The following is a 55733-nucleotide window of genomic DNA, read 5'->3' as shown; positions in this document are numbered from 1 at the left end:
ATGTTGCCGAGGGCAAGCAGACCGGCGACGGACTGGAGCGCGACCGTGTCGTTCGGATCGAGCGACGCGATCAGGTCGGCCCAGCCGCTCATCGCGCCGACCGCCTTGATCCGGGGGTCCTGCGCACTCGCGAGCAGCGAGGTGCCGGCGCCGTACGAGATCCCGACCGCGGCGACGCGGTCGGTATTGGCCGGCGTGTGCTGGTCGGCCCAGTCGATCACCTTGCTGACGTCGGCGACGGTCGGCGGGCCGGCGATGTCGATGCCGCCGCCGGAGTCCCAGAAGCCGCGACTCGAGTACGCGATGACCTGGAACCCGGACTTGGCCAGCTTCGCGCCCTGACCGACGTACTCGACGTTCGGCACGCCCCAGCTCGACGGCATCACGACGAGCGGGAACGGCCCGTCGCCCTGACCGGTCGGCGTCAGCACGACGGCACCGATCCCGGTCCCGTCCGCGCCGGGGATGCGCTGGTACGACGTACTGAAGCCTGGCGCGGACTGGCCGGCCTCGGCACGCGGACCGATGGTGATCAGGGCCAGCGCAACAGCTAGGGCGACAGCGAGAGCGGCTGCGAGTCTGCGCACGTGAGACCTCCGGCGTCCATCGAGAATTACCGGAGGGTAACCAGAAAGCTGCCGCTGTGTCACTACCTCGGCACGGTGAGTGCCGGATCCACTCCAGTTGCCTCGATCGACCACTCCCACAGCCGCTTGGCCAGGTCGGGGTCCCGCGCGGTGCGGGTGGGGTGCGCGATCGCCGGTTTGCCGCGGTACCCGAGGAAGCCCGGGCCGACGTAGGAGCCGGGACGCAGGTCGGGGTTGGTCGCGGCGAACAGGCTCGGCCAGGCACCCGCCGCGGCAGACTGCGCGAACAGCGCGTTCCCGATGCCCATCAGCTTGGTCATGAGCCGCTGCCCCGCGAGCTCCGGGCCGTTGGTCTGCAGGTGGGTGGACGCGTAGCCGGGATGTGCGCCGGCGCTCAGCAGATTCACGCCGGCGGCGCGAGCGCGGCGGTCGAGCTCGAGCATGAAGAGCACGTTGGCGAGCTTCGACTTCCCGTACGCGTCCCACCTGGAGTAGCCGCTGGCCGGTCGCCGGAAGTCCGCCTGCGAAATCCCTCGGACGGTCGTGTGCATGAACGAACTGACCGTCACGACCCGGGCGGCGGGCGCCTGGAGCAGCAGCGGCAGGAGGCGGCCGGTGAGGGCGAAGTGCCCGAGATGGTTGGTGCCGATCTGGAGCTCGAACCCGTCCTCGGTCTGGAGGTACGGCATCGCCATCACGCCGGCGTTGTTCACGAGCAGATCGAGCGTGGTGTAGGTCGCGGTGAGTTTGCCGGCCGCCTGCTCGACACTCGCCAGATCGGCGAGGTCCAGCTCGACGACAGTGGGCTGCCGTCCGGATGCGTCGGCAAGGGCCTGGGAGACCTTGGCGCCCTTCTCCGGATTGCGCGCGCCGATGAGCACCTCGGCGCCGTGTCTCAGCAGTTCGAGCGCTGTCTCGTACCCAAGGCCGCTGGTGGCGCCGGTGACCAGCGCGCGTCGTCCGGTCAGGTCGGGGATGTCCGCCGTACTCCAGGTCATGCGCCCACAGTAGTTGTGGGCGCACAACCTGGAGCGACCGTCAGAAGATCTTGCGCGCCTTGAAGGCGTCGGTCACCTGCTGCGCGGCAGGCTTGCCGTAGAGCAGCCGGGCAGCCTGGACGGTGTCCTGGGCCGCGGCGGCGAACGAGGTGTCCGGGTCGTAGAAGAACGTCGCCTCGAGGATCACCTTGTTGGCCTTGGTCCGGCCGAGGGCCCGGTTGATGTCCCACAGCGCATTCGACCAGATCTCACCGTCGTCGTGCACCTCGCCGACGATGTCGTCGGTGGTCTTGCCGGTGTCGGTACGACGCAGGCAGTGCGGCTCGGTGCTGGTGTACGACGTCGCGTCCCAGTCCATCACGCACGGCAGCTCGAAGCCCTTGCTGACCGGCTCGGACATGGTGACGGCCCAGTAGTCGCCGAAGCCCTCGCCCATCGAGCCCGCCTCCAGCGACTCGCCGAAGCCCGGCACCACGTCGTCCTGGATCGCGTGACCGTACTCGTGCCAGATCACCTCGGCGTCCTCGGCATCGTCGACGCCGCCCTCGCCCATCGTGATGATGTCCGTCGACGGATCGTAGAACGAGTTGTCGCCGGCGAAAGTGTTGATCGAGAAGTCCTGCGACTCGTTGTTCACCTCGGTGAAGCCCAGCTGGTGGATGTACTCCTGCGTCTGGTTGACGTGGTAATACGCCATCACCTGCTCGAACTTGTTGTTCGCGCGCTGGTAGACGAAGTTGTTGTTCTTGTTCTGTGCGACCCCGCCCTTGGCCTCGGCGATGTTCACGTAGGTGCCGTTGAGCTTGCCGGAGCCGTCCAGGTTCCGCAGGATCACGTTCTTCTGCGCCAGGAACAGGGCGTCCTGGTTCTTGTCGTTCTGGTCGGTCAGCTTCTCGTTCTGCTCGCTGACCACGGGGTTCGGGTCGAAGACCGAGCCGTGGCCGTCGACGTTCTGGCTGACCACCTTCGACTCGACGACGGTACCGGTCTTGGCGTCGACCAGGGACTGGCTGACGCCCTCGGCCGACTTGCTGGTGACCTTCCAGACGACGCGCGCGTCCTTGCCGCCGACGACGGCGAGCTGGGCCGCGCCCTGGGTGGCGGTCGGCGCCGGTACGGCGTCCTTGTGCGGGCCGGCGATCCGGGCCCGGGCGGCGCGAGCGCTGACGACGCTGTTCGCGCTGCTGGTCGCTGTTGCCGCAGGCACCTTTGCCGACACGTCCAGATCGGCCGGAATGGCGTCCCGTCCATCGGCGATCTCGACGCCGCCGGCCTTGGTCTCGTGCTTGGCGTAGTACCCGTTGACGACAGGCAGGCCCTTGAAGGTCTGCTGGTACCAGTAGTGCTTGCCGAGCAGCGACGTCTTGGTCTTGATCAACTTCAGGTTGCCCAGGGTCGTGGCCTCCGGCGCGGCCCCCGCGGCGCTGGTGACGGACAGCCCGAGCGAAATGGTGGCCAGTCCGGCGGTGACGGCCACGACCGCCTTGCGGCGTTTCGTCATACGTTCCCTCCCACAGTCGACGAACCCGTTCGTGTTGCGTGATGCAACAACTACGATCCGTCGAGACCCTAGTTCGCCCGGGCACCCGCTGGGAAGCGGAACTTCCCGCCAGTCCGGCGCCGCAAGGGAAATCCTGTCAACCGCCCCGCAGGGCAGGCCGGGTTGCCGCCTTCACCCGATCGCGAGAGGTTTGGCCGGGTAGTTGCGCAGGACGAGCGAGGTGCTGACCGGCCCGAGACGCCCGATCACGTCGACCACCTGCTCCAGCCGGCCGGCGTCAGGCGTGTGGACGTCAAGGAGGAAACAGTCCTCTCCGGTCAGCCGGTACGTCGCGGTGATCTCCGGGAGACCGGCGAACAGTTCGAGCGCCTCCGGGATCCGCGCATGCAGCGTCCGGACCCGCACCACCGCGTGGATATTGAGCCCGATCCGCTCCGGATCCACAATCGCCTGGTAGCCGGTGATCACGCCGGACCGCTCGAGGCGCTGAATCCGCGCCGACACCGCCGGCTGTGACAGATTCACCTTCCGCCCGATGTCGGCACCACTCAGCCGCCCGTCGGTCTGCAGGATCGCCAGGATCTCCCGGTCGATCGCATCCAATGAATTCGTGGTCGGTTCGTTCATCTGCTTTCGATCCATCAGCTGACACGCCTCCCTGCCAATGACCAGCCTCATGATGGTGCCATCTCTGATCACCTCTTGGGAGCTGTCTCATGCACTTCATCATCATCCCGGGCCTGGATGGCTCCGACCACAACCACTGGCAGTCCACCTGGGAATCCGGCTGGCTCGCCAACTCGACCCGCATCGCACCGGCATCCTGGACGCATCCCGACCGTGACAACTGGACCGCCGCGATCGACCACGCCGCCGGTCAGGTCGCCGACGACGACGTTGTCCTCGTCACGCACAGCCTCGGCTGCTACGCCGCCGCTCGCTGGCTGACCACGAGTTCGGCACCGCACGTGCGTGGGGTCTTCATGGTCGCGCCACCGGACCAACGCGCACCCGCATTCCCGACCACGCTTCTCTCGACCTTCGCCTGCCTCGAGCCCAGTCCCCTACGCCTCCCCGCCGTACTGGTCGCCAGCGACGACGACCCGTACTGCACCCCGGAAGCCGCGGCCCGCCTCGCCGTCAACTGGGCCGTCCCTCTTGTCACGACGGGCCGCCTAGGCCACATCAATTCCGACAGCGATCTCGGTCTGTGGCCTCTCGGCCAGCGACTCCTCACCAGCTTCGTGGCCGGCCTTGGCCTGACGGTCGCCACTTGACGCTGATGATCGGGGATCGTCGTTCGAGTAGAGGACCGGACCTGGCCGCTTCTTCTCGTAGCGTCGAATGCGACGCACAGGAGAGGATCCCGCCATGACCAAGCTGAGCCTGCAGGCCCTGAACCGCGCCACCCTGGAGCGGCAGTGGTTGCTCGAACGCCACGACGCGACCGCGCTGGAGGCGATCGAACACCTCGTCGGCATGCAGGCCCAATCGCCAGTGGCGCCGTACGTCGGGCTGTGGACGCGACTGATCGGCTTCCAGCCGGACGAACTGGTTGACCTGCTGGAGTCGCGGCAGGCGGTCCGCGGTTCGATGATGCGGGCGACGATCCACCTGATGTCGAGCCGCGACTTCCTCGCGTTCCGCCCGCTGATCCAGCCGCGGCTCGAGCGCGAGGTGTTCCAGAACATGACGTACGGCCGGCACCGCCTCGAGGGTCTCGACATCGACGCCGTACTGCGGGCCGGCATCGACCGCATGACCGCCGGCCCGGCGACCGCCGTACAACTGCGTGAACACCTCGGCCCGCTCTGGCCCGACCGCGAACCCGCCGCACTGGCTCACGCCGTACGCTGCCTGCTCCCCACCATCCAGACCCCGCCACGGGGCATCTGGGGCAAGGGCGGCAACCCCGCCATGTCCACCGCCGACCTCTGGCTCGACTCCCCCGTCGACCCCGCCGCCTCCACTGACCCCGTCCCGTGTCTTGAGCGGCTCGTCCTGCGCTACCTGGCCGCGTACGGCCCCGCCTCGGTCGCCGACGCCCAGACCTGGTCCGGCCTCACCCGCCTCGCCGAGATCTTCGACCGCCTGGATCTCCGCACCTACACCGACGCCACCACCGGCCGAACCCTCTACGACCTCCCCACCATCACCCTCCCCGCCGAAGACACCCCCGCCCCCACCCGCTTCCTCCCCGAATTCGACAACCTCCTCCTCTCCCACGCCGACCGAACCCGCTGGATAGACACCCCCACCCGCCAGGCCCTAACCCTCCAAGAAGTCCTGACCCGAGGCTCAATCCTCCACAACGGCCAAGCCACCGCCCTCTGGAAACAAACCAAGTCCAAGAAAACAGCCCTCCTGGACATCGAGCCGATCATCAAACTGACTCGCCCCGCCCGCACCGCGATCGAATCAGAAGCCCACAACCTCCTGACTTTCACCGCCCCCAACACCACCCACGAAGTCAGATTCACCCCCTCCTGACCCGCCACCCTCCCTAGATCGGCGGAGGTGCACCAGATCAACTCGACTGCAGGAAGTGTTCCAAGGCGTGGGCGCGGTCGGTGAGAGACGGGTAGCTCGACATCAACTGCCGGCGGCGATTGCTGTCGCGCCCCAGCATCTGCTGGTGCTGGAACTGCCAGCCGTAGAGAACCTGGACGAGCGTCGCACCGTAGCCGAGTTCGGCGGCGCGGCGATCGGCGCGGATGACGTCGCGTCGGCTGAGCCAGGCAAGGATCGGCGGCGCGACGAACGGCGTGAGGAACAGCAGCGGAAGCAACAAGCTGTCGTCGAGCAACAGGACGGCGAAGAGGACTCCGGAGTACGCCAGCAACACGAAGGCAACGACCACACATCCGACGGCGGGAACCGCCAGCATCAGCCGGCCGAGTGCCCGTACTCCGATCAGTGCGCACCGCGCCGGAATCGAGTACCAGAAGCTGAGCAGGCTCAACCAGTCCCGTCCGCCCAGGTGATGACCGAGTTCATGAGCCAGCGCCGCTTCGAGGTGCGCCGGAGGCAGTGTGTAGAGCGCCCAGCGGCTCACACCCACAACGTGTCCTGGCGTCGGTGTTGCGTTGACCTCTTCGGAATCCTGAATCCACAACGTGTACCTGTCTTGCGGCACACCGGCACGTTGGATGACCTGTCGCCAGGCCATCTGCAGTCGCTGCTCCTCCACGAGAGTCGGCTGCCTAAGTCGGAACAAGTAGCGAGCAAGCATGTCTTCGACAGGCCGAACGAAGACAACCGCTCCGGACAGCATCCAGGCAACAACAACGATCCATCCCCAGCCGAAGCCGAGCAGCCCAACGATCCACGAGACGATGGCGAAGCTCCAGAAGTACCAAGGCAACGCCGACAGCAGGAGAGTCGCGGTGGAAACGTCGACCCGGGCGCGTTGGGAACCGGCATCGGCACCGGGTCCAGCCGCATCTGGAGGCAGTTGGATCCACTGTGGATTCGGGGGCACGGCCGGTGGACCACCCGGCCCCGGCGGCCGCCTGGGCTCGAGCTGGCCGGACTCCCAGGCGCTGTCCTCAGGTGGGTCACCGGGGCCGGTCATCCGAGATCTCCTTCTGCATGGGTAGGGCCGAGTGCCGTGTCAGAACAGGGACACGTGAACGTGGTCGAAGTGGCCGCCGGTGGCGTCGGTGGGGTTGTAGACGCCGCCGCCGTTGTACGGGATCCACGTGCCGCGGCGGGCTGACCAGATCTTGCCGTACCAGATCACATAGTGCACCCCGGTCTGCGCCGCGGTCTTGACTGCCCAGTTGGCGATCTCGTCGCCGCGGACTCGCGCCGGGGCGGACTTCCTGGCGTCCGCTCCGACCATGACGTCGCAGGCTTTCCCCCGCGGATGGTCGCTGGTCGGGTTCCAGACGTGGGCGTCCCAGCAACTCATACTGAGGGTTCCAAGGTTCTTGCGGGCCTCGGCGATCCAGGCCGCCGTCCGCGGTGTCACCAGGCCGCCGGTGCCACTCGGGTCGGTGACACTGGCCTTCTGCTCGGGCCAGACCCCATTGATCGGTCCGTTCTCGACCAGACCGCCACCTTGCCCACCGCAGTCGTCATCGTCCAGCACGCCTTCATTCGCCGAACCCGGAGGAGGTGCGCCTGATCGACCGGCATACGGATTCCCCGCACGGGTCAGGTCGATACCGGCCTCGGACGCGATCTGACGCGCCTCCTGCTCCCGCAGCGCATAGCGGTCGGGGAACGCCGAGACCTGAACAGCTTGAGCGACGTCGCCAAGAGGCATCGTCGGCCAGCCATTGATGTCGACCAAACCAGGGGGGTTCGGAGCTGCGGACCCGCCGAAGAACGCGTTGGCTGCATAGTGCGGATCCATGATCTGTGCGACCGTTCCCCACCCGGCTGCCGGACGCTGCTGGAACAGCCCAACGGAGTCTGCGTCGCCGTACGACAAGTTCTGCAGGTTCGATTCGACCAGAGCCGTCATCAACGCGATCAGAGTCGCCTTGCCGGGCAGACCACGCTCGATGGCGACCTGGTCGATGAGCTTGGCGAAGTCTTGCTGGGATTTGCGAATCCAGCCTGCTGGAACACGACCGCCGGCTTGTCCCGGTGGCACTGGAAGGCACGCCGCCTGCGGCTGAGTCGTTCCGCCGAAAGGGGCGACCATCAACAGACTCACGATCCCGACCACGGCGAGCGCGACCGCGCCCTTGACGTACACACTCTTGCTAGCGACTGCCAGGAAACCCCGACCGACATCACGTTCGTCGAACATCGCGATCCCCCACTGTCATGGCCCCGTACCGCCAGACACGTCGCTGATGACCCATTGGCCGTTCTGGTTCGCGAGAGTGACAAGCAGGGGTACGTCGATGCGCTGAGCATTGTTGCCCGTGACATTGATCGTGACCTTGACGAAGCGCGTGATGCGGTCCGGTGTGTCGACGGGCGCCTCCGCGTTGGCCGCCGGCGCGCTCACCGGAGCAGAGATGACAGTCGACCTTCCACCGTCCGCCTTCAGGGCGTCGTAGGTGGGATCGCCCGCCGACGTGAAGCTCGCGGCGACTTCCTCGGTCATGTACTTCGAGGCCTTGCCGACCAGGGCGGCATAGTCCTCCGTGCTCGGGTCGCGGGTGTAGAACACCCGCGCCCAGGCGCTAACTACACCAGATGCCGACGCTGTCGCTTGCGCCGACGGACGCTGGGTCTCAGGCGGCGGGGTCGTAAGGGCCGATGTCGTCGCGGTCGGGGCAGCTTGGCTCGACTGATTGTTGGACGGAGCCGTCGGCAGGACGCCCGTGCTTCCCGGTGTCAGCAGACCGACCGGAGATCCTCCATCCGTGTCTTCGCCGCCGAAGAGGCGCGGCAGACCACCCCCCAGACCGAGAATCACGATCGCCAGGATGACGACCAGGGCGACGATGACCGCTGGGCTGGTTGGCTCGGCCTGTCGTTGGCTCCGCAGCCACGCCATACGCTGCGCGTGATCGTCGCGCCGCCAGCTCTTCTTTGCACGACGACGCTCGCGGCCGCTGAGGTCGTCCAGCTCCTCCGGATAGTCGTAATCCGTGCTCATCAGCGAGCGCCAGCCGTCGGGCGCATCCGGCCGCCGATCTGACAGGTGCCCGCGGTCATTGTCCTCGGGCGGACTCGAGTCCGGGGCACTGTGACGTGACCGGCCGTTACCCTCGCGGCGGTCGTGAGGCGATCGTGATCTCCGAGCCATCAGGCATCACCTACGCGGCACGTGCATTGTCACGCCGTCCTTCGTGACAGTGGAGTACTCCCGGAATCTCCGCTGTTGAGAGGTCGGTGGCTTGCGCCGCGATCGCTGCCCCTTGGGTGGTCCCTCCCGCAGACTCGCAGAATGCGTGTGGACACGCGGCTGCTGATGCCTGAGATCATTCGCAGGCATCGCTGTCTGCCGAGAATGCCGCCCCTTTGGCGCATCCGACGCGGCGCGCCTCGAGGCGCGGCTGGCGGATGAACTGCCCGTGGCTGCGACTCCCGCGGCGGTCACCGTGATGGTCCGGCGCTTGTCGGCATCCTTGCCCTGACCGCGAGAGCGCGCGAGATTGAGGGCAGAGGTGCTTCGTGTCGGATGCGCCGCGGCAGCAAGTCGCCCGCCGGCACCGGAGGCACCCTGTCCACCAGCAGGTCCGGCCGGACCTGCTGCCGCGTCGGTCCGCCGCCGGTCAGCACCTGGAGTCAACTCGTACGGCGAGCTGCTCGCGCCTCCACGCGGCAGGGCGTTCAAGGCGGGCGCCTGCCGGTAGACCCGTACCGAGGAAACGCGCTGCGGCCCGGTTGCACCGGTGCCTCCGCTGCGCTCTCGCCGCTCCGTCATGGCCGGGGCTGCCCCGCGGCCGCCCACCGCACCCGTCAGTCGTCTGAACGCCCCGAGAGCACCCTTACGAGCGAGACCGCCGAGGAGGATGCTCCCGGATCCCGGCCGCATCAGCGACGTGAGGTTGTCGAGCAGTCGGCGCAACCTGAACGCGGCGATCAAGACCGCAATGGCCAGTCCGGTGACCGGCAGCCACCCGAGCACACCGGTCAGGCTGAAAATCACGGTGACCAAGGTCAAGGTCGTCCCGAACACCAGCATCGCGAGGAACGATTGGATCACCAGACCTATCAGGGCCTCGAACCAGTTCAAGCCCCACTGTCTGGGCTTGCCAGGAATGATCCACAGGCATGCGAAGAAGACCCCGACGACCAGCAACAGCAAACACCCGATGAACGCCATCAAAGCCGTGAATGCCAACGAGATCGTAAGGAATGCGAACAATGTCGCCGCAATCGCGGCGAGCATGACAACCGAAATTCGCCCGAACGGGTTCTCGCCCTTGACCCATTTCACTGTCGCGGCATCATCGCCGCCTTCGGCCGGCTTGATGACGGAATCGATGTACTTCGAGCGCGCGTCCCCATCCGTGCCCGCGTCGAGCATGCCCTTCCCGTACCGGCCGCAGGCCTCCACCGATCCGAACTCCGCAATGCACCACGGTGTGACGGCAAAACCGCGCCAGGTGGCATCTGCGGACTTTCTCAGCAGGGTGTCTTTCGGTGGCCCGGTGAAGCCGGGCTCGGGCCAAGCCAAGGGGCTCTGCATCGTCGGTCCCATCGCGTCGGCCGAGGTCGTCATGATGGTTTCCGCGCCAACCTGGCGGGCTCCGTCGATTCCTCGCAGCCACATCGCCGGCGCGACCGCGAAGCTGACGCTCAGCACACCGGCGACGAGCACCCAGACCATCTGACCCATCGCGCTGCCGCTCGCCCTGCGTTGCGTATAAGCCGCGACGGCACCGAACGCGAGAGCCGAAGGAAGCAACCAACCGACGAGTTGATTGCTCGAGGCCCCGATCGTCGTCGCGGTGGCGTCGGTGAGCGGCTTGACGTCGGTGAACGAGAACAGCCACCAGCCGACCGAGATCGCCGCACGAGTGATAGCGATGATGTACATCATCACCATGTAGGCGTAGCCGTTGAAGACCGCCTGCAGGGGGTCGCGGATGCTGGTCTCGAAGTCCAGTCCGTAAGTCATCGGACCGTACTGCTCGAACAGCGTCCTCGTGTCGCCGTGCGTCAGGTCAGGCGTCGGGAGCAGGTCACCGAATCCTGCGGGGTTGGTGGGGCCCGGCTTGGGGTCAGCTGCCAGCGCGACCTGGCTGGTGACGATGAGGGAGATGGCGAGGACGGTTAGCGCCGTGCGGGCTCGGCGCTGCCATCTCATGCGACGTGCTCCTTGTTGTTGGAGGGGGATCGCTGGGGGTCGTTGTCGGGGGTGCCGTTGGGGGCGGGTTGGTACATGGCCTCGTTGTAGGCGGCTTCGTCTGCTTCTTGGTCGTAGACCTCGTCGGGGCCGATGGGGGATTCGTAGCGGGTGGGGTGGTGGTGGTCGTGGCCGTTGGGGGCGGGCGGGTGGCCGTTTTGCTGGGCTACTGGCTGGGGGGCGGTGGCGGGGTCAGCTGAGGGTTGTTGGGGCTCGGCTGGCGCCATCGGGGAGGTTGGGTGGCCGGCTGAGGCCGGGGCTGACTGGTTGGGGTCGGTTGATGCCGACGTGGGGGCAGGTGGTGCCTCTGGTGCGACGGCCGGATCGGCCGAGCCGTTTTGGGCGTACGCAGGGTCGGCTGAGCCGTTCTGCGCGTACTCAGGGCCGGCCGAGCCGTTCTGCGCGTACTCAGGGCCGGCCGAGCCGTTCTGCGCGTACTCAGGGCCGGCCGAGCCGTTCTGCGCGTACTCAGGGCCGGCCCCGTTTTGTGCGTACTCAGGGTTGGCCGAGCCGTTTTGTGCGTACTCAGGGTTGGCTGAGCCGTTGGGTGCGTGTGCGGAGTCGGCTGAGGCGTCTTGCGCGTGCGCAGCGTGCGTCGCGGCGTGGCTCGAGCCGTTTTGGGTGTACGGCGCCGGCGTGTAGGCCGGGTTCGGTGAGCCGTTGGGGGCGTAGGCCGGGGATGGTTCCGCTGGAGGGCTGGGCGGCTCGTCGGGGATGTGGGTGTGGGCCTCGGCTTGGGCTGTGGCGGTGGCGGCTGGTTCGAAGGTTTCGTGTTCGTCTTCGGCGAAGGGGTCTTCGGGCTCGTACGCCGCGATGACGGGCTGGGCCGGCTGGACGTCGTGTTCGGACTCGGGGGTGGTGCGCAGGAGGGCGGCCACGCGTTCGCTGGGGATGTCGATCTGGACGGTGGCGACCTCGTCCCAGCGGTCGCGCATGATGCAGTGGCCGTGGCGGATGCTCTTGCCGTTGGCGGCGGTGTTGATGCCGCGGACGAGCGTCTGGTACGGCGGTGTCTGCGGGCGACCGAGTAGTTCGAGCAGCGAGTCGACCTGCTCGCGGGAACGCAGGCTGAAGGCGAACAGCGTGGTGATCTGCTCGACCAGACCCGGGAGCTTCAGGATCGACGCGGGGTCCTGGGTGTCCAGCACCAGGGACGCGCCGAGCGCACGGCCGACACGGGCGATGTAGTCCAGGAAGGACGCGCCGTCAGGGGTCTTGGTGAGCAGGTGGACCTCAGGCACGATGACGACCTTGGACCGGCCACGGAACTCGCGACGGCCGGTCGTCCGGACCATCCACGCCAGGCAACCGCGCAGACACGCCATACCGACACGTTCGATCGGGGACCAGGACTCCGGCGCCGACTCAGGTGAGGGCAGCGTGAGGCCGGGCATCTGAACGACCCAGAGACCAGGGTTCGTCGTCAGCGAAGACAGACCGGACGGCGGACCGGCGACGACCGAACCAAGGCCGGTCTCCACCAAGTCACGCAACGCAAAGCCGACGGTCCGGGTCGTCTCCGAGTCGGAGTTGCACAGCCGCTGGATGACACCCCAGGACGAGGGATCGGGCGACTGGATCTCCGCACGGGTCGCAGCAACGACCGGAGCCTCGGCCGCACCACGCAGATGCGGCGGCAGCAACAGCATCAGCTGAGACGGAGCCTGCAGCAACGCGTCGTCGACGGGCAGCACGCGCAGCAGGTCCGCAGCACCGGAGAACTGTGCCGTGATCTCGATGACAGCAGTCGGTACGCCGTACTCCGCGGCGACTGCGGACACACCGGCCGCGTCACCCTTCAGGTCGAGCAGTGGCACCCAGGCACCGGCGAAGGCGGAGTCGAGACCACCCATCATGGCGGCGGTGGTCTTGCCTCGACCAGATCGGCCCAGGAACAGCGTCGTCGTCGCGTCACCGAGAGCAGAACCGGCGGCCGCGTCGAAACGCACCAGACCGGGTGTCGACCCGGTCAGATAGCCGATGGCGGGACCGGTGGCGTCACCGATCGAGGCACCGCCCCAGAACCAGGAGCCGAAGAAGGCGGTCGATTCACGCACATGCCCGAGGTCGGGGACCCGCAACTGGTCGCCTGGCAGGGATTCCAGCCACAGGTCGCGCTGCTCGTCCGCGCCCGGGGCCACGGTGATACCGCGGTCGGCGTAGTGCGCGATGACGGCGTCGACGTACGCCTCGAGGTCCTCGCGGGTGTCCGCGCTGACCAGCAGACGAGGGTGGTCCTCGACCAGGGTCAGGCCACTGCGGTTGATGTCTCGCTTCACCTCGCGCATGATGCGTTCGGTCTCGACGATCTCGTCCGCGGTCTCCTCCGCAGTACCTTTCGCGGCGGACCGGCGCTGTTCCTTGGCGCTCTTGCGGGTCTCGTCGACCAGGTTCCGCGCGGTCTTCTTCGTCAGCACCCGGAACCGGACGGACGCCTCGACGGTGACGTCGATCTCGTCGCCGTCGTCGTCGATCGCCTTGATCTCCGACAGCGTGCGCAGCCACTCCCCCGCACCCGGGGTCTCGAGCTCCTCGGGGAAGTCCGTCATCGCCAGCACGGTCGTGTACGCCGCGATCTGGCCGCGGGTGTCGTAGATGCGCAGGTGATCGGTGTACGGCACCACTCGGCCGGAGGTGAGCCGGGCCAGCGCGGCACCGGTGATCAGGCCGCGGCGGGGCGCGGCGACGGCGCCACGGTGCATCTCGCGGCTGACCAGCCAGGAGATCACCTCGGCCGGCGCGGTGTGCGCCCGCCAGACGGTGGAGCCGAGCTGCCGGGCGAGCTTGCGGACCCGCTCGTCCAGGTGCGCGAGCTCGCGGGCGCTGACCCGCCAGGACGTCGTCCCGAGGGCGTCGCTGATCGAACCGCGCACCTGCGCGGTCGCCCGCGGGTCGCGGTCGCTGAGGTGGACTCCGAGAGCGACGTACCGCTCGGGCATCCGCATCTCGTCGATGCGGTCGGCGCGCGTCTGCGCCCAGGCCTCGTGGTCGCCGAGGCGGTAGTGGCCGGCCACGGAGTCGATGTAGTCCTGACCGGTGGAGCGGCCCCAGACCACCTTCAGGTGGCTGAGCCGGTCACCCAGAATGGTTGCGGCAGCGCTGACCGCGGCGTCCAAGGCGGCGTCCTGCTCTGCCTCGGTGGCCAGGTCGGTGTTCGCCACCGAGATCAGGAACCACGCCTCCGCACTGCGCTCGGTCACCAGCAGGCCGTCGGCGATGGCCACCAGGCGAGGCGGGGGTAGGCCACGCTCGCGGCCGACGCCGACCAGGTTCAGGAGTTTGTCAGCGATCTTCATCGTTGGCCCTTCCGCTCCGATCGGCTCAGCCCTGATGACGAGTTCCTGCGACTGACCCGTTGCACGTGGTCGGCCCCGAGCAATCGGGCACGCTGGTTCACGGTGATGTCCGCACCCGCGCGGACCATCGGGTCCAGCTCCACCACGACCTCGCGTTCCCACTCCGGCGTCACTCTGGCCTTCGCCAGGTTGGCCACCTTCTGGGTCGCGACGCGCTCACGCCATGGCAAGTACTCCGTCTTGTCGGCGGCCCGGGCGCCGAGACCGATGATCGGGCGGTGGGCGCGCAACGCGTAGCGGACGGCCAGCGCCCACTCGGTCACGCGGCGGCGGCGTTCGTGGAACTTACCGGGGCGCCAGCCGAACGCGGTGATCACGAACGGCGGAACGACGTACAGACTGACGGTGGGCTTCTTCGGCACCCCGATGAACGGGATGAGCAGTGCCACCCAGAGGACGATGATGACCGCTCCGAAGATGATCATCCGCCGCCGGGCGCCTTCTCCCAGGTCGATGCCCAGCAGGTCGTACTGCCTGGTCTCGATCTCGAAGTGGTGGGTCAGGGTACGGCCGACGCGCATTCAGCTACCTCCGGACAGCAATCCCCAAAAGCCCTTCAGCACATTGATGGTCTGGTTGTTGGCGTAGATCAGCCCGCCGACCAGGACCCCGGCCGCAATGTGCCCGAACAGCTCGCCCCACTCGCGCTTGAAGTAGTGCCCGATGGCCCGCAGCACGAGGATGGCGATGAAGATGTTCCCCGCGATGACCAGCACCCAGTCCTTGAAGTCCGCACCCGTGGGGACATTGGGATCGGCCAGGGGCGCGGCGAGCTGCACCACGCTCGCGGCCAGTTCGTGAGTCGTCATTGCGGTGTCTCCCTTGTTGCCTTGGTGATCCGATGGCCAGTCGCTGGATTCATCCGACGGCAGCCACTTGCCATCGTTGTGCTCCGTCCGTGGCGACAGTACGCCTCAACGTGAGCGTGTACGTCTGGTCCAGGGTGGTGTCACCCGCCCCGTCCCAGGTGACGGCCGCGGTCGCCCGCCGCTCGTCGTCGTTGCCGGTATAGACCTGCCAGTCCTTCAGCTCACCGAACTTCACCGCGCCGTTCAGGCTGCGGATGGTGGAGCCTGGCGCGGTCACTGCCGACACCTTGTTGTCCGACTCCGCGTACGCGCCGAAGAAGGCCTCGGCATCCTTCAGCGTGGCCGCGGTCAGGTCGTCGTCCGGAGCGCTGGCCTCGGGCATGTTGTCCGGCAGCGGCACGCGCATATCCGGCACGAACGTCGGCGGCCCGCTGGCCACCACCCGCGATGCGGTCCGGGCAACCGGAACGGACAGCCGCTCCCACGTGGCCGCCCCCGCGGTCCACACCTTCCCCTTCTTCACATACGGACGAACTTCTACTCGTACGTCGACCACTGCGGTGACGCCACCGGAATCGACCGTGACCTCGCCCGGGTAGGCACGGTCCGCGGTCTGCTTGCCACGGCCGTTCCAGCCGGCGCGGCTGTCCAGACCGGCGGCCAGGTCAAGCCCGATCTGAGCCGGCCGGGCGTCCGGTTCGTCCTCGTCCCAGTTGAGATACGACACGGCGTAGCGAGTCGCGACCGCGCGGGCCTCGTCGGACGGGAAGTTGCTCTGCCCGCTGACCACGGTCTCGGGCGCCCGGTTCGGACTGATCCACGAACGAACGCCACTGATGGCAGCCAGCAGCAGTACAACGACCACCAGGCCTCGGAAGAACCGGCGGGCCCACGTGGAGAACGACGACTCGGACTCGGTCGACCATGGCGCCTGGCCGGGCTCGTAAACCTCGCGACCCGGGACCGGAGCCGGTGCGGCGTGCGAACCATGAGACGATCGCTGTTTCAAACGTTCGGGTGGGCGCTGTCCAGGTTGCGACGGCTCAGACGGACGAGAGGAGGGACGACGTGGTGGTGCCATCACGCCGCCGGCCGGCGGCGGAGCCTGCTGCGGAGTCGCGTACTGCGCCGCTACGCCCTGTGCCTGGCGAGGGGTGGGTGACACCGGACCATCCGGGTGGTCCCACCACTCCGGTGCGGTGTTCTGCGGCCGTCCCTTGCCCGGCTTCTTCGTACGCCGCTGGTCCGACCAGTGCTCACCTCTTGGCGGCAGATTCAGCAACGTTCGCCACCAACTCATCGCTACCCGCCCCTCAGACAGCAGTTACGCGGACAGTAGCCGGGAGAATACGGCAAGCAACTGTCCTCCGGGAGACCTGAGACCAGGATCCGGATGCTCCATCGCTCCCCGCAGTCATACTGTTACCCAACTCGCGGGCAGTGTCACACTCATCGGGCAAGAGTGACACCTTCGGCACCGTCGTCATAGCTCCTCTCTCATGCCCGCTCCGGTCGATCGGGCAGCGCACACCATGCCACACGCCGCGGACAGGTTCGAAAATCCGTGCGAACAACATGGTAAAGAACAGATCAAGTGATCACAGATAGTAACGGATCAGCGGGTCCAGCCTGTGGAAAACTCTCCCGTGGCGAGGGGTCAAAACGGCATACTCCGGGCATAGGGTCCGTTGTATCCCTGCTACCCCTGGAGGACCAGGATGGAAACACGCCGACTGGGCAGACTCGGGCACGAGAGCTCGGTGCTGATCTACGGCGCGGCCTCGCTCGGCGGGGTCGACCAGGATCGGGCCGACGCCTCGATCCAGGAGGCCCTGGACGCCGGCATCAACCACTTCGATGTCGCCGCCGACTACGGCGACGCCGAGCTGCGGCTCGGCCCGCGCATGCCGGAGATCCGCGACCGCATCTTCCTCGCCACCAAGACCGGCCGCCGGACCTTCGAGGAGGCCTGGAGCGAGATCAACCGGTCGCTGGAGCGACTGCAGACCGACCATGTGGACCTGATCCAGATGCACGCCGTCTGCGATCTGGAGAACCTCGACCTCGTCACCGGCAAGGGTGGCTCGCTGGAGGCGGCGATCCGCGCCAAGGACGAGGGCATGGTCCGGGCCATCGGCATCACCGGCCACACCGCCCAGGCGCCGTCGGTGCACACCGAGGGCCTGCGCCGGTTCGACTTCGACAGCGTTCTCACTCCGCTCAACTACCGCCTCTCGACGGACCCGCAGTACGCCGCCGACTACGCGGCGCTGGTGGAGGCGATCAAGGCTTCCGACGCGGCGCTGATGACGATCAAGATGATTGCCCGGCGCAACTGGCGTGAGGGCGAGGAGAAGTCGTACGACACCTGGTACCGGCCGTTCGACGAACAGCGCTACATCACGGCCGCGACCGCCTGGCTGCTGAACGGTCACCCGGAGATTACCGGCCTGGCCACGGCCGGCGAGACCCGGCTGCTGCAGCAGATGATCGTCGCGGAGCGGGAGCGGGCCGACCTCACGCCGGAGGCGGCCGCGTCGATCCTGGACGAGGTCAAGGACTACACGTCACCCTTTGTGGACATTCCGATCTGATTCCGCGTGTCCCAGGTCACAGTCCGGAATCCGCATAGCGGGCAATCCGTACGGCGTACGAGGTCACTCACCTGGTATGCCGTACCGCCCGGGAACACTGCGGGGCGGGGCGGTGTTGAAGGGTCCGTAGTCGTCTAACTTCGGAGGTCGTAGTGGCAACGGTCGAGCTGACCCAGGACAACTTCAACGAGGTGGTCGGTAGCGACGGCCTGATCCTGGTTGATTTCTGGGCAGAGTGGTGTGGCCCGTGCAAGATGTTCGGTCCCGTGTTCGAGAAGTCGTCCGAGCAGCACACGGACATCACGTTCGGCAAGGTCGACACGGAAGCCCAGGTCGAGCTGGCTCAAGCGTTCGACATCAGGTCGATCCCGACCTTGATGGCGGTGCGCGACGGCGTCGTCCTGTACTCCCAGCCCGGCGCGCTTCCGGCCGCCAACCTGGAAGACCTGATCGGCCAGCTGCGTGCGGTCGACATGGAAGAGGTCCGGGCCCAGATCGCCGCCCACGAGGCGGAGCACGGCACGGAACCGCACACGCACTGATTCAAACAGTTCACAGAATCCGGGAGCTCGCTCAGAGCTTCCGGATTCTTTCTGCCAGCTCGCGCCGCCCCGGCCCGTACTGGATCTGCTGGTTGGAGTCGATCGCGTCCTTCAGCTTGGCACGCTCGGCGGCGGAGAAGTGGCCCCACCCACCCAGCACCAGCTTCAGCGCGTGGTAGTGCTCGTTCCCGGTCAGTGGTCGTTTGAGGGCCTCGACCAGAACCTCGCTGTCGATCAGTGACAGATCGCCCTCCATGAGTCCGAGGGCCAGCACGCGGACGATCGGCGAGCCGAGCGTGAACATGTCCTTCACCTCGCCCCGGTCGAACTTCTCGACCGCGGACGCGTTCGACACCCGCTGCACGATCCGGTCGAGCATCGCGCCCCGGACCTCGGTCAGTTCAGCGCCACGCATCTCGGTGTAGATCGTCGCGTAGGCGTCGAGCTCGTGCTCCATTCCGAGTCGTCGCAGCATCTCCGCACTCTTGCGCGCGTTGTCGGCGATCTGCTCGATCAGCTGGATCTCGAAGTGCCCGGCCTTCATCGACCGGATGCGATCCACGATCGCCGGCATGATGGCGAGCACGACCCCGGCCCCGAGCACGATCAGCAACTCGACTTCGCCGACGCCGACGAAGAGTCCGACGATCGCGGCGGCGCACAACGCGGCACCCGCCGACAGCCAGAGAATCCGGGCCACGACCGCCAGCCGCCTCAGTGTCGAGTCGGTCGAAGACTGCGTGAACGACTGCCGCCGGGGATCCGCACGAACGCCGGGGCCAGGCCCCGGGTTCGGCGCGGCACGCTGAGGGTTGGTGGGCTGCGGGGTGGTGGGTTGGTTGAGTGCGACCGTGTGCAGGTCGCTGCCGCCTCCGGGTGGGACAGGCTCCTGGGTGTACGGCCACGAACCGCTCGTCGAACCGTGGTCCGGACCTGCAGAACGATCGTCGGACATCCGGGCTGCCTCTCACCTCGTCGGGTGTTCAGCCGATGGTGCTCCGCGGGCGGCCGTTCGGCAACCACCTGGCGGCAGGTTGCCGCAACGGCCGGTCGAGGGGCCGCTCGGTCGCGGGGCTCAGGAGTCGCGGGAGCTGAGGACGCAGAACTCGTTGCCTTCGGGATCGGCCAGCACCGTCCAGCTGGGCCCGTCGGGCTGGCCGACGTCGACGCGGCTGGCTCCAAGGGCCTCCAGGCGGGCGATCTCGGCGTCGCGGTCCTGGCTGGTGTGAGGTGCGAGGTCGAGGTGCAGGCGATTCTTCACCGTCTTGCCCTCGGGCACGGGGACGAACACCATGCCCGGCCCGATCCGCTCCCACGGGGTGTTGCTCATGGCGTCCTCGTCCACCCAGCCGGGAATGTTCACGCACTCGGTGTCGGTCTCGTAGATCGTCTTCCAGGCGAGGGCCTCCGCCCACCAGGCGGCCTGTTTGCGTACGTCGTGACAATCGACCACCACCGTGTACCACCGCAGCACCATCAGAGGCCCTCCTCGTCGTCGAGGAGAACACCCTGACACGCGGGACCGACAGAAAACGAAGAGCGGGCCCTGGGCAGGGGATCTCAGCCAGGGCCCGCTCTCGGGGCTGACCGGGGCGGCGGAGGTGACCGGTAGTGGAGCTCGTGGACGGGGTGGTCTGCCGTCCGGGAGGGTCACCTGGCGCCCGAGGCGTCGGTCAGCCGGGGTGGGCGATGCCGAGAACCGGCGATCGCCCTCTCGCGACGTCGCTCCTCAGCGGAGCGGGTTGAACGGACGCAGTTCGTCCGGGGTGCGGCCGGTGGTGATGGTCTCGGCCAGCAGCTGACCGGTGACCGGGCCGAGCGTGATGCCCCACATGCCGTGTCCGCCGGCGGCGAAGACGCGCGGTGACGCGGTCGCACCGATCAGCGGCAGGCCGTCCGGCGTGCAGGGGCGCGGGCCGACCCACTCGAACGTGCGGGCATCCAGGTCGGCGTCGCGCAGCAGCGGACGGGCGGCCTCGACGATGGCGTCGATCCGGCGCGGGTCGAGCTTCGCCTCCGGCTTGCGGAACTCCATCATCCCGGCCACGCGCAGCCGGTCGCCCAGCGGCGTACAGGCGACGCGCTGCGCCGGGAAGTACACCGGACCGGCCGGCACGTGGGCGATCGGCACGCTGAAGCTGTAGCCACGCCCCGCCTGCACGACGGTGCGTACGCCGAAGTCCCGGGCCAGGTCGTTCAGCCACGCGCCGGTCGCCATCACCACGGCGTCGAACGGGTCGGTCTCGCCGTCGCCGGTGATGAGCCGTACGCCGCGGATCTCGTCCACGATGTCCTTCACCACGACGCCGCTGATGATCTGGCCGCCGCGCGCGGTGACCGAGTCGGCCAGGAGCTGGACGTACTCGCCCGGGTTGATGAAGCGCTGCCCGTGCAGCCGGATCGCGGCGCCGATCTCGTCGGACAGCGACGGCTCGATCTCGCGGGCGTCGTCACCGGTGATCGCCTCGAACTCGATGCCCTGACCGGCGGCGTGGATCTGCTCGATCTCCTCGAGCAGCACGCTGCGCTCGGCCTCGGTCCGGTACGCGGCCAGGAACGACTTGGCCTCGTACGTCTCGGCCTCGACGCCGGCCTTGCCGAGCAGGTCGAAGGCGTTCAGGGCCTGCCGGTTGATCGGGACCAGCGACTCCATCGCGGTCTTCCAGCGTCCGGCGGTGCTGTTGCGAGCGAAGCGGGTGAGGAATTTGAGGAGCCGCGGGCTCGCCGTCGGCGGTACGTACACCGGTGACGAGGGGCTCAGCACCGCTCGGACGCCGTACTTGAGGACGGCCGGCTCCGGCAACGGCGTGGCCAGGCCGGGCGTGAGCCAGCCGGCGTTGCCCCAGGACGCACCCGCGGCGACGCCCTCGCGATCGAGCACGGTGACCTCGACGCCGGCCTCTTGGAGGAACCAGGCAGTGGCGAGCCCGACCATGCCCGCGCCGACGACGGCGACGCGATCGGGAACGGTGTGAATGACACCAGCAGCAGAACCAGCAGCGACCATGTATCGATGGTGCGTCGTCAACCATCCGCTGTCATGGTGCGATCACACCACAGACGGGACAAATGACTGTGCGCAGAGCACAATAACCTTATGATCACCGCGCCTGACCTCATCGTCGCTGTCGGCCCAGCCCTGTTCGAGGTGGTGGTGACCGGCAAGGGCGACGGAGAGGTCCGGGATGTCTTCCTGGCCGATCCGCAGGAGCCGGCGACCGGTCAGCCCGGTGACCTGGTGCTGGGCCTCGGCCTGCGCGACGCGGAGGACGCCGTCGAGCTGGTCGAGCGGTGCGCGGCCGGCAACGCCTCTGGCGTCGTCGTGCGTACGACGCTCGCCCACGAACCCACCGTGGCCGCGGCTGCCGAGCGCTGGCAGCTCACGCTTGTCGCACTGCAGCCGAGCGTGACCTGGGCGCACGTGGTGTGGCTGCTCCGCGGTGTGATCGACAGAGCGGCTGCGCCCGACTCCCCCGCCGCCGGGGACGCCGGAGTACATCAGGAGCTGTTCGCATTGGCAGACGCCGCAGCAGCGATCGTGGACGCGCCTGTCACCATCGAGGACAACCAGTCGCGCGTGCTGGCGTACTCCTCGGGGCAGGACTTCACCGACCCCACCCGGGTCTCCACTATCGTCGGCCGCCGTGTCCCGGCCGAGGTGATCGCACACTTCCGGGCTCGAGGCATCTTCCGCCGGCTGGCGCGCTCCAGCGAACCGTTCCTGGTGCCCGACGGGCCGAACGGCATCCGCCCGCGTCTCGTCGTACCCGTGCGGGCCGGTGGCGAGTGGCTGGGGTCGATCTGGGCAGTGGTGGACGGTCCGGTGAGTGAGGAGGTCACCACCGAGCTGAGCAACGCTGCCTCGGTGCTGGCGCTGCATCTGCTGCGGCTGCGCGCTCAGGCGGATGTCGCGCGGCGGAGTGCCATCGACAGGCTGCGGACCATCCTCCGGCAGTTCTCCCCCGACAATCCGGTCGACGTACGGCTACCGCCGCAGCCCTGGCGGGTTGTCGCACTCGGGTCGCCCGACGGGTACGACGTACCGCAGCAGCTCGACCTGTGGGAGTCGACCGGTCGCCGGTCTGGGTGGAGCGAGCCGCAGCTGGCCGATCTGGACGGCACAGTGCTCGCCGTCGTCACGGACAACGACGGACCGGGGTCGTGGACCTGGCTTAGCAAGCTGGTGACCGAGCAGGCGAAGGCCACGCCCGGCACCATCGCCGCAGCAGGCGGGCCGGCCCGTGGTCCGGCGGACCTGCCGAGCTCACGGGCCGAGGCGGTCGAGCTGCTCGGCCTGGTACGACGGGGACTCGCGCCCGGACCGGCGTTGCGGGTGGAAGAGGCGTGGCATGTGCTGACTGTTCACCGAGCCGTCACCTCGCTGGACACGACCAAGCTGGACGGACCGCTCGCCACACTGCTGCGGCACGACATCGAGCACAGCACCGGATTCGTCGAAACGTTGCAGGCGTGGCTCGAGTACCCGGGCCAGCCGCAGCGGTCGGCGCGCGAGCTGCACCTGCACACGAACACCTTGCGGCACCGGATGAAGCGGATCGGCGAGATCGCGGAGCTGGATCTCTCCGATCCGCGCGAACGCCTGGCGCTGCAGCTGCAGATCGCGGCCGTGCGGACCGAGCACTGAGTTCCCGAAAGCACTGAGAGGTTCGCCACAGCCCCGTGTAACAAGGCTTCATATTCTGGCAACGGTTGGGCAACATCCGGCTGGTTGAGTCGTACTCAGCAGCCGGTCCAGCCGTTCACCAGGCGGCTGGAAAGGCCGGGTCCGAGCTTTTCACCAGGAAGCTCGGGCCATTGTGGGCCCGGCGGTTGTCTGAGCGATCGCCGGGCCCACACATCTTTGCCTAGGACAACCGGTTCACGATGTGCGCGTAGACCCCGGGAAGCAGCGCGGCGGCGGGAACGATGCGAGGAGCGAGCAACGATCTGTTCCGGGCCCAGAGCAACGAGCCGGTGAGCAGGCGGCACTCCCAGGAGACCCGGCGCCAGGCGGCTTCGTAGTCCTCGGGCCGGTCCTTGAGAACACAGTCCACGAGTTCCGCCGAGGTGCGCAGGGCGACCGCGATTCCCTCGCCGGTGAGAGCGTCGACGTACCCGGCCGCGTCGCCAACGAGCAGGACGCGACCGGCGACGCGGCTGCGGACTCGTTGGCGGAGTGGGCCGGCACCCATGACGTCGCTTGCGGGGCAGGCACCTGTCAGCCGTCGTTGGAGGGCAGGGAAGGCGCTGAGGTGTGAGTCGAAGGTGCCGCGGGCGGAGGTCAGGACGGCGACGCCGACCAGGTCGCCCGCGACCGGTGTCACGTAGGCCTCCCCCAGACGCGACCAGTACACCTCGACCAGATCAGTCCACGGTGAGACGTGAAAGTGCCGGCGCAGTCCACGGCGTACATCTCCCACGGAGGTCGAACCGAGGTCCAGTTGGCGGCGGATGGGTGAGTGGAGGCCGTCGGCGGCGGCCAGGTAGCGGGCGGTGTGGCCGGCTGCGGTGACCGAAGTGGTGTTCTGGGTGATGGTGCCCACGCGAGTCTGGACCACGGGAATGCCCAGGTCGGCCACTCGCTTCATGAGAGCCTCGTGCAGCGTCGTACGGCGTACTCCGAGCCCGGGGCCGGCGCGGAAGCGGGCGTCGACCTGATGCTGTCCGTCGAGATACCGGATGCCGTAGAACGGCCGGCCGTCCAGCTCGACTCCGAGACGGGACAGATACGCAGCAGCGCTGTGGGCGATGCCCTCCCCGCACGCCTTGTCGATCGGTACAGCGCGCGGCTCGACGACAACCACGGACAGACCGGCCAGCGCGGCACGGATCGCCGTCGCCGCCCCGGCGGGACCGCACCCGGCGACGAGGAGATCGATCACTTGACCAACGCGGAGTTCAGGGCGGCCTCTTCGGAGCGGATCCGGATCGCGAGCAGCGGGATGTTCAGCACTGTGAAGACCACCGCCGTCAGCCAGGCCGTGTGGACCAGCGGCAGCGCGATGCCCTCGGCAACCACCGCCACGTAGTTCGGGTGCCGGATCCACCGATACGGGCCGCGGGCAACCAAACGCAGCCCTGGTACGACGATCACCCGGGTGTTCCACTGATGACCGAGCACCGTGATGCACCACCACCGCAGCCCTTGGGACAACAGCACCACCACGACCATCGTCCACCCCAGCCACGGGATGAACGGCCGGTGCGCCCCCTCGGCCAGGCACCCACCGAGTAGCGCCGTGTGCAGCGCGACCATGTACGGATAGTGCGCGCGCCCGTACTCCACTCCGCCTTGCGCGAAGCTCCAGCGCGCGTTCCGCACCGACACGACCAACTCCACCAGCCGCTCGGCCGCGACCAGCAACACGAAGACGACGTAGAAGGTGTACATCACCACTCCAGCAGGACGAGCTCGGAACAGAACCCCGGCCCCATCGCGAGCAACAACCCGGGGCCCTGTGGAGAAGGATCCAGCCGCAGCGTGTCACCGAGCACGTGCAACACCGACGACGACGACAAGTTGCCGACCGCATCGAGCGATTTCCACGTCAGCTCCAGAGCGCCCGGCCGCAGGTCGAGCGTCTCGGCGACCGCCTCCAGCACCTTCGGCCCGCCCGGGTGGCTGACCCACGTCCCGACGTCCGGCACCGTCAGCCCGTGGTCCCCGAGGAAGCCGCGCACATCATCACCGAGGTACTGCCGGACCACCTCAGGCACGTCCGCGCCGAGCACGATCCGGAACCCGCCGGACCCGACGTCCCAGCCCATCACCCGCTCGGAGTCCGGATACAACCTGCTCCGCGTCGCCACCACAGACGGCCCGGACGCCGCCGGATGCTCCGACCCGGTCAACACCACAGCCGCCGCGCCGTCCCCGAACAGCGCCCCACCGACGAGGTTCGGCAGCGAGGCGTCCTCCCGCTGCAACGTCAGCGAGCACAACTCAACCGACAGCAGTACGGCGACATGCGTGGGCCAAGCCTTCAAGTAGTCATGCAAACGGGCGATTCCGGCCGCCCCGCCCACACATCCGAGGCCGAACAGCGGCAGCCGCTTCACGTCCTCCCGCAGCCCCAGCCGCAACGCGACCCGCGCATCGATCGACGGGGCCGCAACTCCGGTCACAGTCGTGAACATCAGTACGTCGACGTCGTCCAGCGTCAGCCCCGCGTCCTTCACTGCCCCCGCGACCGCCTCCGCGCCAAGATCCACGGCCGCCGCGATCCACGCGTCGTTCGCCTCGCCGAAGTCCTTCAGTACGCCGTACTGCTCCAGCGGCAACGCGAGATGCCGGAACGACACTCCCGCGTTCGCGTGCAGGCGCCGCAGCAACGCCGTACCCCCGCCGTCCGGCAGGCAGATCGAGGCGAAGGCCTCGGTCAGCTCCGCCTGCGGATAGCGGTACGCCGGCAGGGCGGGCCGGACCGCTGCGATCCGCGTCATCGTGGCATCGTTACGTGCGTGAGCGTTCTGCGGACGGTACGGGGTCTGGCGCTTGCCTGCCATCCCGGTCCGACCATCGCCGTCACCGCGTTCGTCACCGCCGTCGCCTGGTCGGCCGGGCGGAATCCGGCCGGATGTCTCCTCGTCGCCGCAACGATCCTCACCGGCCACCTCTCGATCGGCTGGAGCAATGACGCGATTGATGCCGCCCGCGACACCATTGTTAACCGCCAGGACAAGCCTGTGGTGCGCGGACTGGTGAGTCGCCGGACCCTGGAGGTGGCCGCCGGCATCGCGCTGGTCGTCACGATCCCGGTGTCGCTGGCCAACGGGGTCGCGGCCGGGCTGATGCATCTGCTCTTCGTCGCCTGCGCCTGGGCGTACAACCTCGGCCTCAAGTCCACCGTGATCTCCTGGCTCCCGTACGCGGTCGCGTTCGGCGCACTGCCGTCGTTCGTGACGCTCGGCACGGCGGGCACCTGGGCGCCCTGGTGGGCAACAGTCGCGACCGCGCTTCTCGGCGTCGGTGCCCACTTGGCAAACGTCGTACCCGACCTGGCGGACGATCTGGCGACCGGAGTCAGGGGCTGGCCGCAACGACTCGGGCGCTACGCGCGACTGCTCGCGCCCCTGCCGCTAGCGGTGGCGACCGGGCTGCTCGTGATCGCGCCTCCCGGTCCGGTCGGGGTGGTCGGGTGGATCGCGCTGGTCGTGGTCGCAGGACTGCTGGCTGTGATCCTGTTGTGGCGGAACGCCCCGTTCCTGGTCACGATCGCGGTCGCCGCGGTCAGCATCATCACGTTGGTCATCCGCGGCGACGCCCTCACCTAGGACAGCGAGGACAGGATCTCGATCAGAGCCGTCGTGGCGGGCGGGTCTGGCGGGTCGCCGTACGTCGCGGCGTAGATCGAGCGGGCAAAGCCGGCGAGCGGTGTGGCGTGGATGCCCGGCGCCTGGTGTGCCTCCAGTGCGAGTCCGTTGAGGATGGCAACGCCCATTCCGGCGGCCACTACCGCCTGGGAGACGACGGTGTCGTCGCAGGAGAAGGCGATGCGTGGTGAGAAGCCGGCGCGCTCGCAGGCCGTCATCGTGGCGGCTCGGCAGTGCTCGCACCCGCCGACCCAGGCGGAGTCCCGGTGGTCCTCGAGTCGCTGATCGGGTTGGTCACTGACGAGGTAGAGGGGATCGTCCAGCAGGTGGGTGAGCCGGAATCCTTCCTGCTCGAACGGCGTGCCGGTGTGCCGGAAGATCAAGGCGACGTCGACATGCCCGGCCCGCAGCATCTCGAGCCCATCGGCCGGGTGGGCGTCGACGAGATTCAACTCGATGCCCGGGTGGGTTCGGGACAGCTCGGTGGCTGCCCTCGGCACCAGCGTGCTGAGGACCGTCTGGAAACCGGCCAGTCGTACGCGTCCGGCCCGAAGTCCCACGCGCGCCTCCAGCTCGACAGACGCGGCGTCCAGTCGCCCGAGGATCTCGGTCGCCCGCTGGGCCAGAAGTTCCCCTTCCGGGGTGAGCCGGATCCCGCGGCCCACTCGCTGGATGAGCTTGGCTCCGGTGGCGGCTTCCAGTCGGCCCAGGTGGTGGCTGACCGACGGCTGGGAGTAGTGCAGTTCGTTCGCGGCTCCGGTCACCGATCCGTGACGGGCGACCGCCTCCAGCACCTTGAGGTGGGTGACGTTCAGCATAGATCAAGTTTATCTATGAAAAGCCTGCGATTTTGGCATTCGACGTCATGAGGTGGGACCGCCATGATCGATGCAAAGACCGAGCTGATCCCGACCAGGCTCGACCGAGAGACGGAAAGGACCCACCCGCCATGTCACTCGCCCGCGTCCACAACTTCTCCATCTCACTCGACGGCTTCGGCACCGGAGCGGGCCAAGGCCCCGACGCGCACTTCGGTCACGCCGGGGACAGACTGCACCAATGGATGTTCGCCACCCAGGGGTGGGAGGCGGGCGGTAGCGCGGGCGTCGACGACGCCTTCGTCCAGCGGCACGACCCGGGCATCGGCGCGGAGATCATGGGCGCCGGGAAGTGGGGCCACCCCGGATGGCACGAGGACCCGGAGTGGAAGGGGGCGTGGGGTCCCAACCCGCCGTTCCACACGCCGGTCTTCGTCCTCACCCATCACACCCGCCCGTCGATCGAGATGGAGGGCGGTACGACGTACCACTTCCTCGACACCTCACCCGCCGAGGCGCTCGAGACCGCCCGCAAGGCCGCCGGCGACCAGGACGTCCGCATCGGCGGAGGGCCGTCCATCATCCGCGATTTCCTTGCTGCCCGGCTCATCGACCAGATGCACGTCGTCGTGGTGCCGATCCTGCTCGGCCGCGGCGTCCGCCTCTGGGACGGGCTGGAGGGCGTCGAGAAGGACTACAGGATCGAGACCACCCCCTCGCCCAGCGGAGTCACGCACCTGACGTTCACCCGCGCCTGAAGATCTAGGCGGCGTCCGGCTTCAGCGGCGCGTTGCTTCCGAGGATCGCGGCCGTGAGTGCCTCGGCCGGTTCCTTGGAAGCGCGCGGGTTGGTGATCAGAACCAGGTCGATCGACGGCAGCTCCGGCAGCCCGGCACTCGGCGGCGGCTCGACCAGGTCCGCCGGCATCAGCGACCGCGCGAAGATCGCGAGCCCCAGCCCGGCCCGGACGGCCGCGAGTACGCCGTTCACGCCGCGGACGATGCAGGTGATGCGGCAGGTCCGGCCCGCCTGTTCGAGCGTCTGCACACCGAGAGAGCGGCTCAGGCTGGGCGCCTGGTACGCGACGAGTGGCACCGGGCCGTCCGGCGCGATCCGCGTCCCCGCGATCCCGGCCCAGACCAGCGGATCCCGGCGTACCAGGCGTCCGTTCGGCTCGTAGCCACCGCCGGCGCCGTGCTTCACGTACGCCAGGTCGAGGTGGCCGGACTCGACCCGGCGGAGCAGATTGGGGCTCTGGGCCACGGTCAGCTCGAGGTCGATCCGCGGGTAGAGCTGACGGAAGTCGCGCAGGATCTTCGGCAGCGGGGTCAGCGCCAGGTCGTCGGTGACCCCGAACCGCAGCCGGCCGCGCAACTCCGAGCCGGTGAAGTACCCGGCCGCCTCCTCGTGAGCGGCCAGGATGGTCCGGGCGAACCCGGCCATCGCCTCGCCGTCCGCGGTCAGAGTGACGGTCCGCGTGTCGCGCAGGAACAGTGGTCGCCCAACCGCCGCCTCGAGTTTGCGGACATGTTGACTCACCGTCGGCTGCCGGATACCCAGCCTCTCCGCGGCCTGCGTGAAGCTGAGCGACTGCGCCACCGCCAGGAACGTGCGGAGCTGGTCCGGGTCGTACATCGACATCCCTCCCATTACGTGACGCTATAAGACTAATAGGAGTAATTCGCTGTCGAAATCCAGTACCGAACCCTGAGGATAGACATGTCCTCCCCTGACCAGTCCACGTCGCTTAGGAACACTCTTGACCACCCGGGCCACCGGTACTGTCCCTTCCGTCCCCGACTTCCACACCCACCGCACCACCTCGAAGCCCGCTTCCGGCGAGATCCCGGCCACGCAGCGCCGACCCGGATTCCGGGACACCTTCAGCGCTCTGCAGGTCCGCAACTTCCGCCTCCTGGTCAGCGGACTGCTGGTCAGCTCGACCGGCGGCTGGATCCAGCGCATCGCACAGGACTGGCTGGTCCTCACCCTGACCGGCAGCGCCACCGCGGTCGGCATCACCACCGCGCTGCAGTTCCTCCCCACCCTCCTGTTCGGCCTGTACGGCGGCGTGATCGCCGACCGTTTCCCGAAGCGGAAGGTCCTGCTCGTCACCCAGGCCACGATGGGGAGCCTGGCCGGCGCTCTGGCCGTGCTGGCGTTCACCGGCCAGGTGCACGTCTGGCAGGTCTACATGATGGCCTTCATCCTCGGCCTGGCCACCGCGGTCGACAATCCGACCCGGCAGTCCTTCGTCACCGAACTGGTCGGCAAGGACCGGGTCCGCAACGCGATCAGCATGGTGTCGTCGACGTTCCAGCTGGGCAGCCTGATCGGTCCGGCCCTCGGCGGCATCCTGCTCGGTACGCTCGGGACCGGCTGGTCCTTCGCGCTCAACGCGATGACGTTCTTCGGCTCGATCTCCGCGCTGCTCCGGATGCGGGAGTCCGAGATGCCAGGCCTGGTCGCGGCCCGGCGGGCCAGCGCGGGTCTGCGGATGCGGGACGGCCTGCGCGACGGCGTCCGGTACGCCTTCCACGAGCCGGCGGTCCGGTGGGCGATCGCCCTGGTCGGCATCTACGGCATGTTCACGATCAGCCTGCCGGTGACGCTGACCGCCTTCGCGGACCGGGTCTTCCACACCGGCGCGACCGGGTACGGAGTACTGAACTCGGTGGTGGCCGTGGGAGCGCTGAGCGGAGCGTTGCTGTCCGCGCGGCGGATCCGGACTCCCCGACTGCGGAACCTGGTCGGCATCGCGTCGATCCTGGCCATCACCGAGATGGTCGCCGCGATCCAGCCGTCACTGTGGACCTTCATCCCGCTGCTGTCGGCGATGGGCATGGCGACGCTGATGTTCCTCACGGCGGCCCAGTCGATGGTCCAACTGACCACTCCGGACGGCCTGCGCGGGCGCGTGTCCGGGATCTACAACCTGGTGTTCATCGGGGGCGGCGCGATCGGCGGACCGACGGTCGGCTTCATCGCCCAACACTGGGGCGCCCGCAACGGCCTGCTGCTGGCCGGTCTGGTCCCGGCCATCGCGACCATCGCGATCGGTCTCCGGCTGCGCCGCGACGGCGGGTTCCGCCTGGTCGTGGTCCGGACCCGCTCGCCCTGGCACCAGCGGCCGATCCGGGTCAACCTCGAGCAGGCCCCGATCCAGCTGTCCCGGCCGACGGTTCACCCGGCGGCGGAGCGTCCGTCGCGCCCGTTCGTCTTCAGCCGGCGTGACCACGCACGCACCGATCCGCACAGCCGGCCGCTGCGTCCGCGCCGGCGTCCGCAGCACCACTAGTCGACCGGGACAGGGCCGGGAAGCTGCCTCCCGGCCTTGTCCCGGATCGTGGTAAATCCGGCTCCGCGCCACTGGCCGACTGCGACGATGACACCTCGGCCAGGAGGGGTGTGTCGTGGGATTCGTACTGGAGGGCCCGGTGCTCGAGGGAGAGCGCGTCCGGCTGGAGCCGCTCTCCCCTCGGCATGCGGAGGGCCTTGGCGCCGCGGGCGACCAGGACCGGACGTCGTACACCTTCACTTGGGTGCCCACGGCAACAGAAGCGGCCGGCTACATCGCTGCGCAGCTGGAGCGGGCGGCCACCGGCAAGCTGGCGCCGTACGCGCAGATCGCCGTCGAGACCGGCCGCGTCGTGGGAGCCACGTCGTTCTGGGATCCGCGGCTGTGGCCGGACGGTGAACGGCTGCGGGCCATCGAGGTCGGCTTCACCTGGCTGGCGGGTTCGGCCCAAGGCACCGGGATCAACACGGAGGCGAAGTACCTGCTGTTCCGGCATGCCTTCGAGGTCTGGGACGTCGCCCGCGTCGACCTGAAGACGGACGCTCGCAACGCGCGGAGCCGGGCGGCGATCGAATCCGTCGGCGCACATTTCGAGGGCGTACTGCGGAACTGGTCGCCGTCCTGGGCCCCGGGCGAGGACGGCCGCCTCCGCGATTCGGCGATGTTCTCCATCACCGCCGGCGAATGGCCGGCCGCCTGTGAACACCTCGAGAAACTCCTCGCCCAGTGACCACGCACAGTCATCGGCGATGAATACTTGACGATGTAAATTAACCAACCCTAGGCTCGGCCGCGTCCGCTCTCTCCCCGGTCATCCGGAGGACCACCGTGCTGAATCTCAGACGTCGTACCGCCGCTGCCGTGCTCGCCGCCGCCGCCCTGGTGTCGACGGCCGCCGCGACCGCCCCGGCCGATGCGGTCCAGGGCTCTGCTGTCCCGACCGCCGTCCAGGCCAAGGAGCCGGTCCCGGCGAAGTACCCGCAGGTCGCGGCCAAGCCCTACATGGGCTGGAGCAGTTGGAGCCTGCAGTCCACCAACTACCCGGGCGTGAACCCGGACGGTCCCGGCAGCTTCATCAGTGAGAAGAACATCCTCACCCAGGCGCACGCACTGGCGACCAAGCTCAAGCCGTACGGCTACGAGTACATCAACGTCGACGCGGGGTGGCAGCTCGGCGGCGACGAGTACGGCCGGCCGGTGGCGAACGCGCAGCGGTTCCCGCGCGGCATGAAGGCGGTCGGCGACGACATCCACAAGCTCGGCCTGAAGTTCGGCATCTACACCGTCGTCGGCCTCGGCTTCGACGTCTACCGCGACGGCAACACGCCGATCTACAACGCCCCCGGCTGCTTCACCCGCGACATCGTGTACCCGGACCTGCGCACGACCAACGGCTGGGACCAGGCGTACAAGATCAACTACGCGAGCCCGTGCGCACAGAAGTACGCCGACTCGATCGCGAACCTGTTCGCCAGTTGGGGCGTCGACTTCATCAAGATGGACGGCGTCGGCCCGGGCTCGTGGAAGGGCGCGCCGGACGACCCGAACCACAACAACACCGAGGACATCGAGGCCTGGTGGCGCGCGGTCCAGAACGCCGGGCGCCCGATGATGTACACGCTGTCGTGGTCGCTGAGCCACCGGTACGCCGATGTCTGGAAGCAGAACTCGAACGGCTGGCGGATCGACACCGACGTGGAGTGCTACTGCGACACGATCGTCCGCTGGGACAGCTCGGTGAAGGCCCGCTGGTGGGATCTGCCGCAGTGGATCGACGACGCCGGGCCAGGTCACTGGAACAACCTGGACGCGATCAACGTCGGCGTCGGAGAGATGGATGGCCTCAGCGACGCCGAGCGGCAGAGCTACATGACGTTCTGGGCGATCAACGCCGCACCGCTGTTCGTCGGTGACGACATGACCAAGCTGGACGCGTACGGCCTGAAGCTGCTGACCAACCGCGAGGTCATCGCGATCAACCAGTCCGGCAACCCGGCCCGGCCGCTGAACCAGGACCAGTTGCAGCAGACCTGGTACGCCAAGAACGCGGACGGCAGCGTCACCGTCGCCCTCTTCAACCTGGCCGACACCCCTGCCACGGTGGCCGGGAACTTCGACCAGCTCGGCCTGACCGGCAAGGCGACCGTCCGCGACATCTGGGCGAACGAGAACACCCGGAGCGTCGCCGGCCAGGTCAGCGCGGCACTGCCGGCCCACGGCTCGAAGCTGTACAAGATCACGCCGGAGAAGAAGGACTCGCCGAGTAAGCCGGCCGACCTCACCGCGACCGACGTGAGCCGCACGACGGTCAGCCTCAACTGGCGGCCGAGCACCGGCGCCTCGTCGTACAAGGTGTACGCCGACGGCAAGCAGGTGGCGACCAGCTCGACCACGAGTGCCGTGGTGACCGGTCTGCTGCCGCAGACGCAGTACGCCTTCACGGTGAAGGGCGTGTCCGGCGGTCGTACGTCGGATGCGAGCGCGCCGGTCACCATGTTCACCTCGAAGTCGGGCGGGCCGGTCCGGTACGAGGCCGAGGCATCGACCAGCACGCTGACCGGGAACGCAGGGATCTCCGGCTGCAACCTGTGCTCCGGCGGCTCGAAGATCGGCAACATCGGGTACGACGCGACGGTGACGCTGAACAACATCACCGTCCCGACCACCGGTACCTACCTGGTGAAGGTCGCGTACACCGACGGCGACACCAGCCGGCAGAGCATGCTGACCGTCAACGACGCCGACTCCTACTGGGTCAACTACCACGGCCTCGGCGACAACGACTGGGGTACGCCGCAGGTGACGTACCTCCCGATGAAGCTGACCGCCGGAGCCAACTCCATCAAGGTCAGCAACCCGAGCGGCTACATCGCCGACATCGACTGGATCACCGTCTGACCCACCCCACCGCGGGGCTGGCCTTCCCTCGGGCCGGCCCCGCGCCTTTACTGGGGCCATGAGCGACTTTCCCGAGATGCTGGTCCCACCCGGTCAGACCGCCCCGGTCCCCCGCCGGATCCGCGCGACGCTCGACGGGCGGGTCGTCCTCGACACCCAGGACGCCATCTACCTGTGGGAGTTCCCGCCGTACCCGCAGTACTACCTCCCGGTCGCCGACGTGGCGGACGGCGTACTGACCGACACCGGTGAGACGAAGGAGTTCGAGCACGGGGTCGCACGGGTGCACACAGCTGGGTCGGGCAAGGCGTGGGTGTACGACGACGGGATCGCGAAGGACCGGGTCCGGTTCCAGTGGGACGCGCTCGACAGCTGGTTCGAGGAGGACGAGGAGGTCTTCGTCCACCCGCGCAACCCGTACGCCCGGTGCGACGCGATCCGCTCCGGCCGCCGGGTGAAGGTCGAGTACGACGGCAAGGTGCTGGCCGAGTCGGGGTCGACCGTGATCGTCTTCGAGACCGGGCTGCCACCGCGCTACTACTTCCCCCGGACCGAGGTGAACTTCGAGCACCTCACCGCCAGCGACACCCGGACCGCGTGCCCGTACAAGGGCCGCACCACGGAGTACTGGTCCGTCGACGGCCGCGACCTCGCCTGGTCCTACGACTTCCCGACCGCCCCGCTCCTCCCGATCGCCGGCCTGATCGCGTTCTTCAACGAACGCGTCGACGTGACACTGGACGGCGTACCGCTGGACCGCCCGGTCACCCACTTCTCGGACTGAGCTCGGCCACCAACTGGTGGAAGCGCGGACACTCGGTGAAGTCCGGTGTCTCGCAGGTCAGCGCATGCTCGATCAGGCGCTTGGACTCCTGGGCCCGCCGGATCTGCTCGTCCAGCCGGGCGTCCTGCTCGGCCAGCACCATCCGCCGCTCGGCTCCACCGAGCGCCTCGAACATCCGGCGGATCTGCTCCAGGCTGAGCCCGCTCGCCTTGGCGCGCTGGATCATCACCACCCGCGCCACGTGCGACTCGTCGTACTGCCGCCGACCCGCGGCCCGGGCCGCCGGGGTGAGTAGGCCGACGTCCTCCCAGTGCCGCAGGACGTGGGTCGCGAGCCCGAACCGGGCGGCCAGATCGCCGATCCTCATCCACCGAATCTAGTGGTCGCGGTTCTGAGTGGTGCAGTTCGACAGGAGGTGTCTGGCGATCGAGCCGAATATCCGGTCGGCTCAGGCGGGCGGTGGACGGCAGTGGACGTATACGTCCTGTCGATCGCACCCAGGCGGACCGACCTGGAAACTCACCGTCAAGACGGCGGCATCAGATGGCCGAGGTGACGCCGCCGTCCATCGGGATGATCGCGCCGGTGACGTAGCTGGCGGCGGGCGAGGCGAGGAAGACCGCGACCCGAGCCACCTCCTCGGGTTCGCCGATCCGGCCCAGCGGGGTGTCGGCGACCATCTCGCCGAGCAGCTCCTCCTTCGACCGGCCGGTCGACCGGACCGCCGCCTCCAGGCCTTCGTCGACGCGGCCGGTGCGGGTCGTGCCCGGGTTGATCACGTTGACCCGGACACCTTGACCGGCGTACGCCTTGGCGTAGCCGACCGAGGCGAGCATCAAGGCCGCGTTGGCCGCGCCGCCGCCGATGTGCAGCGGGTTCGCCTGCCGGCCGCCCTGGCCGACCACGTTCACGACCGCACCGCTGCCACGCTCGGCCATACCGCGGATGACCGCGTCGGTCGCGTGCATGTAGGTGAAGTACTTCGCCTCCATCGCGGCGTGCAGCGCCTTGCTGTCCAGCTCGTCGACCGGCGTACGGCGGGCCGCTCCTGCGCAGTTGATCAGGATGTCCGGTACGCCGATCCGCTCGAACACAGCCTTGGTCGCCTCTGGATCGGTGAGGTCGACCGCTTCCACGGCGTACGTCAGACCCTTGGCGGCGAGCTCCTCCTGGGCCTTCGCCAGGTTGGCGGGATCACGGGAGATCCCGGTCACCGTGACGCCCTCCCACGCGAGTGCCTCGGCACACGCGAGCCCGATTCCCTTGCTGGCACCGGTGACCACCGCGGTCTTTCCGGACAGTTGCAGATCCACGTGACTCCCTAGCTTTCGGCGTCGTACTCGTCGCGGGCGGCGGCGATCTCGTCCATGTGGTCGTAGGCCCAGGTCCGCATCGTGGCGACAGCCGCGGCCAGGCTCAGCCCGAGCGGAGTCAGCGTATAGGTCACGGTCACCGGCACCGTGGCGACGACCGTCCGCTGGACGATGCCGTCACGCTCCAGGTGGCGCAGGGTCTGGGTGAGCATCTTCTGCGTGACGCCCTCGATCAGCAGCTTGAGTTGCCCGGACCGCAGCGTGCCGTGCTTCTCCAGCGTGCTGATCACCAGCATCGTCCAGGTGTCGCCGATCCGGCCCAGCACCTGACGTGTTGGGCAGGCGCCTTTGGTGGCGTCCCACTTGCCTCTGACCTGGTCGGTATCCATGAGGTGCCTAGAGCAGTAATAAGTGCTGTCTTCCGCCCGCCACGAACGGTTCGTAGCGTCGAGGTCGAGTCTAAGCACGAGAGGCAACGCAGATGAGAGCAGTACTACCTGACGGACCTGGCGAGGTCGTGGTGGCCGAGGTCGACGAGGTCGAGCCCGGTCCCGGCGAGGTCGTGATCGAGGTCGCGGCGTACTCCCTGAATCGCGGTGAGACCTTCCAACTGGAGAACCCGCGGGACGGCTGGCGGCCCGGCAAGGACGTCGCAGGCCGAGTGATCCGGACGACTCCCGATGGTCCGGCCGTCGGCACCCGAGTGGTGGCGCACGTGCCACACTCCGGCTGGGCCGAGCGCGTGACGGCGCCGCTCACGCAGCTCGCCGTACTGCCGGACGGGGTGTCGCTCCAACAGGCGGCAGCACTTCCGCTCGCCGGGCTGACGGCGCTCCGCCTTCTGCGTACGGCGGGTGCCGTGATCGGACGGCGGATCCTGCTGACCGGCGCCTCCGGCGGTGTCGGCCACTACTTCACCGAGCTCGCCGCGGCGGCCGGCGCATCGATCACGGCTGTCGTCTCCTCACCCGTTCGCGGTGCGCGATTGCTCGAACTCGGCGCCGAGACGATCGTGCCCGAGGCTTCGGCCGCGGACGGACCGTTCGATCTCGTCCTCGAGTCCATCGGGGGTGACAGCCTGCCGGTCGCCCTGTCGAAGGTGCGCGCGGGCGGACGGCTGATCTGGTTCGGACAAGCCAGCCGGCGGCCGGCGAGCCTCGACTTCTTCACCATGTTCGACGGACCCGAGAACGGGACGATCGAGCACTTCCACTACACCGACGGCGACGACGGCGCGGACCTGGCCACGCTCGTCCGGCTGGTCGCGGCCGGACGGCTGCACCCCGAACTCGGCCGCATCGAGGACTGGTCCCGGACCGGCGAGGTTCTCGACGACCTGCGCGACCGCCGGATCCGCGGCAACGCCGTACTGACACTTCTCACCGAGGAGACACCGATGAACGACCCGAAGACCGTCGTGACGAGGTACGTCGAGGCTGTTGCCGCCGGCGACCTGGCCACCATCCGCGCGAGCTTCGCGCCCGACGTGGTCTGGACCTACCCGGGCGACCTGCCGCTGTCCGGTGAGTGGAAGGGTCGCGAGACGGTGGTCGACGAGTTACTCGGCGCGGTTGCGGGCAAGCTGTTCGCACCCGGAGCGCCGGTGACCATCAGGCTGACGAACGCCCTCGCCGACGGCGACCAGGTCTTCGCCGAATGGACCGCGCAGGCGACTGCCAGATCAGGCGACGCGTACGCCAACCGCTGCAGCGCGGTCTTCACCGTCCGGGACGGGGCGATCGTCGCCGTCCGCGAGTACCTCGACACCGACCACGCGCGCCGGGTGCTGTTCCCCGAGACATCGATGCCCTGAGCAATCGTCACCTTTCCGTACGTCGGGGCCGTCGGCAACGAACTCGCAATTCGTCCCTGTTCCGGGCTTGAACGGGCCAGTACTATGGGTGACCAGATCGACACTCTTTGTTTCGACGCCTGATGCCCAGAGCAAGTTGCCCAGAGCACCGACGCCGGAGGACCCGTGCCGACCATGTCAACTTCCCATCCCCCGCCGGCTTCCGGTCCTGTGCCTGAGCGCACGACCTGGAGGTCAGTCCTTCACCATGACCTACCGGCCTCGCTGGTGGTCTTCCTCATCGCGATACCGCTCTCCCTCGGGATCGCCGCCGCATCCGGCGCCCCGCTCATCGCCGGCCTGGTCGCGGCCGTCGTCGGTGGCATCGTCGCCGGCGCGCTCGGCGGATCACCGTTGCAGGTCAGCGGTCCGGCCGCCGGCCTGACCGTCGTCGTCGCGGGCCTCGTCGGCCAGTTCGGCTGGGCCGCGACCGCCGGGATCACCTGCGCCGCCGGACTGCTGCAGATCCTGCTGGGCGTCACTCGGGTCGGGCGGCTCGCGCTCTCGCTGTCTCCCGCCGTCGTCCACGGCATGCTCGCCGGCATCGGCGTCACGATCGCCGTCCAGCAGTTGCACGTCGTCCTCGGCGGGAAGGCGCAGAGTTCCCTGATCGCCAACCTGGCGGCGCTTCCCGCCCAACTCGTTGCCCATCACCCCCATTCGGTGCTGGTCGGCGTACTGACCGTCGCCATCCTGCTCACCTGGCCCAGACTGCCCAAGGTGAAGGTGATTCCGGCGCCCTTGGTGGCGGTCGTCGTGGTCACCGCGTTGGCCGCGGCGTTCCTGACCGACGTCACCCGCGTCGACCTGCCGGAGCAACCGCTGCAAGAGTTGGTGCTACCTGCGGTGCCCGACGGCACTCCGATCGAGATCGTCACGGCGGTGCTGACCGTTGCCCTCGTCGCCAGTGTCGAGTCGCTGCTGTCGGCAGTTGCCGTGGACAAGCTTCATCGCGGCAAGCGCAGCAACCTCGACCGCGAGCTGATCGGTCAAGGCGCCGCGAACGCGGTGTCCGGCGCACTCGGCGGCATGCCGGTGACCGGCGTTATCGTACGCAGCTCCACCAACGTTGCGGCCGGCGCGCGCAGCCGCGCCTCCGCGATCCTGCACGGTGTCTGGATCGCGGCATTCGTACTGGCGGCCGGCGCGATGCTCGAGCTGATCCCGATGGCCGCCCTGGCCGGTGTCTTGCTCGTCACCGGCTTGCGGCTGGTCCAGCTCGCTCACATCCGCACCTTGCGCAAACACGACGAGCTCCTCGTGTACGTCGTGACCGCCGCGGGCGTCGCCGTACTCGGACTGGCCGACGGCGTACTCATCGGCCTGGCTCTGGCGATCGTGCGAGTGCTCTACCGACTGGCGCGGGCCACTGTCACCACGACCGAGGAGGACGGGCTGTGGACCATCCGGATCCGCGGAACGCTCGTGTTCCTCGGAGTCGCCTCGTTGGTCCGCACCCTCCGGTCGATCCCAGAAGGTGCGCGGGTTCGGGTCGATCTCGACGTCCACCATCTCGACCATGCGGCGTACGAGGCGATCGAGGACTGGCGGCGCGGGCACATCGCGCGCGGCGGTTCGGTCGAGCTGAACCGGGTGGCGTTCCGGGCCGCGATGCGTTCGGATCCGGCCCGGCGATTGTTGCCCTGGCACCCCCAGGTGATCGCCGAGCCGGACCAACGGGTCTCGATGCTGGACGGCATCCGTGAGTTCGAGGCGTCGGCCGACCCGATCCGGCCGATGCTGGCGAAGCTCGCGGCCGACGGTCAGCGCCCGGCACAGCTGTTCATCACCTGCGCGGACTCGCGGATCGTGCCGAACCTGATCACCACAACCGGTCCCGGCGACCAGTTCTGCGTCCGAAACGTCGGCAATCTCGTTCCACCCAAGGGATCGAACAGCAGCTCGGTCGACGCCGCGATCGAGTACGCCGTCGACGTACTCGGGGTGAAGTCGATCGTGGTCTGTGGTCACTCGCACTGCGGTGCCGCCGCGGCCGCGCTGGAGGCGAACGCCCCGGCCGGCACCGGCCTGCAGAACTGGCTGCGCCATCTCGAGCCGTCGCTACGACGCGCGGTCGGGCTGCCGGACATCGTCGACCCGGCCACCGGGGTGAAGCTGTCCCCGGCGGACAAGCTGTCCGTCGCGAACGTCGGCGTACAGCTCGCGAACCTGCGCAGCTTCGCCTGCGTACGCACGGCCGAGGACGAAGGACGGCTCGAGCTGATCGGGCTGTGGTTCGACCTCCGGGCTGCCGCGGCCCGGCTCGTCCTCGACCGCGAGCCCTACCTGGTCCGGGCCGACGAGGAGCTCGCCACTGCGGGCTCGTCGTTGAAACGCTGAGCAAGCTCACCGACATCGGCGGGGATGCGCACCCGCCGACTGTCGAAGATCAGCAGCAGCGGCACGGCCAACGCGATCGCGATCAACCCGTCGAGCCAGTAATGGTTGGCGGTCACCACGACGACCGTGAACGTGAGCACCGGATGCGCGATCCACAACCAGCGCCAGCGTGACCGCGTCGCCCGGATCAGGAAGACGGCGACCATGAACGCCCAGCCCACATGCAGACTCGGCATCGCCGCGAACTGGTTCGCCACCCCGGAGTCCGTGCTCGGTCCGTAGACCGACTGCCCGAGCAGTACGCCGGTGTCCACCCAGCCCGGCATCATCCGCGGCGGCGCGAGTGGGAAGAACATGTGGCCGATCAACGCCAGCCCGGTCAGCGACGCCAGCGCCCAGCGCGCCTTCCCGTACTCGGCCGGCCGCCGGATCATCAGCCACAACAGCACCACCGCGGTCAGGGGGAAGTGCACGCTCGCGTAGAACACGTTGGCCACTTCGGCCAGGCCGTCGATCCGCAAGGCGTGCTGCTGCACCGCGGCCTCACTCGGCAGGCCGAGCCACGCCTCCCACCGGATCAGGTCGTCGGCATGCCGGAGCGCCGACCCCGTATGGTCCGCCGACAGGAACCGCCCGAGGTTGTACACCCCGAACAGCACGGCCAGCAGCGTCACCTCGCGCAGGATCCGCCAGATCCCGTGGTGCGGCGACTTCACCGCGGCCGGAAGCGATCGGTGCTCCACCCGTTCCAGAGTCAGTTGCGCCACGTCGACCCCCACCTCAAACAGAACGCTCGTTCTCTGAGATTCCACCCTGCGTCGATGGCCGCCCGAAAATCAAGAACGGTCATTCGTTTTCGACTGTGATCCCGGCCGCATTGACCGTACTTCAGCACCATTCCAAATTATCGCAACTTGCTTATAGTTACGAAGGATATGAACAAGCTCACATTCGTGTGAGAAATCCGTTAGACCCGTGCGATCGGGCGGGAGACGCTGCGGGCATGGTGACGGTCTTCATCCGCTGGACCTGGCTGCGGGCCGTGCTGCACAACGGGTGGTGGCTGGTCACGAGCGTCTACCTGGTCGTGGACGCCGGCCTCTCCCCGGCCCAGCTCGTGCTGATCGGTGCGGCGCAGAGTGGATTCGCGCTGGTCTGCGAGGTGCCGGCCGGTGTGGTCGCCGACACCATCAGCCGCAAGTGGTCGCTGGTGATCTCGCAGGTCCTGATGGGTACGGCGATGCTCACCACCGGGCTCGTCGACTCGTTCCCCGCGCTCCTCGCGACGCAGGTGCTCTGGGGCATCTCGTGGACGTTCGCGAGTGGATCCGACGTTGCCTGGATCACCGACGAGCTCGACCAGCCGGACCGGATCACCGCCGTACTCGCCCACGCGGCCCGGGCACAGCTGACCGGGGCCGCAACCGGTCTGATCCTGCTCGGTTTGCTCGCCTGGGCGACCAGCCGCGATCTGACCATCGTCATCGCCGGCGCTGCGATGCTCTCGCTGGCGCTCTACGTCGCGGTGAGGTTCACCGAGCACCACTTCGTCCCGGTGCGGACCGCCCGCTGGTCGGCGTCCTGGACCATCTTCCGGCGCGGAGTCACTCTCGTACGGCGCAGTCGCGCGATCCGCCTGATCTTCGCGGCGACCTTCCTCGTGAACGGCGCGTGGTCGGTCGGACGGCTGTTCCAGATCCAGCTGATCGATCTCGGCCTACCCACCGACCCGGACCCGACCATCTGGTTCACCGGCCTCGGCGTTGCCGGGCTGCTCGTCGGCGCGCTCACCCTGCACCTGGCCGGCCATCGCATCGACGGCGCCCACGCCCGCAACGACTACGCCCTCGCGGCTGCGGCCGGCGTACTCGGCACGCTCCTGCTCGCGTTTGCCCGCGATCCGGTCATCGGCGCGATCGCCGTCGTACTGATCTCCGGCATCGTCAAACCGCTGACTCAGGTGATCGGCACGGTCTGGGTCAACGCCCGCACCACCGCCGACATCCGCGCCACCACCCACTCGTTCCTCGCCCAACTCAAATACCTCGGCGAAATCACCTGCGGCCTGGCCATCGCCACCATCGCCCGCCTCAGCACCCTCCCCCTGGCCCTCACCGCGTGCGCCCTCCTCTTCACCGCGACCGCCGTACTCATGCATCACCCGAGCAAGGACGAGGCTGCCGTGTAGGTGTTGCAGGCGCCGGGGCCGGCCGCCGCGAACCCGGTGAGGCTCCAGTGCCTGCGGTGTTCGCCGTTGCCATGGTCGTTCGCGGGATCGCTGAGGGTGGAATAGAGGTCGGTCCAGACCTCGAGCCATTCGTCGTCGATCGGGATCGTCGTGCGGTCGGCGCCGAGGTAGGCGCCGCTGAAGCAGTCCGCCTGGAGCTCGGCGCGCCGGTCCTCCTGCAGCTGCACATCGACACCGTTGAGCTTCTGGCCGTGACGGTAGTGGGCGATCAGGATCCCGGCCAGCGCCTGGACATGGTGGCCGTACTGATGCGCGATCATGAACGCCATCCAGGCCCGGCGTACGGCGCGGTCTCCGGCCGCGATGTCGTACTCGGCGTCGATGTAGATCGTGCCGCCGCAGTAGTAGGCCTCTGCATCCGCGAAGTTGCACGGCGACGACGGGGACTGGCCGAGAACGACGACCAGTTTCGGCGGGGTGAAGGTGAAGCCTGCCCTGCGGATCGCCGGCGCCCAGGCCGCATTGAGGCAGTCGACGAACTGCGTGTAGTAGGTCCGCACGTTCGTCAGAGAGGTGGGTGCGACCTCGGGCTCCGCACACCGAGGCGAGGTGAGTTTGCCGACGCGGTAGATCGCGTTCGAAGCCAGCGCGGCGGGCTCGGACGGCGCGGCGATCGGCGCGGTCGACGCGGTCGACGGCACGGTGGTCGGGAGTCCGGAGCGGAGCTTGGCGACCTCATCGGCGGCTTGGGACTCGGCGGTCTGCTGTTTGGAACAGCCGCCGAGGAGTACGACGAGCGCCGCGCACAGTGCCACCACACCCCGAGAGTTCACCGGGTGACTGTAGACCAACTGACCTGGGCCTGTGTCGGACCGGCATCCACCTGCAGCAGTCCGTCGGTCGGGAGCGCGTCGTACGGCGGTCCGTCGATGACGACGACGGGGGTGGTGAGGTCGTAGAGTTCGTGGGCTATCAGGGCGCCGAGGGCGATGATGGTGTCGGGGCGGGCGAGGATGATGGCGGCGGGTGCGGTGTGGGCGCGGATCTGTTCGGCGAGGACGCTGGAGGCGGAGCTCGAGCCTCGGCCCGACTCCATCACCAGGACGCGGCCGGCCAGTACGACGCCGCACTGCGGATGGTGTGCGTCGATGATGCGGCCGTTCTCGTCGGTGCCGCCCCAGAAGGACAGGGGTGCTGTCAGGCGGATCACCTCTCCTGTCGCGCTGCCGGGATTGAGCGTGCGGGCCGTGATCATGCGTCCTCCAGGATCACGCGACCGGCGCGGGCGGACGCCACGCATTCCTCCAGCGAACCGAGGACGGCGGACACGTTGATGTTGCCCGGCGCGTAGTGCGCCCACTTGCCCGAGTTCGTCATCACGTTCTTCCAAGCCGGCGAGAGGATCGCCGTCACGTAGGTGCAGGTGTCCACGACCACCGTGACTCCAGCAGCCTCGAGCGTCCGCAGTACGCCGCTCTCCTCGGCCAGGGCCCGCGTCGCACGACCGGTCGACAGATAGAACGCGATCTTCAACGGAGGCCCGTCCGTCAGCAACTCAGCGAGCCGTGCACACTCGGCGTACGACGCATGGGGCGTGCCGACGCTGACCGCATCGAGTTCGCCCGACGAGAAGGTCGACAATGTTCGCCGCGTCTGCCGCATCGTGTCGAGGTCGATCTCGCGCACCGGCAGGTCCAACGCCTCATCGAGAGTCGGAGCCTCCGGCGTCACCCCGACCGCATGGAACAGCGCCACTCCCCCAGCCGACGCGGCGGCCGCACCGAACGCCTTCAGCTCATCCTCGCCCGCAGACGCCGGAATCCCCACCAGCACAGGGATCTCGCCGCCGACGACCGACCCGACATGATGCCCGAGCAACGGATACGCCAGCTCCGACCGCAAGAACCGATCACCCAACGGACGGCAGTCGAACGTCACGGTCCCCCGCCGCGCCTCGGTCGTCTGCAGCCCGGAGTACGGCGCCCGTCCGGTGATCGCAGCGCAGATGTCGAGGAAGTCGCCGTACCGATCGGTCCGGGCACCGAGAACGGAGTTGGCGAACACGATCGCGTTCGACTCCGCCCATGCGACGTGCTCGCCGAGGCCGGGCCGGTTCGGCAGCTGGTACGGCGCACAGGTGAACGTCGGTGTGCACCCGAGGGCGACGTACGCCGACATGAGCTCGCGACCGGACGCCGCGAGGTCGCGGTCACGGACCAGTTCCGGATGGATGAGGTCCATCGAGCCGACATTCAGTGTGGTCGGGACGCGGACCTTCGCGCCGAGGTCGACCAGGCGATGGGCGAAGTCCAGGCTGACCTGGCCGTGGTACAGGCACGAGTCGACATGTGCGGAGGTGATCTCGACCAGCCGCGGCGCGTCCGCGATCCGGGCCAGGCTGACGATCACGCGCATCGCGAGCGCGACGCCGTCACCGTCCTGACCGCCGAGCATTCCTTCTTCCTCGGCGGTCAGGCGCAGCGTCTGCATGCCTTGAAACTACAGCGTTCAGACCTTCGTCCGGCGGGAGGCGACCAGGGCACCGGCTTGATATCCGTCGGCCCGCAGGAGCTGGCCGTGGGTGACCTCCAGGATGTCGATGCTGAGCTCCGGGCCGGTCAGATCCTCGGAGCTGATCGGGCGATCGTCGAGGTACAGGTCGACGCGGTCCAGCTCGGCCACCTCCAGGGCGACCGTGAGCGTCGTGCCGCTGAAGGTCGTCTTCACGTCGAGGCGCCGGTGCGGCAGCGCCGCGAGCAACGAACCGGCCTTGTTCAGCAGGTCGACGTTGCCCTCGAGCAGATCCGCCTCGGTCATCTTGTGCATCACCGTCGGTTTGACCCCAAGGTCCTCGACCGGCGTGCCGGACAGCGCACCCACCCGCAACGTCCGGCGGATCGCGACCCGCAGGTTCGCACCGTTGGGCAGGGCGACGTACGGCGAGGTCTCGTCCGGTGGGGGCGGTTCGTTGAGTAACGCGGCAAGCAGGCCGTGGGTCCACACGTTCGCGCCACCCGCACCGGTGTTGTCGTCGACGCCGAGGATCGGGCCGATCCCGTGGTCGGCGAACCCGGCGGCGAAGATGTCGGTCGCCGAGTACACCCGGGCGTCGGTGATCAGTACCACCGGACCGTGGTACGTCTGGCCGATGTCGTTGGCGCCGTCCTCGGGCGTGATCGGCTTCGCGGCCGAGTACGCGGCACCCGTCTCGGTGGCGAGGTCGAGCGAGTCGAACCACGGACCGAGATCGATGCCGAGCGGGTTGTCCTTGTGCCGGCGGCAGATCCTGAGGTTGACCGGCGTACTGATGAACTGCACCGGCTCCGGCGCGATCCGCCGCGGCGTCATCGTCTGCAGGGTGAACTCGCTGGCGAAGATGTGCCCGCCGCCGTTGTCGCGGACGTCCACGATCAGGCCGTTCTGCGGCAGCGCGGCGGCGAGCCGGACGAACTCGTCCCGGAACGCGACCGGGTCCTGCACGCTGAAGGTGAAGATCCGCACGTGCCCGAACGTTCCGGACGACGTGACCACCTCGCGGGCGCGGAAAACGCCCGGCATGGTGGTCGGCAGATCGGCGCCGGTGACGGCCGCCGGTGTCCGCAGTTCGGCCGAACTTTGACCGCCTTCCAGCTCGACCACATCGCGGACGTAGAGCGCCTTCTTCGCCCGGGCCTTCTCGTCGGAATCCAGGTCCAGACCCATCGAGGCCGACGTCTGGCTGATCGCGTCCAGGTCCGTCATCGGCGGCAGGTTGGTGGTGACCTTCCACTGCTCGCGCAACTCCTGCGCCGAGCCGTCCAGACCGACGTACGACAGTGTCACCCAGGCCTCGTCCGGCGGCGACTGGATCACCAGCGGCCGCAGGGTGAGCGACTCCAGACCGCGCGCGAGGTTCGCCGCCTCGTTGCTGCCGGCGAACTGGGCGCCGTTCAACGCGACCGCGCGGGCGATCGGCGTACCGTTCCAGTGCGTCACCTCGGCGCCCGGCCCGAACTGCGGAGCGGCGAAGCCGGTCACCGTCCGGGTGATCAGGTAGTGCTCGACGTCCGCCGAGTCATAGCACTTCTCGATCATGAACGGCAGAAACGCGATCTTGCCGGCGAACGGGACCGGCAGCAGGTAGTTGGTGTGCAGGTCGCGGACCGAGTGGAAGATGCTCGACATCTCCCGGTGGAAGATCCACTCCGGTCCCATCGTGGCGGCGGTCTGGCGTTCCATCCGCGCACGCATCACTCGCAACCGCTGCAACGGATTCACGGCGTGCATCGCGACCTTGAGCGGCAGGTGCACGTAGTTCTGCTCCAGCAGCAGCAATGCCTGCTCGACCAACTGTGTGCGCTGCGCGAGGGTCAACGTGCCGGCCGATCCCAGGAAGTCCGGCAGCGGTACGGCGGCCGCCTGCGCGGCGACTGTGGTCGCGGTGCGTTCTGTCCTGCTGGAACTCGCGGCTGCCCGGGTCCTCTTCGCGACGGAGGTTCGGGCGGCGCGCTTCGTTCCCGTCGCAGTCTTCGCCGGCTCCTGCCGGGCGCTGCTCTTGCGTGCGGCGGTCTTCTTCGCCGCCGCCTTCTTCCCCGTGGCTTTCATGCTGCGTGGCTGTGACATGTCGCCCCCAATGCGGTGGCCCCTCCCCGGGCCGCGATCCCTCAACCGTCGTCCGCTCATCTGGCGATGTCAACGTCCCGCTCTGCCGGGAGTTGACCACTGTGCTGCAAGGATGGGCGGGTGACTGATTTCTGGGACAGCATCACGTCGGCGCAGCCGGATCCGTCGCTGCGACTGGTGATCGGGACCGGTGTCGTCGCACTGGTGCTGATCGGCTTCCGGCCGTTGTGGCGGTTGACGCGCCAGGTCGTGACGATCGCGCACGAAGGTGCGCACGGACTGATCGCCGCCCTGGTCGGACGGAAGCTGGCTGGGATCAGACTGCACTCCGACACCTCCGGAGTCACCGTGTCACGCGGCCACCCGACCGGTCCGGGCATGATCGCCGTACTGCTGGCCGGCTACCCCGGACCGGCCCTCTTCGGCCTCGCCGCTGCCTTCGTCCTGAGCCGCGGGTACGCCGTTGCGATGCTCTGGGGTCTGCTGGTCGCGTTGCTGATCCTGCTGCTGCAGATCCGCAACCTCTACGGCCTCTGGTCGGTCGTTGTCTTCGGCGCCCTTGTCTTCGGCATCTCATGGTGGGGCTCACCGTCGGTCCAGTCCGCATTCGCCTATCTGCTGACCTGGTTCCTGCTGCTGGCCGCACCTCGCGCCGTACTGGAGTTGCAGCACTCCCGCCGCTATGGGCAAGGCCGTAGCTCCGATGCAGATCAGCTGCGGCGGCTGACCGGCGTACCGGCGCTGATGTGGGTCGGCGTGTTCGGTCTGGTGACGTTGGGATGTCTGGCGCTCGGAGTGGTGTGGTCCGGAGTACTGCCGGGCTAGACCGGTGGTGGAAGCGTCACACCGAAGCCTGTGACGGCCAGACGCAGCAGCACTTGTCCGGGACGTAGCAGGTCGGCGATCTTGGCGGCGCTGAGCAGCTCCAGCTCCGCCAGACGGGTCGCGTACGCGTCAGGTCCTTGTTTGCGTGCATGCTGCAGTTCGACGGTGTTGTGCCAGACCTTCTGACGGGACTCACGCAGGAAGCGCCGCGAGGACAGCCGGTTGAGCGGTGTCAGCACCTGGTCGAGCAGACTCCTCGTACCACCGAGCTCGTCGTCCTCCGCGCTGACGCGTTCGGCCAGCACACCGTCGATCCGCTCATGGTCGCGGCGCCGTCGCTCCATCAGGTATTGGTCGGTGAAGTCGGCGTCGCTGATCACCGCGAGGAGTGCCTGCGGGAGGTCGTAGTTGACGTGCGCGTTGATGCCGAGCAGGACGTGACGCAGCGCCGGGATGTCGGCCGGCGCGTCGAAGGCCAGCCGCCACGGCCGTGACACTCGAGCACCTGGCGTCAAGGCGGCATCGTGCGCATCCAGGTAGAGCTCGGCGAACTTCACGTCCCAGTCCCCGACCCAGGCCGGGTCCTCGAAGCGCGCCAGATCGATGGCGTCACCAACGGCTCGGGTGGTGCGGAGGTAGGTGCTGAGAAAGATCCGGCGATGGGCCAGGTCGTCCGGCAGCTCGTCCAGCCGCTGCTGCATCCGGGCGATGACGTCGGCCACGGGACTACCATCGTTCATCGGGGTCTCCGGTGGAGGAGGGGGTCATGCCTGCGACAGGTCCACGGTCCTTCGACCCAGTTGTTGTCGGCAATCGCGAGACCGACGCCTGGGCCGCGTACTACCGCCACGAGTGGCGGAGTTTCCTCAGCGCCTCCGTCGGGATGGTCTCCGCCGCGTTCGGTATGTCACCCCGCCGGACCTTGGCCGGAGCGTGGTACGTGCTGCGCGCCAACCAGTTATGGGCACCGTACCCCGACAACCAGCCGGACGCCGCCCGCGCGTACATGCGCCGCTTCTACGAACTCGTCGCCCGGGACGGCGAGTTGCCGCTCGATCCGTCCCGGGCGGCCCGGCTGGAGGTCGAGTGGTGGCGCATCCATCGCGAGCAGCAGCACGACGAATCGGTCACCGCCGACCAACTGGAGGACGCGCTGGTCGACCTCTATTCCTACGCGTACGACGCCGATCCGGAGGCGGTCCGGGCCGCAGCTGTGCACCGTGTCGACGCAATGGATCTGTCCGATCGGTGGGTCCGGGCGGGATGCGACCGCGACGACCCGCTCCTCGCGGCAGAGCGGCGCGCGCTGGTCGCGTCGTACGCCGCTCTCCGCAAGGCTGTGGAGCGATCGCCGTTCAGGCGCGCCCACCCGTGATCGGACGACCCCGCTGCGCGACGCCCGGACCGCCGTACGGGTAGTCCGCCGCGCCCGGATCGCTGGCTTGGTTGAGCGTCTCGGTCTCCTCCGCGGTCAGGTGCAGGTCGGCCGCGGCCAGGTTGTCGTCGAGCTGCTCGATCGTCCGGGCACCGAGGATCACCGAGGTGACGGCGGGCCGGTCGACCAGCCAGGCGAGGGCGACCTGCGCCATCGAGTTGCCACGGGCGGTCGCGATCTCGCGGACCGCGTCGACCACGTCGCGGACGCGCTGGTTGGTACTGCGCCGGCGCCACGACTCGACACCGCGGTCCGGGTTCTCGCCGAGGCGGGTCGCGCCGGTGGGCTCCTCGTCGAACGAGTACTTCCCCGTCAGCCAGCCACCGCCGAGCGGCGACCACGGCAGCAGGCCGAGCCCGTTCTCCTGCGCGGCCGGGACGATCTCCCACTCGATCTCCCGCACCAGCAGGTTGTACTGCGGCTGCAGCGTGACGAGTCGCGACCAGCCCCGGCGGTCGATCAGGTCGCACGCCTTCTGCAACTGCCACCCGGTGAAGTTGGACAGACCGCCGTACCCGATCTTGCCCGCGCGGACGGCGTCCTCGAGGAAGCCGAGGGTCTCGTCGAGCGGGGTGACCGGGTCCCAGGCGTGCAACTGGTACAGGTCGATGTGGTCGACGCCGAGCCGGTTCAGGGAGGCGTCGAGCGCGCGGCGCAGGTGCCGGCGGGACGTGCCGACGTCGTTCGGGGTGTCGCCGGTCGGGAACCGGCCCTTGGTGGCGACCACCACGTCGTCCCGGGCGCTGCTCTTCGCCAGCCAGCTGCCGACGATCTCCTCCGAGACGCCGGCGGTGTAGACGTCCGCGGTGTCGATGAAGTTGCCGCCGGCGGCGACGTACCGGTCCAGCTGCGCGTGCGCGCCGGCCTCGTCGGTCTCGTTGCCGAACGTCATGGTGCCGAGCGCGTAGGTCGAGACGATCGCTCCGCTGGCGCCCAGAGTGCGGTATTCCACAGTTGCTCCTCATTTGTCCGGACGTGCCGTTGCTGCGACCACCTTAGAACTGTCGGGAGTGGGGACTACGGTGGCTGTCCATGAACACAAGTGAACTGCTGATCGACGCATACAGCCGGATCCAGGAGGAAGTGCACGCGGTGGTCGACGGGCTGGACGAGAAGACTCTCGCGACCCGTCCGGGCGACACAGCGAACTCGATCGCCTGGCTGGTCTGGCACCTGACCCGGATCCAGGACGACCACCTCGCCGGCGTCGGTGGATACGAGCAGGTCCTGACCGCGGACGGGTGGCACGAGCGCCTCGGGCTGCCGTTCGATCCCGCCGACACCAGCTACGGGCACACCTCCGAGCAGGTCGGCCAGGTGCAACTGTCGGCCGAGCTGCTGGCCGGGTACTACGACGCCGTGCACGCGCGGACGCTGGAGTTCCTGCGGCTCGTCACCGACGCCGATCTCGACAAGATCGTCGACCGGAACTGGACGCCGCCGGTGACGATGGGCGTGCGGCTGGTGAGCGTGATCGGCGACGACCTCGAGCACATCGGCCAGGCGGCGTACGTCCGGGGGCTGCTCAGCTGAGCGTGGTCTCCCACAACGTCGTACCGGCGATGAGATAGACCTTGTGGTCCTGCGTGACCGCCGCGTCGGTCACCAGGCCCTGCGGACCACTCGACTCCTGGACCGTCCAGCTGCCGCCGCTCCCGGTGACAACCTTCACCTTGTTGTCCTGAGCAACGATCTGGACGATCTTGTCACCGTCGACGATCGGCGGCGGCAGCTTGTCCTTGTCGCCGACCGGGATCGACGGCACACCCTGAAGCCGTTGCGCCGTGCCGTCGGCGCCGAGCCGCCAGATCGCCAGCTTCCCGTCCACGTAGCCGGAGATCACGCAGTCCTTGCTGCAGGTCGCGGTGTTGGCCTGGCTGCGGTTGCCGGGATCCGGCAGCACGATCCGGGTCCAGCCCTGGTTGAGGTCGGCCGATCGCCAGACCGCGGCCTCCTGCGCGACCACGTTCGGCGCGAGCCGCACCTGGGAGCCGACGAACACGACGCTCTTGCCGAGCGTCGTCCCGAAGCCCGGCCCGACGAGGAGGGATGGCGTACTCTGCAGGGCGGTCTTCGCCGAGCTCAGCCGGTTCCACTTGGCGTCGCCCTGCGGCAGCCAGACGGTCGCGTCGTTGCCGGTCTCGACCCCGCCCCAGGATCCGAGCAGGGCCCGGCCGCCGGAGGAGGTGATGACGGCAGAGAACAGATCGCCCGCGTCCTGTCCGCCGAAGGTCCAGAACACCTGCGGGCGCTCGATCAGGCCGCCCGCGACCGATCCTGTCCACACGGTCCAGCGGGTGTTCGAGTGCGCACCGCCCGATGCGCCGCCCAGCGCGAGGAGTTGCTTCCCGTCGTAGGCGATCGAGTACCAGACCGCTTCGTAGGCGTACGGGCTCGCCGGGTTCGGCTTGATCGCGATCGGGGTCTGTTTTCCCTGGTCGAGGAGGACGAGACCCGGGACGACCTTGGCGCCGCGATTCCGCAGGCCGATCAGCAGCTGGTCGCCGTACGCCCGGAGCGCGACGGGCTCCGCGCCGACGTCGACCTTCGACCAGGCCACCGCGGGCGGTGCCGGTGGTTGCTTCTTCTCCCCGCTGCACGCGGCGAGGACTGCCATCAGCGCGATGGCCGCGACCAGGCGACGCATCAGCGGTTCTGGGGAAGCTTGGTGGTGGACTTGCGGCCGGAACGCGGTGCGGACGGCGGTGGCACGACCGGGCCGATATCGCCGTCGGGCGCGACGTCCAGGTCGATGATCACCGGCGCGTGGTCGCTCGGACCGGTGCCCTTGCGCGCCTTGCGATCGATCCACGCCGCCTTCACCCGGTCGGCCACCGGATCGGTCGCGAGCATCAGGTCGATCCGCATGCCGAGGTCCTGGTGGAACATGCCGGCGCGGTAGTCCCAATAGCTGAAGACACGGTTGTCCGGCCAGCGATCGCGGACGACATCGTGGAGATCTTTGGCGCTCATCAGGTCCGCCAGCGCCTGGCGCTCCGGTGCGGTCACGTGGGTCTGCCCGACGTACGCCGCCGGGTCGAACACGTCGGCGTCGGTCGGGGCGATGTTCATGTCACCACAGACGATCTGGTCGGCGGGCCCGGCGGCGATCACGTCGCGTAGAGCGGCGAGCCAGGCGAGCTTGTAGTGGTAGTGATCGGAGTCCGGAGTACGCCCGTTCGGCACGTAGAGCGAGTGGATCCGGATGCCACCGCAGGTCGCCGCGACCGCGCGGGCCTCGGGATCGGGGAAGCCTGGCGCACCGGCGACGCCGGTCACCACATCCTCCAGGCCGACCCTGGAGAGCAGGGCTACGCCGTTCCACTGCACTTCGCCGTACAGCGCCGTCTCGTAGCCGCGCCCGGCCAACTCGTCACCGAGCAACGTGGTGAAGGCGTCGTTCGCCAGCTTCGTCTCCTGCAGGCACACCACATCCGGTTGCCGTTCGTCCAGCCACCCCAGCAATCGGGGCAACCGCTGCTTGACCGAGTTCACGTTCCAGGTAGCCACTCGCACCCGGCCAACGGTAGACCCCAGGACGGACCATTTCAGCCCGTTAGTTGCGCGATCGGAAACATATCACTTGAAGTGTATATACGCCTTCTGTAATACTTCTGGCCATGGACGTCTTCGAGGCGATCGCCGAGCCGAGCCGGCGAGAACTGCTGGACCTGCTGTCCGAACGCGAGCGGCCGGCCGGTGAGTTGGTCGCGCACCTGCACAAGCTCACCCAGCCCGCGGTCTCCAGGCATCTGCGGATCCTCCGCGAGGTCGGTCTCGTCGAGGTCCGGCCGGACGGCCAGCGCCGGATCTACGCGCTGCGCGCCGACCGCCTGATCGAGATCGAGAACTGGATCAGCCGCTACCGCAGGTACTGGCCGCGGCACCTCGACGCCCTCGAGAACCACTTGGCCCGAAACCAGAAGGAGCCCACCGAATGACCACGCAAGACCGCTACGGCGACCTGATCATCGACGGCGACCGCGCCACGATGACGTTCCGGCGCCACCTGCCACATCCGATCGACGCTGTGTGGGCCGCGCTCACCGACCCGCTCGAGCGCAAGGCATGGTTCGGCGAGACCGTGATCGACGGGCGCACCGGCGGCACCATCGAGATGGTGCCCGACGAGCCCCCAGCCGCGCCCGACGCCAAGCGCCTCACCGGGCGCATCCTCGTCTGGGATCCGCCACATGTGTTCGAACACGAGTGGCATCAGCGCATCGTCGAGGACAGTGTCGTGCGGTACGAACTGTCCGTCGACGGCGACGGCACCCTGCTGACCTTCACCCACACCGGGCTGTCCGTCACCAACGCGCGCGGCTTCATGCCTGGGACGCACGCCTTTTTCGATCGGCTCGACGCGCATCTGGCCGGGGCCGAGTTGCCCAACTGGTCCGACCGGTACGCCGAGGTAGCGGCGTCGTACCCGGCCTGGTCCTGAACGCTTTTGGCGGGCATCATACGGCGCTTGCTCAGGTGGAGGCCGCCGTCATCCACAGGCGAGGGATGTGACGCCCGGTAGTTATCCACCGACGGAAAGTCAGTCCGTTCAGGGCGGCGAAATCGCGGCACTCTCTTGGGCAGGAGAGAGGGGAACGGATGGCTGAACTGGACTGCGAGCCGGCCGACCGGACCGCACTGGTCGCCTACCTGCGCGACATCGGGAACCACGAACTACTGACCCTGGAGGAGGTGAACGAGCTCTCGTACTGGATCGAGGCCGGGCTGCTCGCGGCGGAGCGGCTGGCCGGCGACAACAGCCGGCACGATCCGGCCGACCTGCAGCAGGTGGTCGCGCTCGGCAAGCAGTCGTGGCGGCGGATGATCGAGTGCAACCTGCGGCTGGTCGTGTCCCTGGCCCGGCGGTACACCGGGAGAGGCATCTCGCTGCTCGACCTGATCCAGGAAGGGAACATCGGGCTGATGCGGGCGGTCGAGCGGTTCGACCACCGCCTCGGCCACCGGTTCTCGACGTACGCGATCTGGTGGATCCGCCAGGCGATCGGCCGGGCGATCTCCGACCGCTCACGGCTGGTGCGGATGCCTGCCCAGGCGTATACCGACTCCGGTCGGCTGGCATCGATCCGGCACGAGCTCACGCAGACGCTCGGCCGCGATCCCACCACCCGGGAGCTCGCGGCGGAGACCGGCCTGTCGGTGGCTCGGGTGGAACGCGCCCAGGCGTGGCGGATCCATCCGGAGACCCTCGATCTGGACGACTCCGAACCCGTGATCGACGACGAGTCCGTCGTACTGCACGCCGGCCTTCGCCGCGATATCGCCTACCACCTGGAGTTCCTTGACGATCTGCACCAAACCGTCCTCCACCACCGCTACGGCCTTCAGGGCCACACTCCGAGCACCATCGAGGAAACCGCCACCCAACTCAGCCTCCCTCCGGACCAGATCCGCACCCTCGAACGAGAAGCCCTCCGCCAACTGCGCCGCCGAGCCCATCACCATCTCCGCGACTACGCAGCCTGAACGCCTGTGTAGACGTGGGCGGTGCGGGCCGGATTGGTGGCGGCTGGGATGATGAGCAGGTGAGACTCAGGCGTAGTTCCTGGCCCCGTGAGCTGACCGAGGCGGTGACCATCGCGTCCCGGCACTCACCCGGCGGCAAGGAAGACATCCTGGCCGCCGTCCGCCTGACCAACGGCACATGGGTCGCCGGCACCCGCGCGGCCGTCTACTTGCCGACCGACTCGCCGGAGTCCGTCCGTCGTGTCGGCTGGGAGAAGATCGAGCGCGCCGGCTGGGACTCCGACGGCTCGGTCCTGCATGTCTACGAGACCACCGCCTTCGGTACGCCGCTACGCGCCACGGACCTCCCGGTCGACGACCCAGGCCGCTTCGGGCAACTGCTCCGCGAACGGGTCGACGCGAGCATCGTGATCCAGCGCCACGTCCCCCTCGTCGGCAAGCGCGGCGTACGCATCATCGGCCGCCGCAACCCGGCGACCACCGACGCCCCGGTCGCGTGGAACTTCGTTCTGGACAAGGGTTTGGAGCCGGACCAGCCCGGCGTCATGGACGCGGCCGAAGCGGCTCTCAAGTCGGTCCGGGAGGAGTTCGGAATCTGACCCAGAAGGCAAGCCCGGGCAGGCCGAATCCCGTTTTTGTAGTTCGGCCGCGTCCTGCTAACCTACTCAGGTCCTCGGGGTTCGGGGACAGGTTCCATCCCGATCCCGCGTAGCTCAATTGGCAGAGCAGCCGGCTGTTAACCGGCAGGTTACTGGTTCGAGTCCAGTCGCGGGAGCAACACGACAGCCGGTCTCCTCCAGGAGCCGGCTTCTTTCATGTCCGCTGCCAGGTTCCCCGTGTCCGCTGTCAGGTTCCCGCTGTCGGGTCTCTCGCTGTCAGGTCCGGGCACTCCGAGCACCCGCCCGGCGGCACGCCGTACGCATGCCACCACTCCTGCCGCAACCTCAGCCGCGGCAGGACCGGCGGGATCTACACCTCAGGAGTCAGCGTTATTTGCCCTTCTTGCGGTCGATGGCGCGCTGAATCCGGTCCTGCGGCTGACCGGTCAACTTGGCCAGCAGCGGTACCCGATACTTGTACGCCGCGATCGCGCCCACTACGAGCACGAGGAAAATGAACCAGCCCATCGGTGTTCCCTTCGTCGGACCTGCCTCCATCATGCCTGGTCCGCCCCACCCACCCCTCAGTCAAACCCCTGACGCACCCCTGGTTTCCCCACTCCCCCACACCCACCAGATACCATCTGCCGAGCACGGGGCGGTAGCTCAGCTGGTTAGAGCAGGGGACTCATAATCCCTGGGTCGCGGGTTCGAGTCCCGCCCGCCCTACGAGAAGAATGTATGGCCTCGGCTGATGGATGACACATCGTCCTCGGTTGAGGCTTTACATGTTTCCGGCTGATGCTTGACGGTTGCTTCGGTTGATTCTTGA

At 68.3% G+C, this 55733-nt stretch carries 54 protein-coding genes and 2 tRNA genes (1 of these 56 running past the window's edge); 23 read left to right on the top strand and 33 right to left on the bottom strand.

The features are described 5' to 3' along the window. The 4 genes from ACGFH6_RS12715 to ACGFH6_RS12700 all read right to left on the bottom strand — a co-directional run. Nucleotides 1–587: the 5' end (the start) of an alpha/beta fold hydrolase gene (locus ACGFH6_RS12715; protein ID WP_393383126.1), read on the bottom strand. Its footprint begins 1009 nt before the window's first position; only the first 587 of its 1596 coding nucleotides appear in the window; its start codon is at nucleotides 585–587; its stop codon lies beyond the left edge, outside the window. Nucleotides 588–649: 62 nt separating this feature from the next. Beyond that, complete coding sequence (locus tag ACGFH6_RS12710) at nucleotides 650–1585, bottom strand: oxidoreductase (protein WP_393383124.1); 936 nt, start codon at nucleotides 1583–1585, stop codon at nucleotides 650–652. A gap of 40 nt (nucleotides 1586–1625) precedes the next feature. Beyond that, entirely contained in the window at nucleotides 1626–3086 is a 1461-nt protein-coding gene (locus ACGFH6_RS12705) for a M36 family metallopeptidase (RefSeq protein WP_393383122.1), read from the bottom strand. Nucleotides 3087–3257: 171 nt separating this feature from the next. Continuing rightward, nucleotides 3258–3713, bottom strand: a complete 456-nt coding sequence (locus ACGFH6_RS12700; protein WP_393383120.1) for an Lrp/AsnC family transcriptional regulator — start codon at nucleotides 3711–3713, stop codon at nucleotides 3258–3260. An 89-nt stretch (nucleotides 3714–3802) separates the two neighbouring features. On the opposite strand from ACGFH6_RS12700, the gene ACGFH6_RS12695 reads away from it, so the two are divergent. Beyond that, nucleotides 3803–4363 (top strand): RBBP9/YdeN family alpha/beta hydrolase, encoded by a 561-nt coding sequence (locus ACGFH6_RS12695; protein WP_393383118.1) that lies wholly within the window; start codon nucleotides 3803–3805, stop codon nucleotides 4361–4363. A 94-nt stretch (nucleotides 4364–4457) separates the two neighbouring features. Then, nucleotides 4458–5576, top strand: a complete 1119-nt coding sequence (locus ACGFH6_RS12690) for a winged helix DNA-binding domain-containing protein (RefSeq protein ID WP_393383116.1) — start codon at nucleotides 4458–4460, stop codon at nucleotides 5574–5576. A gap of 37 nt (nucleotides 5577–5613) precedes the next feature. Here the strand turns inward: ACGFH6_RS12690 and ACGFH6_RS12685 are convergent, their stop codons facing one another. From ACGFH6_RS12685 to ACGFH6_RS12650, 8 genes are all read right to left on the bottom strand, one after another. Next, entirely contained in the window at nucleotides 5614–6660 is a 1047-nt protein-coding gene (locus ACGFH6_RS12685) for a M48 family metalloprotease (RefSeq protein WP_393383114.1), read from the bottom strand. Nucleotides 6661–6699: 39 nt separating this feature from the next. After that, a complete protein-coding gene (locus ACGFH6_RS12680; protein ID WP_393383112.1) occupies nucleotides 6700–7848 on the bottom strand; it encodes a hypothetical protein in 1149 nt (382 codons plus the stop codon). 15 nt (nucleotides 7849–7863) lie between these two features. Then, the gene (locus ACGFH6_RS12675) at nucleotides 7864–8649 is read right to left on the bottom strand and encodes a hypothetical protein (protein ID WP_393383111.1); all 786 of its coding nucleotides are present in this window, start codon (nucleotides 8647–8649) and stop codon (nucleotides 7864–7866) included. A gap of 156 nt (nucleotides 8650–8805) precedes the next feature. After that, a complete protein-coding gene (locus tag ACGFH6_RS12670; RefSeq protein WP_393383109.1) occupies nucleotides 8806–10809 on the bottom strand; it encodes a hypothetical protein in 2004 nt (667 codons plus the stop codon). Next, nucleotides 10806–14144 carry an ATP-binding protein gene (locus tag ACGFH6_RS12665; protein WP_393383107.1) on the bottom strand — a complete coding sequence of 1113 codons (3339 nt, stop codon included), beginning with the start codon at nucleotides 14142–14144 and terminating at the stop codon, nucleotides 10806–10808. Before ACGFH6_RS12665 ends, ACGFH6_RS12670 begins: the two co-directional genes overlap by 4 nt. After that, nucleotides 14141–14725, bottom strand: a complete 585-nt coding sequence (locus tag ACGFH6_RS12660) for a hypothetical protein (RefSeq protein WP_131513837.1) — start codon at nucleotides 14723–14725, stop codon at nucleotides 14141–14143. Before ACGFH6_RS12660 ends, ACGFH6_RS12665 begins: the two co-directional genes overlap by 4 nt. Beyond that, nucleotides 14726–15013: a hypothetical protein gene (locus tag ACGFH6_RS12655; RefSeq protein WP_131350394.1), complete on the bottom strand. Its 288-nt coding sequence runs from the start codon at nucleotides 15011–15013 to the stop codon at nucleotides 14726–14728. Nucleotides 15014–15062: 49 nt separating this feature from the next. Beyond that, the gene (locus ACGFH6_RS12650; protein WP_393383105.1) at nucleotides 15063–15878 is read right to left on the bottom strand and encodes a conjugal transfer protein; all 816 of its coding nucleotides are present in this window, start codon (nucleotides 15876–15878) and stop codon (nucleotides 15063–15065) included. Between the two features lie 853 nt (nucleotides 15879–16731). On the opposite strand from ACGFH6_RS12650, the gene ACGFH6_RS12645 reads away from it, so the two are divergent. Both ACGFH6_RS12645 and trxA read left to right on the top strand, forming a co-directional pair. Further along, nucleotides 16732–17607: an aldo/keto reductase gene (locus tag ACGFH6_RS12645; RefSeq protein ID WP_393383103.1), complete on the top strand. Its 876-nt coding sequence runs from the start codon at nucleotides 16732–16734 to the stop codon at nucleotides 17605–17607. A gap of 152 nt (nucleotides 17608–17759) precedes the next feature. Next, complete coding sequence (trxA, locus tag ACGFH6_RS12640) at nucleotides 17760–18149, top strand: thioredoxin (RefSeq protein ID WP_393383101.1); 390 nt, start codon at nucleotides 17760–17762, stop codon at nucleotides 18147–18149. A gap of 31 nt (nucleotides 18150–18180) precedes the next feature. Here trxA and ACGFH6_RS12635 read toward each other — a convergent pair whose 3' ends face one another. From ACGFH6_RS12635 to ACGFH6_RS12625, 3 genes are all read right to left on the bottom strand, one after another. Beyond that, on the bottom strand, nucleotides 18181–19104 hold the full coding sequence (locus ACGFH6_RS12635; protein ID WP_393383099.1) for a hypothetical protein: 924 nt from the start codon (nucleotides 19102–19104) through the stop codon (nucleotides 18181–18183). 120 nt (nucleotides 19105–19224) lie between these two features. Continuing rightward, a complete protein-coding gene (locus ACGFH6_RS12630) occupies nucleotides 19225–19626 on the bottom strand; it encodes a VOC family protein (RefSeq protein ID WP_393383098.1) in 402 nt (133 codons plus the stop codon). 252 nt (nucleotides 19627–19878) lie between these two features. Continuing rightward, the gene (locus tag ACGFH6_RS12625) at nucleotides 19879–21156 is read right to left on the bottom strand and encodes an NAD(P)/FAD-dependent oxidoreductase (RefSeq protein ID WP_393383097.1); all 1278 of its coding nucleotides are present in this window, start codon (nucleotides 21154–21156) and stop codon (nucleotides 19879–19881) included. 90 nt (nucleotides 21157–21246) lie between these two features. Here ACGFH6_RS12625 and ACGFH6_RS12620 point away from each other — a divergent pair, with 90 nt between their 5' ends. Beyond that, nucleotides 21247–22794 carry a helix-turn-helix domain-containing protein gene (locus ACGFH6_RS12620; RefSeq protein ID WP_393383095.1) on the top strand — a complete coding sequence of 516 codons (1548 nt, stop codon included), beginning with the start codon at nucleotides 21247–21249 and terminating at the stop codon, nucleotides 22792–22794. 220 nt (nucleotides 22795–23014) lie between these two features. Here the strand turns inward: ACGFH6_RS12620 and ACGFH6_RS12615 are convergent, their stop codons facing one another. The 3 genes from ACGFH6_RS12615 to ACGFH6_RS12605 are packed head-to-tail and all read right to left on the bottom strand — an operon-like array spanning nucleotide 23015 to nucleotide 25592. Beyond that, the gene (locus tag ACGFH6_RS12615) at nucleotides 23015–24031 is read right to left on the bottom strand and encodes an NAD(P)/FAD-dependent oxidoreductase (protein ID WP_393383093.1); all 1017 of its coding nucleotides are present in this window, start codon (nucleotides 24029–24031) and stop codon (nucleotides 23015–23017) included. Then, the gene (locus ACGFH6_RS12610) at nucleotides 24028–24540 is read right to left on the bottom strand and encodes an isoprenylcysteine carboxyl methyltransferase family protein (RefSeq protein ID WP_393383092.1); all 513 of its coding nucleotides are present in this window, start codon (nucleotides 24538–24540) and stop codon (nucleotides 24028–24030) included. Before ACGFH6_RS12610 ends, ACGFH6_RS12615 begins: the two co-directional genes overlap by 4 nt. Further along, nucleotides 24540–25592 carry a type III polyketide synthase gene (locus ACGFH6_RS12605; protein ID WP_393383090.1) on the bottom strand — a complete coding sequence of 351 codons (1053 nt, stop codon included), beginning with the start codon at nucleotides 25590–25592 and terminating at the stop codon, nucleotides 24540–24542. The genes ACGFH6_RS12610 and ACGFH6_RS12605 overlap by 1 nt, the downstream gene beginning before the upstream one ends. A gap of 18 nt (nucleotides 25593–25610) precedes the next feature. On the opposite strand from ACGFH6_RS12605, the gene ACGFH6_RS12600 reads away from it, so the two are divergent. Next, nucleotides 25611–26423, top strand: coding sequence for a UbiA family prenyltransferase (locus tag ACGFH6_RS12600; RefSeq protein WP_393383088.1), 813 nt, complete (start codon nucleotides 25611–25613; stop codon nucleotides 26421–26423). Here ACGFH6_RS12600 and ACGFH6_RS12595 read toward each other — a convergent pair. Further along, nucleotides 26420–27280 (bottom strand): LysR family transcriptional regulator, encoded by an 861-nt coding sequence (locus tag ACGFH6_RS12595; RefSeq protein ID WP_393383086.1) that lies wholly within the window; start codon nucleotides 27278–27280, stop codon nucleotides 26420–26422. The two genes, ACGFH6_RS12600 and ACGFH6_RS12595, sit on opposite strands and share 4 nt — an antisense overlap. 131 nt (nucleotides 27281–27411) lie before the next feature. On the opposite strand from ACGFH6_RS12595, the gene ACGFH6_RS12590 reads away from it, so the two are divergent. Further along, nucleotides 27412–28038 carry a dihydrofolate reductase family protein gene (locus ACGFH6_RS12590; RefSeq protein WP_393383084.1) on the top strand — a complete coding sequence of 209 codons (627 nt, stop codon included), beginning with the start codon at nucleotides 27412–27414 and terminating at the stop codon, nucleotides 28036–28038. A 4-nt stretch (nucleotides 28039–28042) separates the two neighbouring features. On the opposite strand, the gene ACGFH6_RS12585 is transcribed toward ACGFH6_RS12590, so the two are convergent. Continuing rightward, a complete protein-coding gene (locus tag ACGFH6_RS12585; protein ID WP_393383082.1) occupies nucleotides 28043–28930 on the bottom strand; it encodes a LysR substrate-binding domain-containing protein in 888 nt (295 codons plus the stop codon). 109 nt (nucleotides 28931–29039) lie between these two features. Between ACGFH6_RS12585 and ACGFH6_RS12580 the strand changes: the two genes are divergently transcribed. From ACGFH6_RS12580 to ACGFH6_RS12565, 4 genes are all read left to right on the top strand, one after another. Beyond that, complete coding sequence (locus ACGFH6_RS12580; protein WP_393383080.1) at nucleotides 29040–30578, top strand: MFS transporter; 1539 nt, start codon at nucleotides 29040–29042, stop codon at nucleotides 30576–30578. 115 nt (nucleotides 30579–30693) lie between these two features. Next, on the top strand, nucleotides 30694–31308 hold the full coding sequence (locus ACGFH6_RS12575; RefSeq protein ID WP_393383078.1) for a GNAT family N-acetyltransferase: 615 nt from the start codon (nucleotides 30694–30696) through the stop codon (nucleotides 31306–31308). Nucleotides 31309–31406: 98 nt separating this feature from the next. Beyond that, nucleotides 31407–33476, top strand: a complete 2070-nt coding sequence (locus ACGFH6_RS12570) for a fibronectin type III domain-containing protein (protein WP_393383076.1) — start codon at nucleotides 31407–31409, stop codon at nucleotides 33474–33476. 58 nt (nucleotides 33477–33534) lie between these two features. Further along, nucleotides 33535–34260: a DUF427 domain-containing protein gene (locus ACGFH6_RS12565; RefSeq protein ID WP_393383074.1), complete on the top strand. Its 726-nt coding sequence runs from the start codon at nucleotides 33535–33537 to the stop codon at nucleotides 34258–34260. Here ACGFH6_RS12565 and ACGFH6_RS12560 read toward each other — a convergent pair. From ACGFH6_RS12560 to ACGFH6_RS12550, 3 genes are all read right to left on the bottom strand, one after another. Further along, entirely contained in the window at nucleotides 34241–34627 is a 387-nt protein-coding gene (locus ACGFH6_RS12560; RefSeq protein WP_393383072.1) for a MerR family transcriptional regulator, read from the bottom strand. The genes ACGFH6_RS12565 and ACGFH6_RS12560 overlap by 20 nt on opposite strands. 172 nt (nucleotides 34628–34799) lie before the next feature. Continuing rightward, nucleotides 34800–35573: an SDR family NAD(P)-dependent oxidoreductase gene (locus tag ACGFH6_RS12555; RefSeq protein ID WP_393383070.1), complete on the bottom strand. Its 774-nt coding sequence runs from the start codon at nucleotides 35571–35573 to the stop codon at nucleotides 34800–34802. Between the two features lie 8 nt (nucleotides 35574–35581). After that, nucleotides 35582–35962 (bottom strand): helix-turn-helix domain-containing protein, encoded by a 381-nt coding sequence (locus ACGFH6_RS12550; protein WP_131350356.1) that lies wholly within the window; start codon nucleotides 35960–35962, stop codon nucleotides 35582–35584. A 92-nt stretch (nucleotides 35963–36054) separates the two neighbouring features. Here ACGFH6_RS12550 and ACGFH6_RS12545 point away from each other — a divergent pair, with 92 nt between their 5' ends. Next, complete coding sequence (locus tag ACGFH6_RS12545; RefSeq protein ID WP_393383069.1) at nucleotides 36055–37386, top strand: nuclear transport factor 2 family protein; 1332 nt, start codon at nucleotides 36055–36057, stop codon at nucleotides 37384–37386. Nucleotides 37387–37560: 174 nt separating this feature from the next. Then, a complete protein-coding gene (locus ACGFH6_RS12540) occupies nucleotides 37561–39765 on the top strand; it encodes a bifunctional SulP family inorganic anion transporter/carbonic anhydrase (RefSeq protein ID WP_393383067.1) in 2205 nt (734 codons plus the stop codon). On the opposite strand, the gene ACGFH6_RS12535 is transcribed toward ACGFH6_RS12540, so the two are convergent. After that, entirely contained in the window at nucleotides 39708–40532 is an 825-nt protein-coding gene (locus tag ACGFH6_RS12535; RefSeq protein WP_393383065.1) for a phosphatase PAP2 family protein, read from the bottom strand. The genes ACGFH6_RS12540 and ACGFH6_RS12535 overlap by 58 nt on opposite strands. A gap of 236 nt (nucleotides 40533–40768) precedes the next feature. On the opposite strand from ACGFH6_RS12535, the gene ACGFH6_RS12530 reads away from it, so the two are divergent. Further along, nucleotides 40769–41953: an MFS transporter gene (locus ACGFH6_RS12530; RefSeq protein WP_393383063.1), complete on the top strand. Its 1185-nt coding sequence runs from the start codon at nucleotides 40769–40771 to the stop codon at nucleotides 41951–41953. Here the strand turns inward: ACGFH6_RS12530 and ACGFH6_RS12525 are convergent. The 4 genes from ACGFH6_RS12525 to ACGFH6_RS12510 are packed head-to-tail and all read right to left on the bottom strand — an operon-like array spanning nucleotide 41923 to nucleotide 46537. After that, a complete protein-coding gene (locus ACGFH6_RS12525) occupies nucleotides 41923–42786 on the bottom strand; it encodes a neutral zinc metallopeptidase (RefSeq protein WP_393383062.1) in 864 nt (287 codons plus the stop codon). The two genes, ACGFH6_RS12530 and ACGFH6_RS12525, sit on opposite strands and share 31 nt — an antisense overlap. Beyond that, complete coding sequence (locus ACGFH6_RS12520; RefSeq protein ID WP_393383060.1) at nucleotides 42783–43208, bottom strand: aconitase X swivel domain-containing protein; 426 nt, start codon at nucleotides 43206–43208, stop codon at nucleotides 42783–42785. Before ACGFH6_RS12520 ends, ACGFH6_RS12525 begins: the two co-directional genes overlap by 4 nt. Beyond that, nucleotides 43205–44443 (bottom strand): aconitase X, encoded by a 1239-nt coding sequence (locus tag ACGFH6_RS12515; protein ID WP_393383058.1) that lies wholly within the window; start codon nucleotides 44441–44443, stop codon nucleotides 43205–43207. The genes ACGFH6_RS12520 and ACGFH6_RS12515 overlap by 4 nt, the downstream gene beginning before the upstream one ends. Nucleotides 44444–44461: 18 nt before the next feature. Further along, nucleotides 44462–46537, bottom strand: coding sequence for a S41 family peptidase (locus ACGFH6_RS12510; protein WP_393383056.1), 2076 nt, complete (start codon nucleotides 46535–46537; stop codon nucleotides 44462–44464). Between the two features lie 138 nt (nucleotides 46538–46675). Here ACGFH6_RS12510 and ACGFH6_RS12505 point away from each other — a divergent pair, with 138 nt between their 5' ends. Beyond that, complete coding sequence (locus ACGFH6_RS12505) at nucleotides 46676–47380, top strand: M50 family metallopeptidase (protein WP_393383054.1); 705 nt, start codon at nucleotides 46676–46678, stop codon at nucleotides 47378–47380. Here ACGFH6_RS12505 and ACGFH6_RS12500 read toward each other — a convergent pair. Beyond that, nucleotides 47377–48120 (bottom strand): DUF5995 family protein, encoded by a 744-nt coding sequence (locus ACGFH6_RS12500; RefSeq protein ID WP_393383052.1) that lies wholly within the window; start codon nucleotides 48118–48120, stop codon nucleotides 47377–47379. The genes ACGFH6_RS12505 and ACGFH6_RS12500 overlap by 4 nt on opposite strands. Before the next feature lie 26 nt (nucleotides 48121–48146). On the opposite strand from ACGFH6_RS12500, the gene ACGFH6_RS12495 reads away from it, so the two are divergent. Beyond that, nucleotides 48147–48755 (top strand): hypothetical protein, encoded by a 609-nt coding sequence (locus ACGFH6_RS12495; RefSeq protein ID WP_393383050.1) that lies wholly within the window; start codon nucleotides 48147–48149, stop codon nucleotides 48753–48755. On the opposite strand, the gene ACGFH6_RS12490 is transcribed toward ACGFH6_RS12495, so the two are convergent. After that, nucleotides 48736–49767, bottom strand: coding sequence for an aldo/keto reductase (locus ACGFH6_RS12490; protein ID WP_393383048.1), 1032 nt, complete (start codon nucleotides 49765–49767; stop codon nucleotides 48736–48738). The genes ACGFH6_RS12495 and ACGFH6_RS12490 overlap by 20 nt on opposite strands. Nucleotides 49768–49847: 80 nt before the next feature. Between ACGFH6_RS12490 and ACGFH6_RS12485 the strand changes: the two genes are divergently transcribed. Next, on the top strand, nucleotides 49848–50348 hold the full coding sequence (locus tag ACGFH6_RS12485) for a DinB family protein (protein ID WP_393383046.1): 501 nt from the start codon (nucleotides 49848–49850) through the stop codon (nucleotides 50346–50348). Here ACGFH6_RS12485 and ACGFH6_RS12480 read toward each other — a convergent pair. Both ACGFH6_RS12480 and ACGFH6_RS12475 read right to left on the bottom strand, forming a co-directional pair. Beyond that, nucleotides 50341–51462 (bottom strand): hypothetical protein, encoded by a 1122-nt coding sequence (locus tag ACGFH6_RS12480; RefSeq protein ID WP_393383044.1) that lies wholly within the window; start codon nucleotides 51460–51462, stop codon nucleotides 50341–50343. The genes ACGFH6_RS12485 and ACGFH6_RS12480 overlap by 8 nt on opposite strands. Further along, complete coding sequence (locus tag ACGFH6_RS12475; protein WP_393384812.1) at nucleotides 51462–52325, bottom strand: exodeoxyribonuclease III; 864 nt, start codon at nucleotides 52323–52325, stop codon at nucleotides 51462–51464. The genes ACGFH6_RS12480 and ACGFH6_RS12475 overlap by 1 nt, the downstream gene beginning before the upstream one ends. A 110-nt stretch (nucleotides 52326–52435) precedes the next feature. On the opposite strand from ACGFH6_RS12475, the gene ACGFH6_RS12470 reads away from it, so the two are divergent. The 5 genes from ACGFH6_RS12470 (at nucleotide 52436) to ACGFH6_RS12450 (ending at nucleotide 55077) form a co-directional block, all read left to right on the top strand. Beyond that, nucleotides 52436–52756 carry an ArsR/SmtB family transcription factor gene (locus tag ACGFH6_RS12470; RefSeq protein WP_393383043.1) on the top strand — a complete coding sequence of 107 codons (321 nt, stop codon included), beginning with the start codon at nucleotides 52436–52438 and terminating at the stop codon, nucleotides 52754–52756. Continuing rightward, the gene (locus tag ACGFH6_RS12465; protein WP_393383041.1) at nucleotides 52753–53259 is read left to right on the top strand and encodes an SRPBCC family protein; all 507 of its coding nucleotides are present in this window, start codon (nucleotides 52753–52755) and stop codon (nucleotides 53257–53259) included. Before ACGFH6_RS12470 ends, ACGFH6_RS12465 begins: the two co-directional genes overlap by 4 nt. A gap of 158 nt (nucleotides 53260–53417) precedes the next feature. Continuing rightward, entirely contained in the window at nucleotides 53418–54302 is an 885-nt protein-coding gene (locus ACGFH6_RS12460; RefSeq protein ID WP_393383039.1) for an RNA polymerase sigma factor RpoD/SigA, read from the top strand. 59 nt (nucleotides 54303–54361) lie between these two features. Further along, a complete protein-coding gene (locus tag ACGFH6_RS12455) occupies nucleotides 54362–54901 on the top strand; it encodes a hypothetical protein (protein ID WP_393383037.1) in 540 nt (179 codons plus the stop codon). A 103-nt stretch (nucleotides 54902–55004) separates the two neighbouring features. Continuing rightward, a tRNA-Asn gene (locus tag ACGFH6_RS12450) sits at nucleotides 55005–55077 on the top strand. Nucleotides 55078–55291: 214 nt separating this feature from the next. On the opposite strand, the gene ACGFH6_RS12445 is transcribed toward ACGFH6_RS12450, so the two are convergent. Beyond that, a complete protein-coding gene (locus ACGFH6_RS12445) occupies nucleotides 55292–55429 on the bottom strand; it encodes a hypothetical protein (protein ID WP_165553701.1) in 138 nt (45 codons plus the stop codon). 127 nt (nucleotides 55430–55556) lie between these two features. Between ACGFH6_RS12445 and ACGFH6_RS12440 the strand changes: the two genes are divergently transcribed. After that, a tRNA-Ile gene (locus ACGFH6_RS12440) sits at nucleotides 55557–55630 on the top strand. Nucleotides 55631–55733 lie beyond the last annotated feature (103 nt).

The sequence above is a fragment of the Kribbella sp. NPDC049227 genome (genome assembly GCF_043197265.1).
Classification (GTDB): domain Bacteria; phylum Actinomycetota; class Actinomycetes; order Propionibacteriales; family Kribbellaceae; genus Kribbella.
Note: the sequence above shows the minus strand (reverse complement) of the source record. Positions and strands in the feature narration are given on the sequence as shown.

Coding starts and splice junctions, on each gene's coding strand:
- ACGFH6_RS12515 (WP_393383058.1), bottom strand. CDS start 44,443: ATGCAGACGCTGCGCCTGACCGCCGAGGAAGAAGGAATGCTCGGCGGT.
- ACGFH6_RS12485 (WP_393383046.1), top strand. CDS start 49,848: ATGAACACAAGTGAACTGCTGATCGACGCATACAGCCGGATCCAGGAG.
- ACGFH6_RS12520 (WP_393383060.1), bottom strand. CDS start 43,208: ATGATCACGGCCCGCACGCTCAATCCCGGCAGCGCGACAGGAGAGGTG.
- ACGFH6_RS12605 (WP_393383090.1), bottom strand. CDS start 25,592: ATGACGCGGATCGCAGCGGTCCGGCCCGCCCTGCCGGCGTACCGCTAT.
- ACGFH6_RS12480 (WP_393383044.1), bottom strand. CDS start 51,462: ATGCGTCGCCTGGTCGCGGCCATCGCGCTGATGGCAGTCCTCGCCGCG.
- ACGFH6_RS12540 (WP_393383067.1), top strand. CDS start 37,561: ATGTCAACTTCCCATCCCCCGCCGGCTTCCGGTCCTGTGCCTGAGCGC.
- ACGFH6_RS12655 (WP_131350394.1), bottom strand. CDS start 15,013: ATGACGACTCACGAACTGGCCGCGAGCGTGGTGCAGCTCGCCGCGCCC.
- ACGFH6_RS12510 (WP_393383056.1), bottom strand. CDS start 46,537: ATGAAAGCCACGGGGAAGAAGGCGGCGGCGAAGAAGACCGCCGCACGC.
- ACGFH6_RS12660 (WP_131513837.1), bottom strand. CDS start 14,725: ATGCGCGTCGGCCGTACCCTGACCCACCACTTCGAGATCGAGACCAGG.
- ACGFH6_RS12680 (WP_393383112.1), bottom strand. CDS start 7,848: ATGTTCGACGAACGTGATGTCGGTCGGGGTTTCCTGGCAGTCGCTAGC.
- ACGFH6_RS12690 (WP_393383116.1), top strand. CDS start 4,458: ATGACCAAGCTGAGCCTGCAGGCCCTGAACCGCGCCACCCTGGAGCGG.
- ACGFH6_RS12635 (WP_393383099.1), bottom strand. CDS start 19,104: ATGTCCGACGATCGTTCTGCAGGTCCGGACCACGGTTCGACGAGCGGT.
- ACGFH6_RS12625 (WP_393383097.1), bottom strand. CDS start 21,156: ATGGTCGCTGCTGGTTCTGCTGCTGGTGTCATTCACACCGTTCCCGAT.
- ACGFH6_RS12445 (WP_165553701.1), bottom strand. CDS start 55,429: ATGGGCTGGTTCATTTTCCTCGTGCTCGTAGTGGGCGCGATCGCGGCG.
- ACGFH6_RS12500 (WP_393383052.1), bottom strand. CDS start 48,120: ATGAACGATGGTAGTCCCGTGGCCGACGTCATCGCCCGGATGCAGCAG.
- ACGFH6_RS12495 (WP_393383050.1), top strand. CDS start 48,147: ATGCCTGCGACAGGTCCACGGTCCTTCGACCCAGTTGTTGTCGGCAAT.
- ACGFH6_RS12665 (WP_393383107.1), bottom strand. CDS start 14,144: ATGAAGATCGCTGACAAACTCCTGAACCTGGTCGGCGTCGGCCGCGAG.
- ACGFH6_RS12590 (WP_393383084.1), top strand. CDS start 27,412: ATGTCACTCGCCCGCGTCCACAACTTCTCCATCTCACTCGACGGCTTC.
- ACGFH6_RS12470 (WP_393383043.1), top strand. CDS start 52,436: ATGGACGTCTTCGAGGCGATCGCCGAGCCGAGCCGGCGAGAACTGCTG.
- ACGFH6_RS12695 (WP_393383118.1), top strand. CDS start 3,803: ATGCACTTCATCATCATCCCGGGCCTGGATGGCTCCGACCACAACCAC.
- ACGFH6_RS12685 (WP_393383114.1), bottom strand. CDS start 6,660: ATGACCGGCCCCGGTGACCCACCTGAGGACAGCGCCTGGGAGTCCGGC.
- ACGFH6_RS12670 (WP_393383109.1), bottom strand. CDS start 10,809: ATGAGATGGCAGCGCCGAGCCCGCACGGCGCTAACCGTCCTCGCCATC.
- ACGFH6_RS12550 (WP_131350356.1), bottom strand. CDS start 35,962: ATGGATACCGACCAGGTCAGAGGCAAGTGGGACGCCACCAAAGGCGCC.
- ACGFH6_RS12560 (WP_393383072.1), bottom strand. CDS start 34,627: ATGAGGATCGGCGATCTGGCCGCCCGGTTCGGGCTCGCGACCCACGTC.
- ACGFH6_RS12595 (WP_393383086.1), bottom strand. CDS start 27,280: ATGCTGAACGTCACCCACCTCAAGGTGCTGGAGGCGGTCGCCCGTCAC.
- ACGFH6_RS12710 (WP_393383124.1), bottom strand. CDS start 1,585: ATGACCTGGAGTACGGCGGACATCCCCGACCTGACCGGACGACGCGCG.
- ACGFH6_RS12460 (WP_393383039.1), top strand. CDS start 53,418: ATGGCTGAACTGGACTGCGAGCCGGCCGACCGGACCGCACTGGTCGCC.
- ACGFH6_RS12675 (WP_393383111.1), bottom strand. CDS start 8,649: ATGAGCACGGATTACGACTATCCGGAGGAGCTGGACGACCTCAGCGGC.
- ACGFH6_RS12645 (WP_393383103.1), top strand. CDS start 16,732: ATGGAAACACGCCGACTGGGCAGACTCGGGCACGAGAGCTCGGTGCTG.
- ACGFH6_RS12545 (WP_393383069.1), top strand. CDS start 36,055: ATGAGAGCAGTACTACCTGACGGACCTGGCGAGGTCGTGGTGGCCGAG.
- ACGFH6_RS12705 (WP_393383122.1), bottom strand. CDS start 3,086: ATGACGAAACGCCGCAAGGCGGTCGTGGCCGTCACCGCCGGACTGGCC.
- ACGFH6_RS12700 (WP_393383120.1), bottom strand. CDS start 3,713: ATGAACGAACCGACCACGAATTCATTGGATGCGATCGACCGGGAGATC.
- ACGFH6_RS12530 (WP_393383063.1), top strand. CDS start 40,769: ATGGTGACGGTCTTCATCCGCTGGACCTGGCTGCGGGCCGTGCTGCAC.
- ACGFH6_RS12620 (WP_393383095.1), top strand. CDS start 21,247: ATGATCACCGCGCCTGACCTCATCGTCGCTGTCGGCCCAGCCCTGTTC.
- ACGFH6_RS12585 (WP_393383082.1), bottom strand. CDS start 28,930: ATGGGAGGGATGTCGATGTACGACCCGGACCAGCTCCGCACGTTCCTG.
- ACGFH6_RS12465 (WP_393383041.1), top strand. CDS start 52,753: ATGACCACGCAAGACCGCTACGGCGACCTGATCATCGACGGCGACCGC.
- ACGFH6_RS12630 (WP_393383098.1), bottom strand. CDS start 19,626: ATGGTGCTGCGGTGGTACACGGTGGTGGTCGATTGTCACGACGTACGC.
- ACGFH6_RS12610 (WP_393383092.1), bottom strand. CDS start 24,540: ATGTACACCTTCTACGTCGTCTTCGTGTTGCTGGTCGCGGCCGAGCGG.
- ACGFH6_RS12565 (WP_393383074.1), top strand. CDS start 33,535: ATGAGCGACTTTCCCGAGATGCTGGTCCCACCCGGTCAGACCGCCCCG.